Genomic DNA, 57671 nt, shown 5'->3' on the forward strand with positions numbered 1-57671 from the left:
TCGGCTCACCCAGTTATATGCTTAATTCAAGATGCTCCACAAATTTTGACCTTGATCCATAAAAACTATTAAGCGCTCAATTCTCCAAATGAATTTACGCGCCTAACCGGTTAGCATCCGTAGCCACTATCTGCTAGTTTTGTTTTTTTATCACCTCAAGGCGAACGTTCAAAAACGTGACTGACGATAAGAAGCGGGTCAAAAAACAACCTACCTCAGCACGAGGCAGCCAGCAACCACTCCAGCCAATAGAACAACACCTCGCAGATGCGTTTAGTAGAGCATCCGTAGGTTTGATCATCGCTCAATCAGATGGTACGGTTCTCCATACAAACGACGCATTTAAGGTACTAGTCGGATTTGATGCCACTGATTTAGTCACGAAGCCCTTCAGCGCGACCATCCATCCCAATGACTTACACCTGTATGAAGTCCACTTTAGCGAATTGTTAAGCGGTAGTACAGGATCATTGGTCAATCAAATACGTTGTCTTCATAAACAAGGGCACTGGATATGGGTCAAGGTAAACACAACCGTCCTTTGTAAGACAGAAGGTAAGGTACAAAGCTTATTCTCAGTCATTGAAGACATCACGAAGGAAGTAGCCATGCGCGATAACCAGCAAAAATTGCTGGCGCTGGTCGACAATAGCCTTAGTTTTATGGCCATCGCTGACTTAGACGGCCGGGTCACGTACATTAATGAAGCTGGTCGAACACTAGTAGGTCTGGATAAATCAGATCTGCAGACAGGGAAAATCGTCGCTGATTTTTATAGCCCAGAAAACTACCGTTTCATTCAGGAAGTAGCCATTCCCACCTTACTGAGCCAGGGATATTGGACAGGTCGGGTCGAATTGAAACATTTTAAAACTGGAGAATCAATCCCCTGTCAGGCAAGTGGTATTCGTATCGATGACCCCAATACGGGAAAACCGCTGGGCCGAGGATTTACTATGCGCGATTTACGGGCCGAGCTTACAGCCCAGGAAACACAACGCAGATTGCTTACTCTGGTTGATAATAGCGTAGAGCTGATGTCCATTTTGGAATTGGATGGTACAAACTCCTATATCAACAAGGCGGGAATAACCATGCTGGGCTTCGACAATGCCCAACAAGTTCGGGAAACACCCATATCACAGTTACATGCTCCGGAGCATTTTGACTTGGTTGCCCAAGAAGTACTTCCCTCCGTAATGAGTAAAGGCCACTGGTCGGGAGAAATGCTCGTCCGTCACTTGAAGACGGGAGAGATTTTCCCGGTATATAATAACACGATCCGTATCGATGATCCGCACAGTGGACAGCCCATTGCCATAGGGGCCGTTATGCGAGATAGGCGGCCCGAACTGATCGCTCAACGGGCGCTGGAAGAAAGTGAGCTGTTTTCCAGGAATGTGTTTCATCATTCGCCCGTCGCCAAGGTAGTTTTTGTAGGAGAGCCTATGGAGATCCGCATGGTCAATGAAAAGATGTTGGCTTTGCTGGGGCGCGATGAAACTATTATCGGAAAGCCGTTTAGAGAAGCCCTGCCTGAATTACTGACCACGCCAATTGCTCAGCTACTTGGTCAAGTCTTTGCAACGGGCGAAACCCATTACCAACCCGAAGTCAGAATACAGTTAGGTAATGCGGAGCAGCCTCGCTGGGGCTATTACGATTACATCTTCAAAGCCTTACACAATACGGCTGGCGAGGTATACGGAGTGATTGTTACGGCTTCTGACATAACCAGTCAGGTAGTGGCCCGGCAAAAAGTAGAAGAAGCCGAAGAAGCCTTACAAGCGGCCATTGAACTGGCTCAGCTAGGCACCTGGCAAATGGATTTGACAACGGGCATCATCGACTATTCTCCGCGACTCAGAATCTGGTATGGACTAGATCCTGATGGGCCTATTACGCGCGAGGCATCAATGGCCGCGATTCGGGAATCCGATAAAGCGCGGATACAGGAAGCCATTGCCAAGGCAATGGTGCCCGGCTCTACCGGTTTATATGAGATCGAATATACAGTAGAAGCGAGTCACACGATCCAGGAACGAATCTTACGAGCTCAGGGCAAAGCTTTTTTCAATGAGGCAGGTAAAGTCTATCGATTCAACGGTACGGTACAGGATGTAACTGCACAACGGCATCTTCAGCTCGCTCTGGAGCAGCAGGTGCAACAGCGCACGGAAGAACTGGAAGCCATCAATGAGGAACTGGCGGCTAATAATGAAGAGCTTACGACAGCCAGTGAAGAAGTCATGCTCGCTAATCGACGGCTCGAAGAAAGCAACTTCCTGCTGACTCGTTCCAATCAGAACCTGGAGCAATTCGCCTACATTGCCTCCCATGATTTGCAGGAACCTTTGCGCAAAGTCCAGCAGTTTGGCGATCTGCTAATTGATCGATATGGTAACCAGCTAGGCGAAGGAAGAGCTCATCTGGAACGTATGCAGCTGGCTGCCAGCCGAATGTCTCAGTTAATTAAAGATCTCCTGGCTTTTTCCCGGATTTCGACTAAGCTGGCATCAACCAATCCGGTGTCACTAAACCACATTATTGAGCGAGTACTCGATAGCCTGGCCGTATCTATTGAAGAAACAGGTACGCACATTGTTATTGAAAAGTTACCTTCGGTGCCGGGTGATGGCTTACAGCTAGAGCAACTGTTCCAGAATCTTCTGAGCAATGCAATCAAATTCAGTCGTACAAAGCAAGCAGATGGTGGCCAACGTCCACAAATCGTTGTTCGCACGCAGCAAATACAGGCTTCGCAGCTCCCTCCTTTTCTTAAGCCAACGCGATTCGCAGAAACCTACCAGTGTATTGAAGTCGTTGATAACGGAATCGGTTTTGACGAGAAGTATATCGATCGCATTTTTCAAGTGTTCCAGCGGCTGCACGGCAAAGATGAGTTTGCCGGAACTGGGATCGGGCTGGCGATCTGCCAAAAAGTAGTAACGAATCATGGGGGAGTGATTACGGCCAAAAGCCGCCCCGGTCAGGGAGCTACGTTTAGTGTGTATTTACCGATTTGATTATTAGCTCCCGTCATTTCAGACAAATTGGGTTACAAGATGTGACTCATGTCTTGATCAAATTACAACTGACTTAATCCTGCTCTCGCTTTATTGTCTACGCTGTTTTTATACTCGTGGTGCTTAAAACTGAGGGCTTTCTGGAAAAACGATCGGGCGCGCGTCCGGTCGTTTTTTTGTTGATAAATATACCCCAGTTGCAAGGCTGCCGTTGCACCAAATGAAAGTTGATCGGGTTCACTGAGCGTTAAGGCATACTTAAGGTACGGAACAGCAGCATCGGGATCATTCCGACGTTGGTAGATACGCCCCATGCGGTAATTGTACTCTGCTTTCTCGGTCGTTAACGAAAACGTTGCCGCGTTATATGGGCGGAGGCAAGCGAGTGCGCTATCCGTAAAGCCACCGTCTGAAGCAAGTCGTGCCCGCATCAATACTTTTTGATTAGGTGACACTCCTTTTTTAAAGTAAGCTTCCGCAAATTTCTGAGCCGCTTTATCTGATTCGACTGTTGTGCGACCAACTGTCAATACCTTTTGGAGGAAAGACTGTGCCTGCACTTCAGTCTGGTTAGTAGGTAACCACTGGCAAAGAAATAACTTGTAATACGAATCTTTCAGGAAATTCTGACCTTTATAAGTCGCTAAAAACTGTCTGAAATGGTTTGTTGCCGTTAGATAATCTCCTTTTTGGAGGTAAATATCACCCAGAATATTTTCGATGACTGGCAACGATTGATAAGCCGGCCCCGTGGGCCGTTTGATCAAATAGCTTAGCGCTTGTTCACTATGCCCATTTTTCTGCTCAATGGTCGCTCCAAAAAAATGCAGTAGTAGATTATCAGTGTGTTCACTAACAAGCTGCTGCAGGGCTTGCCCATCTGAATCAGTAAACTTTACGACATAAGCCCGAATCATCAGGTCGATCAACCGGGCTTCGAGCCGAAAGGTGGGGTCTTGTTGTGCTCGTTGTAATTCCTGTTGCCCTTGTTTGATATTACCGTGTAGTCCCAATAGATTGGCTACCCAAACGTAATTATCGGGCACCGACCCAATCATAACATGCAAAGTACCCAGCGATTTGTATGTCGGCAGGAAGTTGGGAAACAGCTTCTGGTTTTCGCTCAATAGCTTGTACGCCCGAATAACATCCCAACTGGCGCTAAGCTCTTTGCCAAATTTGAGTTTGCTAAAGGCCCAATGCAAACGAACTTCGGCCAATAGTACCCGCTGCCAGGGAGAATTATCGTCCAACTTCTTTAAGGCACTTAAGCGATCGTCTTCGCGATCGCCCAGGGTAGCAAAGGCCCGGTCATCATCGGAGGTAACGAGCAGGAGCATATCGGCGTAATCGTCCAGGAAGATGCGAATGCCCGTTTGCCCTGTTTCGGCCGCTAGTGTTTGTCTGGCCGACTGCACTTTTAGTTTTTGCAGGTCGGCATAGGCACGTTGTAAACCGGGAGTCCAGACAAAGTCCTGCGCGTGGGCCACTATGGGGATGCAGAGGAGCAAAAACAAAAACACCGGGTTGAAACCCGGTGCAGTTGACAATATTCTCTTCATCTCTTGCGCCGGGTTTCAACCCGGTGTTTTTGAGTAAACTACCGTCCGCGGCCCGTTGGAGCTGGTTCAGGCGCACCTTCAACATCAGCGAAAATCCGTCCGCAGTGTTCGCAAACGATGATTTTCTTTTTGTCTTTAATATCCGCCTGACGCTGAGGAGGAACTACGTTGAAGCAGCCACCACAAGCACCACGTTTCACCATCACAACGGCCAGGCCGTTGAGTGCGTTACCGCGAATTTTGTTGTACGAATTCAACAAACGTGGCTCAATCGTAGTTGCCTGATGATCACGTTGTTTGATGATTTCTTTTTCTTCTTCCTGGCTTTCCGAAGTGATCTGATCAAGCTCCTGCTTTTTCGCTTTCAGGTCTTCTTTCCGTTCGTTCAGAGCGGCCTGAGTTGTTTTGATTTCCTCTTCTTTGCCTCGAACCCGGAATTGAGCTTCATTCGCCCGTTTTTCAACGAGTTCGATTTCGAGCGACTGCAATTCGATTTCTTTAGAAATAGCGTCGAATTCGCGATTATTCCGCACATTCATTTGCTGATCTTTATACTTAGTGATCAGCTTCTCGGCATCTTTCTTCGCAATGCGATTGCGCTCAATATCTTCTTCTAATGTCTTGATTTCGCTCTGAAACTTACCAATCCGGGTTTCGAAGCCAGCGATGTCATCTTCCAGGTCGCGTACCTCTTCAGGCAATCCTCCGCGAATTTTGATCAGTTCATCTAGTTGAGAATCAAGAGATTGTAATTTAAGGAGAGCGTCTAATTTCTGCGCAATCGTTAGTTCCATTCGGAGATTTGTGTTTTAATGTATAATGAATAATGTCTAATGTATAATGATATGTATTGTAACTTTCTGAAAATCAGCGACTCCAGTGTTTTACATTATTCATTATACATTATTCATTAAAAGTATCGAATTGGATTCGTGTCCGTTTCAGATAAAATTACCGCAAAAGTAGAGAATTTTTTTGTCAAATGCCCGAAAATCAATTCTTTCGTAAATATCTCGCTTTCATAATGCCCAATGTCGCAAATACAAATGCGACCGTCGGCGTCAAAAAACTCGTGATATTTATAATCAGCCGTGACAAACACATCGGCCCCTGCTCGTATCGCATCGGGTAATAAGAAGCTGCCTACTCCCCCACACACAGCCACACGTTTGATTGGATGAGTAGGCAAAGGTGTGTAGCGGATCAGGTTCAGGGCCATCTGCTCTTTCAGATAAGTAAGCCACAGGCTGCTGTCCATTGGTTCTTCTAATTCGCCGATAGCTCCCGAACCGACTGTTTGATTCGCATTATTGAGCGGATAGAGATCATAGGCCGGAACTTCATACGAGTGAGCGCGTTTCATGACAGCGACTACAGTGTTCTCCAGATAAGTCGGTACGAGCACTTCCAGCCGTTGTTCGTCAACCGTCTCGTCCTGGCCAACAGCGCCAACTGTCGGGCTGGCTCCATCCAGGGGCTTAAATGTCCCCTCTCCATTCACTCGAAACGAGCAATGTTCATAGGTGTCAATACGACCTCCGCCAGCTTCATAAATAGCCGTCAACACAGCTGTTAAGTCAGCGTTGGGGACGAAGACGACCAGCTTGGACAAGACCTGCGTTTTAGGAGCCAACACACGTACGTTTTGGAGCTTGAGCTTTTCGGCAATCTTGAAATTAACGCCACCCGTTACATTGTCTAAATTAGTATGGGCGGCATAAATGGCAATGTCGTGTTTTATGGCTTTAATGACCGTTCGCTCAACGTAGGTTTTGCCGTTCAGTTTTTTTAGCCCTTTAAATACAATAGGATGATGGGCTACAATAAGATTACAGCCTTTGGCAATCGCTTCCTCAACAACGGCTTCAGTCGTATCGAGGGTCACCAAAACGCCCGTTATCTCGGTCGAAGGGTCGCCTACGATTAACCCTGAATTGTCGTAAGATTCCTGATAGGCGAGCGGGGCGAATGCTTCAAGGTAAGCGGTGAGGTGTCGAATCTGGGGCATAATCAGTATCGGCAAATAAATGCCAGAATTTTCACAAAAGTAACGACGTTTAGCGGGCCATCTAGCTACCGCAGCTTTATGACTGTATGTGTTATTGAGGCAAATCGTCAGATTAAGGTAAATAGCCTACTCTAATCCGTCGATTTTTCGGAACAACATTTACAAAAAAGGTGGTCAACTAACTGAGACAAAATTGAAATTTCATAGCACAAAATCGAAAGTCTAGAAGAATAGTAGACACTCAAGCGTCTGATTCACAACACAATGATACTATCATGATAATTGAAAGAATTTGAACGACTTTCAAACACTCCTTGTCCCTCCCCTGCCCTAAGTTTGACTAAAACCAACAAGCTACTTTCGGTTTTGGCTCTACGATGAGTAAACAACCGTATGGCATCCTGTTTGTATAGGACAAGTTGCGATTTCTAAACCACTTATAATGACACCAACAATAACCTGTTTCGGCGAAATCCTCTGGGATGTGTTACCAACCAGCAAACAACCCGGCGGAGCCCCCATGAACGTTGCAGCCGATCTACGTAATTTCGGCCTGAATGCACAACTCATTAGTCGCGTTGGGAGCGATGAATTGGGGAAAGAACTCCTGGCCTTTTTAGCCGAAAAGCAACTCCCGCTTGACCTCGTTCAAATTGGCCACTCCCACCTGACGGGCATTGCCAAAGCCAACCTTTCGGATACCAACGAAGTGACGTACAAGATTGTACAGCCTGTAGCCTGGGATTATATCTTTCTGGAGCCGCTACTGCTCGAAGCAGTTCGGCAAAGTACGTTGTTTGTGTATGGCAGTCTGGTTGCCCGTAGTCAGCAGTCGCATGAAACGTTGCTTGCTTTGCTGGAAGTAGCTCCCAAAAAAGTATTTGATGTGAACCTCCGCGCTCCACATTATGAACGAGCAACCGTTGAAGAACTTCTCTATCGAGCCGATATTGCTAAACTGAATGAACATGAGTTAGTCGAATTGTCGGAGTGGTACAGCGATGAAACCGATCTGAAACAGGCTATGCTGCAACTGCGCGAGCGCTATCAGTTGGAAACGTTGTGCGTAACACTTGGTGAAAAGGGGGCAGCTTTGCTCGATAAGGATGGTTTTACACAGCAGGCCGGTTTTTCGGTTGAGGTAGAAGACACCATTGGTAGTGGCGATGCGTTTCTGGCCGCTTTTATCTATAAAACGTTACAAGGCGCTTCCCCGCAAAATACGCTCGAATTTGCCTGTGCAACGGGTGCTTATGTTGCTACGCAACGAGGAGCTACACCCACCTTCACGGAGGAAACCATCACGCATAAGATTCTGCAAGCGGAAGTCTCCTAAACGTTGACCATCTTCACTAAACATCATGCGAAAAATACGTCTGACCAGTCTGCTATTCGTTGTTTTGAGTCATTTTTCATTCGGGCAGAGTCATCACGTACCGATGAAATCGGACCCCTATCGGCCGCAGTTTCATTTTACGCCCAGGGCGCATTGGATGAATGACCCGAATGGAATGGTCTATTACAAAGGGACGTATCATCTGTTTTTTCAGTACTACCCCAAAGCAACCGTCTGGGGACCAATGCACTGGGGCCACGCGACCAGCAAAGACATGGTGCATTGGAAGGAGCAACCCATTGCGCTGTATCCCGACAGTTTAGGCTATATTTTTTCGGGAAGTGCCGTGGTTGATGTGAACAATACGAGTGGTTTTGGTAAAAATGGGCAGGTGCCATTGGTCGCTATTTTTACGCACCATAATCCCAACTTAGAGAAGCAAAAACCCGATCAGGTAGAATCTCAGAGCCTGGCCTATAGCCTGGATGAAGGGAAAACCTGGACCAAATATGCGGGTAATCCAGTCCTTCCCAACCCCGGTATTACTGATTTTCGAGATCCGAAAGTTCGATGGTATGAGGCAGAGAAGAAATGGATCATGACCTTGGCAACCAAAGATCACATCACGTTTTATTCGTCGCCCAATCTAAAATCCTGGACGAAGGAAAGTGAGTTTGGGATCAATGCTGGGGCGCATGGTGGTGTTTGGGAGTGTCCGGATTTAATTCCACTGAATCACAACGGCAAAACCGTATGGGTATTGATCGTGAATATTAATCCGGGTGGACCCAATGGAGGTTCGGCGGCCCAGTATTTTGTCGGTGATTTTAACGGTAAAAACTTCAAGGCCTACTCGAAAGAAACTAAATGGATGGATTACGGGACTGATAATTATGCCGGTGTAACCTTCTCCAACACGGGTAACCGAACTATTCTAATGGGTTGGATGAGCAACTGGCAATACGCTACTGTAGTCCCGACCGAGGCCTGGCGTAGTGCAAACACCGTTCCGCGCGAACTTGGCCTGAAAGAAGTTGGGAAGGAGCTTTTCCTGACCTCCAAACCCATAAAAGAATTGGACGAGCTAAATGAGCAGCGCTTTTCACTGAAAAACCAATCAGTAAACAACAGTTATGATCTGACGGCCAAGACAAAAAACGCTACGGGCTTATTCAAGCTGGAAATAACTACGCAAAACACAACTGATTTCTCGATCGTGTTGGCCAATAAGCAGGGCAATGAGGTTGTGATAGGTTACGATAAACGTGCTAACCAGTATTACATAGATCGTAGCCATTCAGGTAAGGTTGACTTTGAAAAAGGATTCGCGAAACGGCATTCGGCTCCCCGCTTCTCGACAGATAAAGTAATGTCGCTGACTATATTAGCAGATGTGGCTTCTGTTGAACTGTTTGCCGACAACGGGCTTACCGTAATGACCGATATCTTTTTCCCCGACCAGCTGCTGAACCAACTATTCATTAAGTCGGCGACAGGCATAACGCTGTCGAATTTGACGTATACTAAACTAGCTCCCTCTATAGAGAACGGTCTTTAACAGGTAACTGACTAGTTTTTTTGTCATTTCGACGCAGGAGAAATCTTAAAGCTCCTCATTAATCAATCTTTAAGATTTCTCCTGCGTCGAAATGACAAAAACAAGTTCATAAATTCTATAAAGTTTAAACTGATCCGGCTTAGTTATCGACCTTGATACGCTTTAGAAAGTCGTTTCCCTATTTTTAGGAAACGACTTTTTTGCATAATTCCAGATTCGAAAATTTGTCGCAGTCATACCTCAAATTGGCGTATTTACACCCGTATCGTTAGCTTAATGATCGATCGTTTTGCTTAGCTATTCAGTAGAGAAGAGTAGGGATTCGACTGTCTGATAAGTAGACTAATGTCAATTTTCATCAACGTTTAACGAATAAGGCTATGTTTGAAAACACAAGAGCATTTAGTAGGTTAAGTTGATGGCGTACTGGGTACCTATTCTTTTGATTTTACGTATAAACCCTTACGTAATGCGGCTGGGGAGGTGTATGGTATTATGGACATGGCGGTTGATGTTACCCAGCAGGTACTGGCCCAGCAACAAATTGAGAAAACGCAACGGCAAGTAACCTACCCGCCTACAGTTGGCTGGAGATAGTGACTACTCAGTTTACATTTTCTTTGAAATAGAGCAACTTAGCCAACGATACGGATGGCCCATCACAAAACGAAACAATTCAGCTTCGGACTCCTGGCCGGATTGATTGCCTATGCGCTGGTTGGTAAACTGGGCCTGCATCTACTCCAGCTAAGCTGGGCGGACTATGCCGCGCATAGTTCTGATAAATCCTACACCCTGCCCATGCTGTTAGCCAGGTTAATAGTCGGCCTACTGGCGGCTGCTGTGGCCAGTGTTATGGCGACCAAACTGGCCAACGATGCGGGGAAAAGTGCCTGGTGGGTGGGTGCCCTAGTGTTCATCGGGGGCTCCTATGTTCACTTACTGACGGCTGTTTGGACAGAGTACCCAATTTGGTACCACTGGGCTTATTTGTTGCCGATCTTACCCGTTATTGGGCTAAGTCACTCTCTGTTAGAGAAGCATTAGTGTCCAAGCCATCAAGTAGTTTTCTAGTTTCGGAGTTCTCTATCTCCCATAAATGCTCCCTCCTGAGACGAAGAGCGATTTGCGTCTCTGTCATTCGGGCCTTTCACAAGGCACTAAACAATGTCCTCTTCGGCTCATTTTTTACCATATGATAAATGGAAGCCCCGCCATGGGTACTACCTTTACCTGATGGAAGCACTTATCAATCTTATCCTCCAATTTGGTAACCTCAATAAACAGCAGATCGAGTTTTTGTTGAGCAAGGTTGAAATGCTCGAATTTAAAAAAGACGACTACCTGTCGGAAGCCGGGAAGGTGCCCCGCTATGTGGCCTTCGTCTTGGAAGGCGTGTTCCGCTTTTGCTATTATAATAACAGGGGCCAAGAAATAACCAATTATTTTGTGGACGAAGGCAATTTTGTCGTCGATAATGAAAAATTCGAATCGGAAATTGTGGCCTCCGAATATGTACAGGCCGTGACCGACTGCAAAGTACTGGTTTTCAACAAAAAGAACTGGGACCAGCTATCCAACACCATTGTGGGCTGGGACATGATGAAGGCCAACATGGTAAAAAAGTGCCTGACGCTGGCCATGGAACGGCGCAGTCCGCTGGTTTCAGAAGACGCCACCACGCGTTATCTTTCCTTCATTGAGGCATTCCCCGGCCTGATCAACCGCATCCCGCTTTCGTACGTGGCCTCCTACCTGGGCATCACCCAACAATCGCTGAGCCGTATACGCCGTAATATCCGTTAACGGCGCTTTTTACCAAATGATAAAGGGTTTCTTAGTGCCGTTTTCAACCTTTGCTTATTCATTTAAACGTAAAAATGATGAGCAAAAAGATCGTATTGATAACCGGAACAAATAGTGGTTTTGGCTGGCTTACCGCCCACAGCGTAGCCGCCTTAGGGCATCAAGTATATGCCACCATGCGCGATACCCAGGGTCGTAATGCCGATAAAGCAAAGGCCCTTGCGGCCGTAGCGAACGTGACGGTTTTGGACGTTACCCTGACCGACGAGCCGAGCGTGAAGCAGGCCGTTGAAACCATTTTGGCCAAAGAGGGTGCTATTGATGTACTGGTGAACAACGCTGGTTACGCCATGAGTGGCGTGGCCGAGAGCTTTACCACCGCCGATGTGCACACCACGTTTGATATCAACGTGTATGCCCCCTGGCGACTGATCAAGCAGGTGCTGCCCGCCATGCGCCAACAGGCCGAAGGACTGATCATTAACGTGACCAGCGGCTTTGGGCGGGTATCGTTCCCCTTTGCTACCATTTATGCGGCCTCCAAATTTGCGCTGGAAGGAATAAGCGAGGGTCTGCATTACGAGGTAAAGCGTTTAGGCATTGAGGTGGCCCTTGTGGAGCCGGGCGCTTTCCCGACCGAAATGCAGCAAAAGAACAACCCCGCATCTGATCAGAGTGTATTTGAGGGGTACGGCGCCATTGCCGATATACCCAATAAAATGATAGCCGCCTTGGGCGGAGAAATGCAGGCTAAAAAGCCTAACCCGCAGGATGTTGCCGATGCCATTGTAAAACTGATCGGCACGCCGAAAGGCACCCGACCCTTACGCACCGTGGTCGACCCCATCACCGGTCAATACATTGAAGCCGCCAACCAGGTCGTAGCCGAACAATTTGCCAAAGGATTGACAGTGTTCGGGATGAGCGAGTTATTATAAGTGGAACAGATTTAACGGGAACGGCAGTGGCGTGGGCTCCTGCCGCTTTTTGTTTCTAGCTGTTAGCGTATTGTAGCTAAGATTTACTGCTACAGCGTTTCATAAATTCCTCCCAACTGAGACGAAGAGAGCGTTGCATATCGATAATTCCAGCGATAAAGAGAATGTATAAGTAAGGTTACGTACACATGCAATAGTTGTATGATACTTATCATTTTATTGTAAAAAAGATTTCTTCGTTACTAAGAGTCCGCTTTAGCCTTTAAAGTGCTCATGCAGTTGACAAGACATGCTGGCTTTCGTTCAATCGATGAAAGCGGATATAATTCGATTAATCTCCTGTTTCTGACGTTGAGTGGCCCCGTCCCACATATCGTTATGAAGCGTGGCCGGCAGTTGAACAATCTGTATGCCCAATGCTCGCTGTTCTTCTTCTGTAGGCAGTACCCCTTGGTCAGCTACCTGATCACTAGAGCGTATCGAGAGGATGCGAGGGGAGCGGACTCTGGGTAGAGGCATACGTCGATTATCTAACGAGATCACCTGGCTCACTAGGGTGGGATGTTGCTGGGCAAACAACACCGTCATATCACCGCCATTCGAGTGACCAATCAACAGCACATGTTTAGCATCTAAATCAGGTCGCTGCTTTTGGAGGGCTTCGATTACAAAGTGAATGTTCTCCGAACCGCGCTGCCAATTAGGCATTCTGACTTCATAAGGCCTACCTGTCATCGGTAAAGGCTCGTCGGTGGGTAGCTCGTGCTGGATACTAGCGACCAAGTACCCATGGGCCACTAAATTCTGAGCAATGAAGGAATAGGCTTTGTTACTACCTTCATACCCATGACTAAGCACAGCCAGCTTTAAGGGGGCATTTACTGTTCGAGGCATGTATAAAAACACGGGAATGAGCCGACTGCGAAGGGTATCAAATAGCTTCAGCGAATCGGTTTTAATCGCAACATGGGTAGAATCAACTAGACTATTTGTGTTGCTAGCCCAAGTTGACGAGGCCATCAATACGCTAAAAAGAAGGCTTGTAAAATATTGGCTCATTGCTGTTTTAGAATTGCTACTAGGCAAGCAAATTTACTTAATTGGGGGTAAACCCCTCCCCAATGAGACGCCCCCCTATATCTGCTTCACCAATGAGGTGTTTGTTTTGACCGCCAGCGTCAAAAACTGTCAATGATTAGTCGTAGCATACCAACTACAACTACCTGTATCTATGCCTCCTCGACGCTACTTTTTTAACTGGTTGAGGGCAGGACCAACCCGTTTAAAACCATGCTCCTCTCGGAATTTATCTTGTTCAGCTTCACTCATCGGTTTAAGGGCCCCTTCGCTTACCTTTTGGAAAAATTCTTCCATTTTACCCGCTGGCTGAAAAGTCATCAATAACCGGCCAACACCAGGACCTACCTTGGCAAAACAATGGGGTATGTTGCGCGGACCAAACACACTATCACCCGTCTTGGCCTGGTGGATCACCTCACCAACCTTAATCAGAAACTCGCCTTCCAGCACATACCACAACTCATCCTGATCAAAGTGGGTGTGAAGAGCAGGTCCTCCTTCTTTAACGCGAGTAGATTCATACACGTACAAATCGCCATTGGTATCTTTAGTGGATACCTTGGTCATAAAGGTATCGCCATCAAAAAGGGAAATAGCATGATTAAATCGGTCCTTCCCTGCATCGACTTTAAACCCTTTGTCAACGCGGTAGTTTTTTAAGGTGTGGGCTGCCCACAAGAAAGGAGAAGCCAGGAAGGTAGCTGTCGCCAAACCAGCTTTTAAGAAACTATTTCGGTGCATATCAATTCAGGCTATTGTATCAAGATTGAGTCATTCCTACGAATAAACTAAGGTTTACAACACCGCTCGTAAGTTGTTTAGCCAGCGGTCAATAGAGTTGTATAAGTGGGGGACTTCCGTCTGTCGCTGCCACAAATGGTATGACTTCTTTCGGACTCAATTAATCGGCAATTTTAATCCAAAATTGGTAAGGAATGGAGTTCCAATTTACCCTGAATGTGCCTTTTGCAGCAGCCACTGACTTTAGGATAAGTGATGCGTGAACTACAGTTAACTTACTGGTTGTATGTTAGTCTATTCCTTCATTAAGCTTAGCGTTTTGGCCTGCCAATATGCGCCAGCTGCCTTCTTTGTTGGTTAAGAGGATCGTTCGGCGAAACCGGAAAGTCTGGCCTGGATAGCGTTCATCCCCGCTTAAATCCGTACGGACATGAACAAGGGCCATATCCGGTTTGAGCATGGTTATATCTTCAATGGAACGGGTGGTAAACTGAGTCGATTTGAAATAGGTCGTATGGGTGGTTTGATAGTGCTTCTCAATCTGAGCGCGGCCTTTGTAATAGGCACCAAACCAGTTGACCCAGGTGGCATCCGTATGGTATTGCTGAGCTAATGCTTTAGCATCATGACGATTCCAAGCCTGTTCATAGTTGGCAATGACTGATTTGATGGCTTCTTGGGTTGCTGTCTGGTTGTCGTTTTGGGCACTTGTTGAGTGAGCCAACAAGCTTGAAAGGGCGATTAGGGCCAGTACTATCTTTTTCATGATAAAATGAAGGTATAGTTTATTCGTGAGCTGAATAAGGCCAAGTTACTCTCGTCCTGCTACACTACTGTCCTCTTTTTATTCAAGGGTATATGTTCGTTGACTCGCCATTGGATAGCTATGTGCTATTATTTAATCTTCTATCTGTAAAGCTAGTGCGTTGACAAACTAGATTCTAACTGTTTCTATAGATTCTTCCGATTGCTATTGTACTGATAATCAGAAACGATAGAATCAACCGCGCGGGCGGCCCTGAGAATTTATAGAATCTAAATTGGACAAGCACTAGCCACTTTCAGAAATCGGTAACAACAGACCGTAACATTATTCTTGTCACAATATAAACGGACGAATGTATTGGGACGGATAGAATCTATTCTCATTAAATGCTCCCAAGTAAAACACTAGATCGTTAGCTAAGTTCAACAAACTAAGCGCCATCAAATAGGGCATAATGAAGGGGTACACTATAGTATGGCTCTTGATACCAGTTTGTTTTAAGAGGAGCTTTCTCTTATATTAACCTCTATCTATAATGTTATATTTAAATTTTTCCTTATTATTTTTCAATTATAAATTATATAAATAGTTTTACTTCTTTATCAGCTATATCTAAAATACTAGTAGCTACTGAGTCAACCCAAGGATTCGTTTCCTACATATTAGTATACTAGCATCTTTTCTTTTCGCCATGTATTGAGACCATATAAATATCTCAATTATGTTGCCTTCTACTCAACTTTACTCCTAATTACTCAGCAACTTTTTAAATTTTACGTTAGCAATCATAAACAGATCAGTACTAATTGCCATGAGCCGTTGGACCTTGTTTGTGCATGCTGAAGCATATACCAATTGTTGAAGACGTAGCGCAAATTCGTGTTACTGTAACTGAACAATCGATTTCGCATGGATATGATGTGCGAACAGCTTAGGCTGGGGTAGCTGATCTGATAAAAGTAAAAAAATGGTTTCTCAAACTGATCATGTGAGATATTATGATGGAGAATATAAATGGTTCTCAGTTTCTGGAAAATATTCGTTCCAATTCAGAAACTGCTCATAGTCTATTTATTTTTTAGATAAAGCGCACATGGTTCATTTGCGAGATGGCATGGAGCTAGGCACCGATGATTATGTAATGAAACCGTTTACGTTTCATAATCTAAAAAGTACAATTGAATGCCAACCGAAGTGGAAAGACCTTCGAAAAGTGCACTGAAAACCAGATAAATATAAACCTAACACTGTACTTGCGGCCGATAGAAACAATAATTCGTTTACGAATTATTTGAATATAGGTAGAAGGGCTTTGCTAACTGTAGACTTTGCTTTTTTGAAGAGTCGATTTTGCGAAACGATCAGTCTTTAGTCTCATTTATATGGCTTATTCTAAGTTACTCACCCGTCAAATTTCCCGCTATTTAACCAGCGAATTTCAACAAGCGCCTGAAGTGATCAAATTTCTGGAAGCAGTTGATCGATCCTATCTCGCCTATGAACGGGATCGGGAACTTACCGAGCGGGCCTTCTCAATTAGCGAAAAAGAATACAGTGCATTACACGCTACTTTAAAAAGTGAACTTCAAATAAAAAAACTCTCCGTTCAAAAGCTTGAAGAAGCTGTAAACACAATCAGTGAGTCAAATTTCCAAACGGAAGCTAACGATTTATTATCGATAGCCCGTTTCCTTCATCAGCAAATTAATCAGCGAAAAAATGCTGAAAAAGTTTTTAAGTCGCTGATTACAAACATGGAGAATGGGGTACTACTGGAAGATGAAAATCGAGCCGTTGCCTTCACAAACCAAGTTTTCTGTGAGTTATTTAATATTCCGGTTTCACCAGAAGCTTTACAGGGCGTTGACTGTACCCATGCAGCCGAAGCGTCAAAAGACTTATTTAACGAACCAGAACAGTTTGTTCGTCGCATTAATACCATTCTGTCGGAGAAAAAGCTGGTCAAGGGAGAGATTCTGGAACTGGCGAATGGAAGTGTATATCAGAGGGATTACATTCCGTTATTCCTGGACCACAATTACAAAGGCCATCTTTGGAGCTATACCAATATTACTGAACAGAAAAAGAGCCGGGATGCGTTGGAACAAAGTGAGTTAAAGAACCGTCTGATTATGAATGGGGCACTCGATGCCATCATTACTATAGATATTGAGGGAGTAATCACATTCTGGAACCCGCAAGCCGAAAAAATATTTGGATGGACCAGCCAGGAGGCACTCGGGCAGAAATTATCGGATTTAATAATCCCAACGGTTCATCGGGATAGTCATACCCAAGGGTTGCGATCGTATGTGCAAACCGGGGAGGGCCGGGTATTGGGGAAGACACTAGAATTGCCAGCACTCAACCGGGCAAAAAAAACCTTTCCCATCGAGTTATACATTATTCCGTTAAAACAGGGAGACAATGAGTTCTTCTGTTCATTCATTCGGGATGTGTCCGAACGTAAAAAATATGAATCTGAGCTAGAGAAGCTATCTCTGGTGGCCAGCGCCAACCAAAATGGCGTTATTTTCGTCGACCTCAGCGGTAAAATTTTTTGGGTTAATGAGGGCTTTCAAAAGCTTACTCAATACAATTTCAACCAAGTTTCAGGCAAAACCCTCTTTGACATCTGCCAAGGACAATACACGGATGCCACCAGTCCAATTGCTATTGAGAAAGCACTCAACCAAGGCCAAAGCTTTACACTAGAGGGCATCTATTATAGGCAGGATAAAAGCTGGTTCTGGGCACGCATCAGTGGCCAGCCGATCATTGACAAACAGCAGGCCATTACACAATATTTTTTTATCGTGGAAGATATTTCCCAGGAAAAAATTGTGCAGCGTCAGCTTAAAGAGTACGAAGAAAAGTTGCGGATGGCGCTGACCAACGTTGGCGATAATTATTGGGAACATGATTTTCGTACCCAGAAAACCTATTTTTCTAATCCATCGAATAAGTTGCTGGGCTTTCCAATTGATGAGTTAACGGATCTGGCCGGTTTATGGTGGCGTCAAGTTCATCCGGTCGACCGCCCTATACTTGAAGAAAACGACAAAATGTATAGAGCTGGTTTACGTGCCCGCCATTCGCTTGAGTACCGAATGATCCATAAAGATGGATCGATCAACTGGGTGCTTGATCGGGGGGTTGTAACTGAGCAGGATACGACTGGAAATCCACTAAAAATTATTGGTACCCACATTGATATTACCCATCAGAAAGAGCTAGAGATCGCTCTCAAAGTAGCCAAAGCTACCGCTGAGGAATCGACTCGTTCGAAAGAATTATTTCTGGCCAATATGAGCCATGAAATCAGAACACCTATGAACGCCATAATGGGTATGAGTAATCAACTCAAAAAAACCTCGTTAACTGAACAACAGCAGTTCTATCTGAATATCATCCAGGCGGCTTCCGACAATCTACTGGTCATTATTAATGATATCCTGGATCTATCCAAAATCGAAGCGGGAAAACTTACCATAGAACAGATTGGCTTCGAACCTCACCAACTGATAAAGAAGGTGATCCAAATCATGAACCATCGGGCCGAAGAAAAGGGATTGTTATTCACCAATTCATTTTTCGATACCCGAATAGCGCCTGTTTTAATAGGCGATCCCCATCGGCTGACGCAAATACTACTTAACCTGATTTCGAATGCGATTAAGTTTACTGATAAGGGAAGAGTTGACATTAGTTGTCAGGTTGTTAAGGAGGATGCTACCCGGCAAATAATTCAAGCAACTGTACAGGATACGGGAATAGGCATGGACGATGAGTTTGTCCGAACAATTTTTCAAACTTTTAGCCAAGAGGATACATCCATCACCCGTCGATTTGGCGGCACAGGGCTCGGCATGAGCATCTGCAAAAATCTGGTTGACTTAATGGGTGGTCAGATTGAGGTGAAAAGCCAAAAACAGGTGGGAACCACTGTAACTTTCTGCATACCTTTTAACAAAGGAGAATCTAGCGATTTACCCCACAAACAGCCCGAACAGATTAATACGGACTTCCTTTCAGGGAGTAAGATTCTGGTGGTGGATGATAATGAAATGAACCGGTTACTTGCTTCTACCATCCTTAAAAATTATGGAGCGCTGATCGATGAGGCTCGGAATGGTTTGGAAGCTTTTGAAAAACTAAAAGCGCAACCGTATAATCTGGTATTGATGGATGTTCACATGCCGATTATGGATGGCCTGGAAGCTACCAAACAGATTCGAGAAAAAATAAAAGGCCAATTGCCGATTATTGCCTTAACCGCCTTAGCTGTTTCAGGGGACCGGGAAAAGTTTATGAGGGCTGGCATGAATGATTATTTGTCTAAACCTTTCGATGAATCAAGCCTACTTACCGTAGTGGCAAAATGGTTGGGGAAAGCTAGTGCCTTCCCTAAGACTACTAGCGAAACAGAAAATCAGGATAGTCTTTTTGACCTTTCTCAACTCCGATCAATTGCTCAGGGTGATGAGGAATTTATTTGGGAAATGGTTAGCATGTTTATTGATCTGGTGCCAGCAGGCATTAAAGAAATGAAAACGGCTTATGAAGCAAATGACTTTAAAAAAGTTAGCCAGCTCGCCCATCGGCTTCATCCTTCCGTAGCAACACTTGGTATTACCTCGCTAGCTGATGTATTAGTTAGCATTGATAAAAACGCAGAAATCTACCAGGCTAGCCCGCGACTGGAACACTTAATTTCACGTCTTGGCGAGGTAGTTGAGGAGGTAGTCGATCAATTAATAGCGACTGGCAGCATGAATAAATCAAGCTAGTAACTACCCACTAAGTTAAATAAAGATTTAAACTTATAGTTCAAGGGGGCAATAATAGCCACCATCACCAGAGTAAATAGGTAATGACAAACTGGTTTAGTCAACGTTAACATTTTATTTAATTCTTAACCTATGAAGAAATTTTTTTATTATGCCCACTCATTCAATACATCAGCCCAATTCGAACAACTTACAGCTTCTTCAGGACGTTTGGAATGAATCAAAGGATGGCTTAGCTGTATTTCAGAGTATTTTTTCAGGCACTAGTCAAATTAGTAGCTTTTTCTTAGCTGAGGCAAATCCAGTATTTATAGATAGGATGGGGAAACCAGCTGATGAACTAATCGGTAAACGTCTTATCCAATTATTTCCTCTGCCTAAGGCGGCTAATTTTTTCAAGCTGTTTAAAGAGCTTTTACTAACTCAGAAAAGCAGACAAATTGAAGACGAGTTTATTAACCATTATAGTCGCCAACCTATCCGCTATAATTTTACTATCATGCCATTAGAGGACAAAGTTCTTCTAATTATTGCGCCAAAAATTGATGAGAAACAGCTTCAGTTAGAAAAACCAACGCAACTAATTGACCAGCTTTTTAACCTCTTTACTAGTGGGGTTACGTTCTTCGAGCCAGTGCTAGACGACCACAATATACCTGTAGACTTCCGATTCGTCTTAATCAACGATGTGGGGTTAGCCATGAGTGGATTTCAGCGTCAGCAACTCATAGGCAAAACGCTGCGTGAGATTTATCCCGCTACCGACTCTTTTGGGTTGTTTACTACTTATCGAACCGTCTTTCTGACTGGAGTGGCTTACCAGGGAGAGCATTTCTATCCAGATTACAGTATATGGCGAGAAGTATCTGTCACGAGGGTAAGTAATGGGCTTATGGTTACTTATAATGATATCACTTACCATAAGAAACTAGAACTGATTTCTCAACAACAGGAATCGTTTCTGCACACTTTATTTGCTAATAGTAACGCTTTATTAATACTGTTTAATCCAATTTTTCAACAAGGAGAACTGATAGACTTTTGCATCGTGCGCTGTAATGAAGTCTATGCCAAAATTGCAGGCCAGACATCCGATCAACTGGTTCAGCAACACTTCTCAGTACTACATCCTGGTTTCCAGGAAACCCAGGTATTTGAAGCAGTCAAGCAACTATTAATTACGGAACAATCACAACAATTTTTCGAAACGTGTCAATTTAATGGCCGGACCGTCTGGTTTGACTCTACTGTTGTAAAAGTTGACCAATACATCTTACTAAGCACGTTAGACATTACCGAACGGTATGAGTGCCAACAAACGATTGATCAGCTTACTCAATCGCTACAACGTACCAGTAATAATATACAAGAATTTAACTTTGTAGCCTCCCATGATTTACAGGAACCATTAAGAAAGATTCAACAATTTGGCGATTTACTCAAAACGGGCTACGGTGATGCGCTAGGAGACGGTAGGGATTATTTAGATCGGATGCAGGCATCTGCTCAGAGAATGTCTATGCTCTTAAAAGCACTACTCGCATACTCTCGTGTATCCACTATTCGTAAACCATTTGTAACTATCTCCTTGACGTCAGTCATAAATAAAGTAATAGGCATCCTAGAAGTGCCTATTAAACAAACAAAAGCTCACCTCGAGGTAGAAAACTTGCCAGTCATAGAAGGAGATGTCTCCCAGTTAGAACAACTATTTGAAGAGCTGTTGTCGAATAGTATAAAGTTTGTATCAACTGGGGAACAACCTAATATTCGCATCAGTTACCAGTGTTTGAAAATCAATGAGTTGCCACCTTCGGTGTTGGCTAAAGGCTTTGTTTCGGCCTATCATGTGGTTACCGTCCATGATAATGGAATTGGCTTTGAGAGCAAATACAATAAACGCATTTTCGGTGTTTTCCAGCAAATACACAAAGGAGTATATCCTGGTACAGGGATTGGCTTAGCTATTTGTCAACGGATAGTGGAGAACCATCACGGAGTGATTGTATCCCAAAGCGAATATGGAAAGGGAGCCTCATTCGCAATTTATTTACCTATGTAACGTGAATAATGGGTTGATATAATATATAAACCACTGACAATCAGTTTACTAAAAGATGGTTTTGTCATCCCGACGCAGGAGGGATCCGCTCCGGCGGCCCGGTTCGGTAGCTAGAATGTGCTGCTGTTAGCGAAGATCCCTCCTGCGTCGGGATGACAAAAAACACTGATAATCAAAGAATTAAATGGAAGCTGAGCCATTATTCACGTTATGTAGAGGAAACAATTAAAGCCTCTCAAAAAATGCTCCAAGATGAGACGATGTAGCTTTCATATATCAACCCCGTTCATGGGGTGGTTTATGGCTCGGTAAGTTGGCAAGGTTCAGGAACGGACAACTTACCGGATTTAACCATTAAATTAGTGCTCCCCTATAATAATTTCCCTTCTGAATTTTATTCCCGTTCTAATCCTTTGACGGCATGGGCTACTAATTCGTTATCACTCATTAAATAAAGGAATTTGTTTAAGCTGCGACTTAATAGGCTTCATATGAATTGTTCAAGTGTAGTGGCAAAATACTTTCTCAACCTGATCACGCTCATTCAAGTGGAAGACTTAGCTGGCCAGTTGGCCATTCACCGAAGTATATTCAATAACCAATGAGTTAATTCCTACAAAAACTCGGTGCAGGCTAAAGTGCAGATCGAGATAAGTGCCCAGACCGATCCCAAAATAATGTTCCAGATCACCTTTGTTGGTGATACAGCCGGTTTCATTAAACTTGAGCAGTGGAACAAAAGGTGAATAAAATTCCAGTTCATCGGCATAGTGCGCCAGAATTGCAACTAGATCATGGGCATTGAAGGCACCGATCCATTCATCGGCAAAGCGGAGAGCTTGCTCTTTTACAAGACCGCTTCGCGCATCATTCCACCGGACGGTATTAATGTAGTTGTCTTACAACACAAATTGACAGCTACCTCAGTTACCTAAGCTGTACTCAATGAATCTGTCATTATGTTCATTACTTACTTTGCTCAAATTACATGGGGCATTTTTTGGATTGGCTGGGCCATATGGGGATATATAACACGCCGTCGAGTTCACGTGCAGCAGCAATCTGACACGAGTTGGTATCGGCGAATCCATGTAGCACTCGTAGTACTATCCTTCATCCTATTGCTCAGTCCACTACCAATGTCTTTCAATAAACCTGTTTCCCTTTTGCTACACTGGGTTCACTTACTAGGAATGGGTTTGATGCTGATTGGAATGATGTTCGGGGCATGGGCCCGCCAAGTGCTGGCTGATAACTGGAGTGGTGCCATTCAGCAAGTAGAAAAACAGACGTTAGTTACTAAGGGACCCTATAAATACATTCGTAATCCGATGTATACCGGTATACTCTCGGCAGCGTTAGGGACTACCCTGTATCAACCTAGCTGGTCAAGCTTGACGGGCTTACTGATCTTGTATACGATCTATGCGGTGAAAATAAGACGGGAAGAGCATTTTTTAGGGCAAGTATTTCCCGGCTACTCTGCCTATAGTCAGCATACTTGGCGTCTAATTCCGTTCATCTACTGAGCTGGGAGTCTGCGAAGCATACAGGGATTAGGGTTGCCACAGCTGAAGTCCCGGTTGGAGAACTCTACCGAGAAGATTTTTTTAAGTGGATTGGCTAACTTTTGTGCAGACCTACTATAACTCTGTAGAGAGCACACCATCTCAATAAAGGCTCCTGCCTGAGACAAGGAGCGATTTGCGTATTCATAATTGGGGCGTTTTGAGAGAAGCAACAAGAAAAATTAGTTAAATCAAGGCCCTCTAATTATTGAAGGACAATCTTGATTAGACTACGACCGGATTGCTCAAGTCTGGTAGCATGTCACCGTCAATGGCAAAGTCGAATCGCAAGAGGCTAACCCCGGCATTATGGGGTCCGAACTAAGAGCGAAGTATGGCCTCTTCCAGCGACTACATGGTAAAAATGAATTTGAGGGAGCGGGTATTGGTCTGGCTATTTGTGAAAAAGTAGCGGCCAATCATGGAGGTGCCATAACGCCCATCAGTGAACCCGGACAAGGCGCTACATTTAGCGTCTACTTACCTGCCTAGTCAGTCGATTGTTAATGAATTGGCATGAGTGACTGTTTATATGCTACTAAACTAGATTATTGCTAAACAAAAGGCAAATTCAAGTGAATTAAACATTTGTTAGGTTGATTTTTTGTTTAACTTTTCGGCTGGATAGATAGCTAAAGGTTAAACAATTAAATCAATGCCAACTCAACAGCCCGAGGATGATGCCTCTTCATTCGATGGCCTTAGCCCTAAACGTATATTACTAGAATGGACAGAAGCAATTACCAATTTATATACAAACTACCAGGAGTTGTCGGGCTATATTGAGCAGGCGATAGGACAGAAGAGTCATCCTGAGGAAGATACGATTACGTATATTGGGCAGTGCCCTTTGAGCCAATTAGTAACCCTCGTGACCACAATGCAGACCGAGCTAGAAAAACTGCTTCAGGAGGTTAGTAAGAAAGATACTTCTGCTAAACTGTCCCCTCAGAAGCATTACAAAAGGCTAATGGAGCATACGCTATTGTTAGACCATTTAAATCAGCAGGCACGGTCCAGGCTTCATTTGCTTTCTCTTTCTACCTCATAACCGATCTGAATAGGCGGTAAGGGAAACAGACTACTATAACGCCTTTAAGCTGCAGAAGCCGTAGCGCAATGAAAAATAGTTGTACGTATATGGATGCCGTTATCGTGTATTTCGGAAAGTCTTTTCGAGTCGTTTAACGGCTATTTGTATTGATTTGTCAGCTTCGTAGATCACACCTACTTGCCTGACATAATTTAACATTAATTGATTGAAAGAATCATTATCGATTGATGAAGTTCCTTTTTTGGGGGAGTCGTTCATTGAGGTTGAAGGTTCGCTAGGATAAGATTCGTAAATGTAGTATAATCTGTTGAAAAATAGAAGATTATAGAGTTACAAATCTATTTATAGGCACATACCGTATCCCAATAGGACCGTAAGCTTAAAACCGTAACCGTATGATAAAGTATAGTTCGACTCAATCGTTCAGGAGTTTAATTTCCGAAGTAGGACTAAACTGTTTAAACTCACTTATTAAGCCCAGCGTAACGATCTGATCGGCCACATAGATGTAATTGCTGGCCCGTTGGAAACGATTGACAATGGCGAAAGCCTGAAGCCGCTGACGATAGGTAAAGGAGCTTTCTCCCCGGAAGTTAAGGCGATGGTAAGCGTGAATATCCATAATAGCTGCTGAAGGAATACGCTAAGTGATGGCGCAAAATCTACGCCATTTTAAGGGGGAGAATTTCATCGCCTTTTCTTAAAATGACGGATTACGCTAAGAACAGCTATGGGGTCGACTTTTTGATTGTGTAAATGATTGATAGATAGGTATATAGTAACAGGGATTTGTTGTATGGTAGAGGATATACATCCAGCCAGCGAATGGCCCGGGCATTTGTGATTGTTATTTAAAGGAAATATGTCAGAATGATCATTTATTTCTGGCAAGAAATATGTGAGCGTAGTTTGTGTGCTTCTAGGACATCGGCCCTTTCTGTAATTTATACTGGATTACGCCGTGTAGGGCAGGTTTCAATTTTTTAGCCAGCTCGTCCATATACCTGAAACTGGCTTTGGATAAGGAAGTCGTTCCGCCATTATAGTGGGCATGTACAAGATTCCCTTTAGTGGATTTACTGTCGTCTGCCTGGGGTAATTCACGGAGGCTTCCCGTTAGTTTAACCACACCTTTCTGGAGCGATAGCTGGCCCGTAAAAATAACTCCCTTATCATCTGCAATCGAATTCCCCTGTGAGCTAATCAAGAGCCCATCACTTGCAACCGAAAATAAGACACCCTGTTCGGTTAGGACTTTGCCGATGGCAAGGTAAGCCTCGGTATCGTTTAGACTAGTGGTAATGAAAATGGTAGTAGGTCTTTCGGCAGGAAGCGATTGACCTTGGGCGCTCGAAATCGTGAAATGAAATAAGACTACCCAGAAACTAGCCAAGTTCAGTAAAGAAAGTTTCATGGCCTATCGGTACGATGAATGGTTAATGTTTTGAAGAGTTTTGAAAAAAAGCGTTGGTGAAACTACTCGGTTAGTATGAGCCTACAGTTTAACCTTCAATTGAAAAAATCGAATGCCGCAATACGCATAGAGTATAATAGCAGCTGTTTCCAGTATCGCTTCGAAGTGATTTTGTGCGTAGACGCCTGCTTGGTAATCCTGAACCCAATCGATCAGTGATGCACAGAAAAAAAGTAAACTAGCTATAATTCCAACTACTATGCCCGCAATAAGTACTGACTGTCTCATGATTCGTTAAAATGAAAAAAGATTCTCTGTTCATGTCGAGTATCCTCTACTAACAATGACAATTTTTTTGCCAAACGAAAGAAGATGTCTGTTCTATAGTTAGTTACTGTACCGAAAAGGGTAAGTGTGTGGATTAATAGGCCTTTTCTGGCGTGGTCAGCTAAATGTATAGTCCATATTTAACTAACAATAGACGCTATTTGACTCGGCTTCTATGAGTAAAATTTTCCACAGAATTGAGGGGCTAATGCACATGCCCACACGTATTGGTTCGTACCAAACGATCCTATAAAGCGGGGGACAGAAGGAAGGTCACAAATCTTTAATGTCTTTATAGGGTTTCCAAGTGCTTTTGGTCAGAACAGCGCTGTTGGGATCTCCTGAACAAACCCGACATAGGTAAACAAGCTCTAAAGACCAACCTCTATCAACATTGCCAAGCGCAAGGCGAATTTGTGTTCTGGGAGTTAGCCAACTTACTGTTCGGAGTTCACCGACCTGGGCCACTTTGCCGCGCCCGTATTTTTCGTTCAATAAAGCTTCAAGTTCAGAAGAGGCCGCTGTTACATCTGCCTGTGTAATAGCCGGGGTGGTATAATAATAGTAGGAGACCGACAGAAGTGAATCGCCGTTGAACTCATACTCAAGCCCAACGTTGCGATTCACTAACGGTACGCGCGCGTAAACGAGTTTATCCTTCCGGGTCGAAGTTGGCTTTATCGATTCGGTTTCTTTTACTTGTTTAGGTGAAAAACCCCAGCGGACCTGACGAACATCGGGCGTTTGTTGGGCCACGAGCTGTCCTGCGATAGATACTAAGAAGAGCACTATATAAATAATCCGTCGGTGAGTAGGTTGCATCGTAAGTATTGATAATCTCGTTCGAATTGATAGGGCTTGATAGAGTGGCATTATGGAATGAGATACTAACCGGTCCACTTTTCTAAACCAGCGGCAATACGTAAGGCTCTCTGGACATCTTCCCAGTAAAAACCACTGTCATAACCCGTTGATAACCGGTCGCAAATTGCCAGAAAGTCGTTGGCTGCATCCATATTTTTCTGTTGGGGCGATAGTTGCTCTTCTTCTGGCGCTGGTTGATCAGATAATCCTTCCATTGAAATCGAATAAACAGTTAATGGATTGAATAAGAGGCCTGTTGGGCAAGCTCAGACAATCAGTCAGGCATCTTTACTATAAACTCCTAAAGGCGGCTAAATGGTTTTATTTTCTTGAGCCCTTCCTATGGCACTCACGGCTTTTGTTACCTAAAAACACTTTTTGGAGTCAAAAGGATACGTTTTCAAACGTTAACCCATAAGACCGCCATTCGTATAAAAAAGCAGCCCCGTCAATCATGATGGGGCTGTATTGTTGTATTGTATCCAGAAAACGCGGATTAAGCTTGTGCAGCAGGCAATGTAGTCTCTCTTTGGTCAACGACCGGAAGGGACCGTTTGCTGAGTCTGTGCTTTAAGGCGCTGAATTTCCTGTTCAAGACTGTTCGCTTTGAAGTAAAAATAAAGCCCTGTTATCAGGAAAATCTTGGAGAGAATAAAGACGGCAATAAAAGCAATTTTCCAATGCTTGTGGACTCGTATGTGTGTATTGTCAACGTCGGCATTGACATAGTACGGCTCGTTAACAGGCGGTTCAGTTGTTTTTTGAGTGAAATCAGTCTGGGTAAATGGCTTCCACTTTTTGATTTCGGTTTCGCTGATACGCAACTCAATTTTTTCTCGAATGGTCGGTGGCGGAGGAACAGCATGGCGCATGAAATAGGCTTCCATCTCAGTTTCAATTTCGTCTAACTGAGTTAAAACCTCTTCATCGGTGGCCAATATCTGTTTGAGTTCTTCTTTTTCCTGTTCAGAAGTTAATCCTAACAGGTATGATTCCAGAACTCCGTTTGTTAAATATTGATAGTTCTTCAAGTCAGTACAGTTAAGATGATCGTTGTTGCTTAAAATAAGCATAAACCATACTCAATACATTCGTTTGAGACAGTTGTAATTTATTCGCAATTTCCTCGGTTGAATATCCTTTGTAGAATGATAAATCAAAAACCAGTTTTTCCAGATCATCGTTCACCATCGTATCCTGAACAAATGGAAATTTATTGCTCCGTGGAGGGCTGGCTTCAAGCGCTTTGATTCTGGCTAAACGAATAATTTCAATGCTTATCCGATGTCCATTTTCTGTATATGATTTTATATGCAGCGATGCGAATAGGTCAATAAGTACCTTCTGAGCAAGTTCGGGTTCTGGAATGATTTTCAAAATTATTCCATAGGCCAGTGAACCATAGCGATCGTATAACGACAGATTGCTAGTACCTCGGGCAGACTCCTGAGTTTCCTGTGAGCTATCTATGTGCTTTAATACACCCATGCGTTGTCATTTAGTAAATAATAGTGCCGAATGATAATTAAATAGTTACCTTAATGAAAATAACTGATTCTGCATTAAGCGCTAGAGCTAGGTGCCTTAGAAGGCTATTAATTAATTATTTTAGTGAAATGTACTCAAATATGAGAAATGTTGTGATGTATTCCTAGAAAAGGTTGACTTAAAGTAAGGGAATATATCATTTGATCAGCAACTCGTTTAGCCAGGCCAGATTAAACTGATAATGCAGACTGCTACTGAGCAAGTGAATCATATTGTCGGGGGTTTGGGTGATGGCCAGATAACCTTTGGGTTCAGCATGGGTACTGTCCATTTCGAAAGCGCCCGTCCAGGCTCCTCCGTTAAGGTATCGCTCTTTGCCATCGGTCAACAGTTTTTTGACCGACCAGGTTTTGCCTTCGTCGAACGAAAGGGCAGCGTACATGCCATAGCCTTTATAAGAGACTCCATTCGCTTTCTTAAAAAGCATCCCTGCTTTCGGACCTTCCCGCTCGTCGGGATGATGGGTGAAGGAAACAACAAGCAGGGGGCCTTCGTTGAGTCGGTAGAGTACTAACCGCTGACCGCTCCATACCGGAGGCAACTCCGACGCTGAATAGGTCCAGGTTTTTCCCATATCGGTCGACACGCTCATAGGCATTCGTAAACCGACACTATCTGGTCCTGGAATATCATCTTTGCGCCCCAGCGCCAGAAGACTCCCGTCTTTCCGTTGAACGACACCCGCGTGGATGCCCGCAATAAGGCCACCGGTTGCTCCTGCTGTATAGATTGGTATTTGGGGGTCGGTATAGGGCATTTCCCAGGTTTTCCCCAAATCTTTACTGAGATGAATTGCGGTTCCGCCGGTTGGGCCCGGATCGGCATCGGCCGCCTGAACAAGCCATCCTTCTTTTGTCTGAAATAGACCTGCAATTACCTGATTCCGTTTCCTATGTTCTGGATTCGCTAGCGAAGGCTTCGACCAGGTTGCGCCGTTGTCTTGACTGGTTCGGAGTACCATGGCCAGATTTTGCCAGTCGCCATCGGTTTCTACGCCGTTCATGTGGTAAAGCGTTCCTTGCTTATCCTGAAAAAGCGACGCTCCCGTCATGTTCCGATCGGGTACTTTAAAGAACTCCGAAGGTTCGTCCCAGGTGGTTGCTCCGGCTCGCAAACGGCTAGCCAGTACCGTCATTTCGCGTCCGGATTCAGCATCTGTCGAAAACCAGATCGCCAGTAAATCGCCGTTGGGGCACCAGGAAATGGCAGGTTGGTGGTTATGACTATAAAACGGTACGTTCAAGGCGCAATCCGGCTTCCTAACGTATTGCTGAGGTTCCTTAAAAACGGGTTGCGTTGTCGAAACCGGATGCCAGCTGAAACGTTTTTGAGATACCCGCTGCATCACGGCAGGGGCAGCCGCTACTGGCTGGGGTTGTGTAGCAGGCATTGGCGCCTGTACGACGCGAAAACCCACCAACCAACTCTTATCTTCGGGGATCATAGCTAGCCGATTGGCCGAACGTAAGAACGTAACCGGCGTTCCATGACTACCACCTCGCGTCACCCGAAACGTACCGGCTGCCCGGCCAACCGGATCGCTTTGCTCGCCACCTGCATAAGGCCCATACCAGTCCAGACACCATTCTTCTACATTGCCATGCATATCGTGAAGCCCCCACGGGTTAGGTGCCGTCTGGCCTACTTTTAAGGAGACAATGACGGGGTCACGGTCGGTTTGCTGACTTTTTTGAAGCGCCTTGGGAAGCGAGTTGCCCGTTGAAAAGTCGCTGATCGTTCCAGCCCGGCAAGCATATTCCCATTCAGCCTCGGTGGGTAGTCGGTAAGGTTTGCCTTCTTTGCGGGACAGCCATTCGCAAAAAGCAACTGCATTGGCATAATCGACAAAAATGACAGCCTCATCATCTTCTTTCGAAAAGCCGTTTTTTCCCCGCAGCGTTTTGTGAGCCGGGTCAAATGCTTCGTACTGTGCATTCGTCACCTCGGTAGCTGCCAGCAGAAATGACTTCGTGATAGTCACTCGATGCACTGGCGATTCGTCGGCATCTTTTCCGTCACGTTCCGAACCCATATAAAACTTGCCCGCCGGTACTGAGACCAGTCGCATGCCAATCGAATTGATCGTTTGAGCCAATGGGGTACTACTTCCAGACAGCCAAAACAGGGCTACCAATATCGTTTTGACGCTTCTCGAAAATGGGCATAAGTATATGAACATTCCGATTCGTTGACAGCTAAAAGTTAATGCAGTGTTTTTAATGGGCATGCGCTTTGGTAGATTTTTCGACTTAGGTAGAAATCTGGAGCCATCTAGGTAAAAATACGGCATCCCATTAACATATCCTTAAGTCCTGATTTTCAGGTAATGAGCAATTATTATCAGGTTTTCCTAGCAAACTTATCGAATCAAGCTAGTAAAGAGTCGATATTTTAAAAAATTTTATTTTATGAGTGCTTATTAAATAAATTTATTAATATTGTATAAAATTTCTTTAACTTCAACTTAATCCGATTATTCTATGGCAAAAGATTTACTAAGGCTTATTATCATGCTGTTGATAGTAAGCACGCCCGCATTGGCACAGTCCATTTCGGGTAGAGTAACGACAGGCGCCGATGGTCAGCCTTTACCGGGTGTCTCCATTGTGGTGAAAGGCAGTACGTCTGGTACCATCACTGACGCTGATGGAAAATACACCATCGCCACCGCGAAAAACAAAACATTAGTTTTCTCATTCATTGGGTACAAAACCAAAGAAGTGGCCATTGAAGGCAAATCTTCAGTCGACGTTACACTGGATGAAGATGCGTCGGTGATCGATGAAGTGGTTGTAACGGCGTTGGGTATCAAGAGGGAAGAGCGTGCGTTGGGTTATGCTACTGCCGTTGTTAAAAATGACGCACTGATCAAAACGGCTTCACCGAACTTTGCTACGGCATTGTACGGAAAAGCGCCCGGCGTAACCATCAATGCTACACCTGGTGGCGCAACCAGTGCGGTGAGTATCAGCATCCGGGGGTTAGCCTCTATCACGGGTAATACGCAGCCGCTGATCGTTATGGATGGTATCCCCATTCGGAATGGTGAAGTACGCAACAACGATTACTGGGGTGATCAACGCATTCGAGGTAATGGTCTGTTGGACTTGAACCCAGCCGATATCGAAAACATCTCGATTTTGAAAGGTGCTTCGGCCGCTGCGCTGTACGGCTCTGAAGCTGTTAATGGTGTGGTATTGGTAACCACCAAAACCGGTAAAGGCAAAAAAGGCCTGGGTGTAGATTTCAGCGCCAGCTACAGTGTTGATAAAATTGCTTACCTACCTCGTTATCAGAACGTAAGAGGTCCTGGTTATTTCAAAAACTATGCAGATGGTGGTCAGGATGCCAATGGCTTCATTTACTACGATACCGATGGTGATGGTAAAGGTGATACGCGTGGTCTGCTTAACGCTACAGTTAACTTCGGACCTAAGTTCGATGGGCAGCCTGTTATGGCGTTTGATGGTGTAATCCGTCCTTATGTGGCATCGGGTAATAGCTATGCCGATTTATTCCAGAGTGCGCACAGTGCCAACATTAACCTGGCGGTTTCGAAATCGACCGAAAATTCTAACCTGCGTTTTTCATACACCCGGCAGGATAACGGAATGATTAGCTACGGTGCGAAAAACGAAAAGAACATCATGAACCTGAACGCCAGCTTTAACGTCAACCCAAAGCTGAAAACGGATCTGATGGTTAACTACGTCAATCAGTACACGCACAATCGTCCGTTTAAAGTGGATCGTATGATCAACAACTTTTCGGGGATGATGAACCGCTTTGAGTCGGCCGACTGGTATTTCAACAAATACCAGACCAGCCTAGGTTACAAATACGTAACAGGTACCAACCAGAGTCTGACCCCTAGCGAAAACATCATTCGGAACGGCTTCAAAACGGATATTGGTGATTACGTGTGGAGCACTCGCGCCAATACCTACGATGAGTATAGCAACCGGATTATTGCCAGCATTACACAAACCTGGAATATTCTGGATAACCTATCGCTACGGGGTCGGGTAGGAACGGACTTCACGTCGGAACGTATAGAAGATAAGCAACGCAGCTCTATTCCGCTGGCATTTGGATACTCGGGTTCGTTTGCGATGAGCAACAACCTCTACAGCAATGTTTATACCGACATTCTGTTGAATTATACCAAAAAACTGAACGAAGACATGACCGTTTCGGCACGGGGTGGCTACACGGCCAACAAAATGCTGAACACGTTGATGACCCGTTCGACTAACGGTGGTTTAAGTACCGAAAATTTCTTTGATCTCTCGGCTTCGGTTAATACACCAACGGGTACGAATAGCCGCGATCGGTATGTTCGGGACGCTTTCCTGGGTACGGTAAACTTTGATTACAAGAACTTATTCTTCATCGAAGGAACCGTTCGGAGAGACCGTACATCGACGCTGGCCAAAGGTAACAACGCCTTCGTTTACCCATCAGTTAACTCAAGCTTAGTATTCAGCGATCTGTTTAGATTACCTACAGCAATTAGCTATGCTAAATTGAGAGCATCGTGGGGTATCGTAGGTAACTACCCAGCTATCTACAGCGCGAACAACGCCTACAATCAGGGAAGCCTGAGCGTACAGCAAAGCGGTGGTAGCTCAGTGTTGTACACCAACATCAGCAGCGACTATGGCAACGATAAAATCCGCCCAGAGCAGAAGCACGAGTTTGAATTCGGTCTGGAAGCGAAACTGTTTCGAAACAGATTAGGTATCGATCTGTCGTACTACAATGCACAAATCGTAGACCAGATTCTTCCGTTAACGATTGCTGCTAGCTCGGGCGCCAAAACGATTCTGGCCAACATTGGTACACTACGGAACCAGGGTATCGAATTAGGCTTGAACGTTTCGCCGATCAGAAGTACATCACCTAACGGATTTAACTGGGATCTGACCTTGAACCTGGCTAAAAACAGCAACAAAGTTGAGAAACTGGCGAACGGTTCGACTGAACTGTTACACGCTGATTACGATGGTAATGCCGCTCAGTTACGCTCAGTAGTTGGTCAGCCAATGGGTGATATTTATGTACACGGAATCCTGAAAAATGCCAGTGGGCAGAGTGTCGTGGGAACAAACGGTATCTACCAATTGGATGCCAACAACTGGATTAAGGCTGGTAACGCCATGCCAAAACTGACGGGTGGTTTGCTGAACAACTTCAGCTACAAAGGCTTTACTCTGGACGTTGTGGTTGACTTCCGCTATGGCGGTTCGATCATGCCGACGGGTATTAACTGGCTGACATCGCGTGGATTGACCGAAGAAAGTCTGACGGCTATGGATGCTGAACACGGTGGCCTTTCGTACTACAAAGACGCATCGGGTAAAGGTATCCAGACAACGGCATCGGCTGGACCAAACGGCGAAGTTGTTTACCACGATGGTATGTTGATGCAAGGTGTTCTACCAACAGGCGAAGCGAATACCAATGTTATCTCGCAGGCTGTTTACTACAACAACACCTATAACTGGGGTGGCCCGCAGTATAGCAGCTCACGGTATGAGTTGTATGTGAAAGAAAACTCGTACATCAAAATGCGGGAGATCTCGTTTGGCTACCGGATTCCTGCCAGCCTGACACGCAAAATTGGTACCCAGAACCTGACCTTGTCGGTATTCGGACGGAACCTGTTCTTCATCTACCGGACCATTAAGGATCTGGATGCTGAGCAAACCAACGTAGGTACGAAATGGTCGGATAACATCAACAACGCTGGTAACAACCCATCTTTCCGGACAATGGGGGTTATGTTACGCGCCAGCTTCTAATCTTAATTCAATCATGAAAATGAAAAAAATATCATCTCTGATTTTAGGAGGGCTTCTGCTGGCGAACGTGTCCTGTAAGGAGTCTGATTTCACAGACGCTTACCCAAACCCGGCCAAGATTGCGCAAACAACCGTTGAAAAGCAGTTTACGGGCGTTCTGTATTCCAATAAAGACTATGTACTTCCAGGCTATCGGTATTATTTCGTTACCCTGCGTACATCCGTAAACCATTACACGCAGGCAACTGGCTGGATTAATTCGTCGGGGCAATACGTTCCGGGTTCGTCGGGGATAGAAGATGTGTGGTACAATTATTACAACATGCTGGCGCAGTATCGCGAACTGCAAAAAGTGTATGCCGCTCTATCGACAGATCTACAGGCCAGCCGAAAAATTTTCATGTTGGCGGCAGCTGTTTACGTATATGACTACACGGCGAAACTGGTCGATTTGCACGGAGCCATTCCGTTCAGTACCGCTGGCTTGCTTAGCACCAACGGTGGCGATTATGTAGCATCTAGCGCGAAGTTTGATACGGCCGAAAGCATCTATACGTTCTTGTTGGATGATTTGAAGCGTATTTCAACCGAGTTGAACGGCATCACGTTGAACGCTGGTTACCAAAAATCGTTTCAGACTCAGGATTTCCTGAACAAAGGCGACATAACTGCCTGGAAACGCTATACGAACTCGCTGCGTCTTCGATTGTTGAACCGGGTGTCGGATGTAGACAGCTTCAAATCTCGCTCAAATACTGAAATGGCTGAGATTCTGGGTAATTCAACCACGTACCCAATCGTTGAAACCAACGCGCAGAATATCCAGATGAACGTGTATGATATCAACACCGATATCAACTCGAAAGGATTCCAGGATGGCTTAGAGTCGGCTGGGTGGTTTGGTAATACAGCAGGTAAAGCCATGATCGACAACATGAATGCGAACAACGATCCACGCTTGCCAATCCTTTTCGAGCCAGGTGCTAGTGCTGGCGGGAAGTACATTGGACTTGATCCAACAGCTACAGAAGGTACGCAAACGGCGCTTTTCAATGCTGGCCAGGTGGCGATCTACAACCGTTATACACTGAGTCGCAATCAATTCTTCCCAGGTATCCTGATCAATGCTCCGCAGATAAACCTGATTAAGGCAGAATATTACCTGCGTACCAGTAATGATGCTGCGGCAAAAACGGCTTACGAAACGGCTATCGCGCAATCGGTACAGTTCTACAACGGAATTTTAGCGGTGAGCAATGCAACTGGTCTTACAAGCAAGCCAACAGCCGCAACCGATGCGTCTATTTCGGCTTATATCGCGGGTAATGGTGTAAGCTGGAGCAGTGCAACCACCAGCGCCGATAAGCTCAAATTGATTGCTACGCAGAAATGGCTGCACTACAACCTGGTAATGCCATACGACAACTGGTCAGACCTTCGTCGCTTGGATTACCCAACCCTGAGCTTCCAGGTCGACAATGCGAACAACCAAACATTGCCCCCTGTTCGATGGACGATTCCGGGTAATGAAATTACCTACAACGCAGCCAATTATGCTGCGATAAAAGCAACAGATAATCTGACAACCAAGATTTTCTGGGATGTAAAATAAGGTTTCAGTAAAGACAGATTAGGTAAATAAAGTAGAATGGGCAAGCTAGTTGGTTTGCCCATTTTTGTTTTGTGCTGATTTACAGGTGTTCTGTGTAGTCACCTATAGTCTATACATATCTTTGGGGTATGTTCAAAACTCCGTTAGGAGTGGCCTGTTAATAGAAAACAGCGTATTGTGCATAGGTTGAAGCGCCGTAGGTGTGCCCTATATGCCAAGAATTAGGTCGCACCTACGGCGCTCAAGGCTCTTATTAAGCGACAATATCTATTGACAGGACGCCCTTACAGGGCTGATTAGAACTATATGTGTGGACATAGATTGAGGATACTGATTGTGTTATGAAAGTGAGATTAGAACAGTAGGGCTATGTCCTATAGTCGCCGGATGCACCCCTATCCTGCTTTAAGGAGAGGGCCAGGGTGAGGTGAAACGCTGCTCTGAGATAAACAGCACTCATTTCCCCTGATTCTCCAACACCAGCAATTGTGGAAAAGATGTGACCCCTTTAAATAACAACTGAGTCATTTCGCCGAGAGAGTGAAAATAAGAACCCAGCACAATGTCGATATCGCCATCTTGGTCGAAGTCGGCAGCTTCCATCGTTAGCCATTTTCCGTTGGCGGCTTCTGGAGTACTGAATGGCTTAAAGTTTAGTTTACCTTCGTTAACCAGGTAAATAAATCCTTGCTCTGGCTGGGCCAGATTGGTGTAAAAGGACGTGGCGGCAATGTCAAGATCGCCATCGTTATCGAAATCACGAGCGAGGGCTTTGCTGGCACCGTACATCGGATAGAACCAGGCTTCTTTAAAATTATCTTTCCTGTCGTTCAGATAGATACGTACGCCGTGATAGTTTTTGTTGATCGCTGAGTAATCCCAGTTGTCGCCGTTCGTCAACAAAATATCCTGAAAACCATCCTTATTGAAATCGACAAGTTCGAAATAGCTGGAGCCAAAGAGCGGGGAGAAACGTAACACTGTTTTCTCTTTAAACTGACCATTCCCCTGGTTATAAAAAATAGAAACTTCTTCCCGTGCCTGTGCCATCAGGACCATAATATCAGGCTTTTTGTCATGGTTGAAGTCACCAACTTCTACCTTCCGAGCGCCTGGGAGCGTTTTCAGAACATGCTCTTTAGTGGGTTCAAAATTGTCATACCAGAAGAGTTTCCCCGCATTATTGCCAAAGCCGCAGATAAGCGCATCGTCTTTCCCATCCCCATTCAGGTCGCCGGATGCAAACTGAACAGGACGCGGTAAACCTTTAATGTTGACAGGCGTAGAACCCGGTTTGGCCGAACGTTCCAGCGTCATAAGCCTTCCCAACTTCTGGTCAGATGGGCTAAAGATTCCAATAGTCAGTACGCGAGGAGCCGCATTTTCAGGAAAGTCGATATCCGTTGGGGGCGTATCGATCCACCAGGTATCCTTCAATAAGCCTTCACCCGGTTGCAACTTTCCATCAAGTACATAAAGCGCATTTTGAGCGTCGCCTACATAAAGCTGGGCCGTGGTTTTATCGTACTTCAACAAGGTTGTCTGTGGAACGGGCTTATCGCTCAGTACAAGTTCTTTGGCGGTAAACAGTGGAAGTTGATTTGTGACAGCTGGATGCGTTTTTTGGGGTAACGGCTCTGCGGGTGCTATACGTTCATAGTAGCGCACAATCATTGACCACTCATCCATCGAGAGAGCAGGCGTTTCCGGGTAAATGGTTAGCTGACTGATGGCTTTTTCTTCCTCTGGCGAAAGCGAACGCAACGAATCCTGACCGGGCAGTTTGAGTCCAAGCCGCATGGCCATATTCGGAAGCACACCCGTTACCCAGGTCTTTTTATCCAATAATTCAGGTTCGGGGAACAAATGGCAACTACTACAATAACGTATGGCCAGTTGTTTGCCAGAAGCAATTGAATCGGTCGACATAGCTCCTTTTTTAGCTCCACCAGTTGTAGAGCGATTCATCTCGATGTCAGAAAACGAGGCCACACCGAGAGAAACAAAAAGTAGCAAACCGATTTTAAAGGCTGACATTGGGCTATTGGTTTACTGTAAATAAAAGTAGCTTCTTCTAGCAATCACCCCCCCCAACCCCTCCCCTGAAAACAGGAGAGGGGCTAAAAGTACTGTCAAGTATACGAAAATAGAGAGTGGTTAAAATGGACGTCTCCCCTCTCCTGGTTTTCAGGAGAGGGGCTAAAAACTTACGTATCCATAAACAAACTTTCGATTACGCACGCGTGCGTGCCCAGCCATTTGGCCGATCCGCCGAGTTGCGTTACCTCTACCATCAGGTTATTACGGAAGCCGCTCAAACAATGTTTATTGATTGCCTGCTTAATAGAGTTGGTTATAAACAAAGAGTCTTCTGCCAGCACGCCATCAACGATAATGATTTCGGGGTTGAATAAGGTAACCGCAATAGCGAGCCCCTTTCCTAGCTGATAACCCGTTTCGTGTAGTTGATCGATCGCGAAGGTGTCGCCTTCATTAGCCGCCTGAATAACCTGGCTGATGGTAATCTGGGTCAGATCGTCCTGATAAGCAGCTAATTTAGTTGCCTGACCCGCTTGTACTTCCTTCTGCACTCGCTTGACCAGCGACGACGCCGAAGTGAGCGTATCCAGACAGCCTATTTTGCCACAGTAGCATAATTCGCCCTGTGGGTCTACCTGAATATGCCCTAACTCGCCTGCGAAACCCGATGCGCCATGAAAAACCTCGCCGTTGCTGATAATACCCAGCCCCACACCCCAGTCAATATTGATCGTTAGGGCATGCTGTTTCCCTTGACTTCGTCCGAAACGGTGTTCGCCAAGTGCAGTGGCTTTGGTATCGTTGATCATAAAAACAGGAAAACCCCATTGTTGCTCCAACCAGTCCGTAAAAGACTGACCAACCAGACCAAGGTCAGGGTAACTCAGGTTAAGGCCCTGTTTCGAATCAATTAATCCCGGCATCGATAAGCCAACGCCAATCACATCCGATTTGGCAATTGTCGATTTTGTCAATGCCTCATTCATGAACGACACCAGAAAATTGGCAAAACTGGCTTTATTTTCCAGCGTGGAGTCACTGCTTTGCTGAAAGATAACCTCTCGCAAAAGATTGACGATCATAAGCTGCGTGCCGTGCGTATTGCTATCAATAATGAGCGCGTAGTGCCCAAGTGGATTCAGGCCGAATAGAACAGGCCGACGGCCATTGTTACCCGAAACCGTTCCAATAGTGTTTACCCAACCCTCTTCAGTAAGTTGCTCAACAATCTGTGTAACAGAAGGAACGCTGGTTTTTAAGACTTCGGCTAGCTTAGCCAGTGTGCAGGCGCCTTCCTGATAAAGGTAGGAAAGCACCTTTTTAACTTGTTGGTTTTTCTTAATAGCAACAATCGACTTTTTAGCAACAAGAGGGTTTTCTGGAGGAGTAGATATGAGCATAAGTAATAACGACTACTCATCAAAAGCAATCGTTTAAGTAGAAGCATTAGATCTGTATAGGTAGAAAGGCATATTTGTTCTATTTCTATTTGTTTGTTAAGAAACTTATAAATAGTCTATAGCTATGCAGCTTTCGTACCATTTTTTGACATAATTAATAAAAAATTTTCTAAATCGGTTCACATTATTAAAAAAAATTAAAATATAAGTATCTTTGTTCCTTACTCTTTTTCCCCAAAGAATAGTGAAGTCGTTTTTATCATTCCTATCTATTTCATTGGCCGTTTCTTTGTTCGGCCTATTGCTACCGCACACAGCAACGGTAGCCGCAACACAACCCCCTAAACGCTACGTACTTATTGGTTACGTGAGCGGAAACGGATGGACAAAAGAGCAGATCGAAGCCCAAAAGCTCACGCACATCAACTACGCATTTGCAGTACCTGCCCAAAATGGAGAGTTAGCGCCGATTTCGGCCAAAGACTCGGCCAATCTGGCGGCCTTAACCTCACTTCGGGCAATTAATAAAGACCTGAAAATTCTTATTTCGGTCGGTGGCTGGGGTGGTTGCAAGTATTTCTCGGATGCTGCACTAACAGCGGCATCGCGTCGGAAATTTGCGAATAGTGCCGTCGCATTTATGAAAAAACACAAACTCGATGGTGTTGATATCGACTGGGAATACCCCGCGCAGATTGGTGCCGGGAACATCTTCCGGCCCGAAGACAAAGAGAACTTTACGTTGTACCTGAAAGCGATCCGTGATCGACTTGATGAGCAGGGTAAACTCGATAAACGCACGGGTGCCAATCATTATCTGCTTACGGCTGCCACTGGGGGCGACACCGCCTTTGTCAGCCACACGAATCTGGGAGAAGCACAGAAATACCTGGATTACGTCAATATCATGACGTATGACCTCTATCATGGCAACGATAAAGTAACGGGGCACCATAGCCCGCTGGCGCAATCGAAAAAAGGCGATCAATCGCGGAATAGCTCGATATCAGCCGTAGAAGGGCATATTAAAGCGGGTGTTCCTGCGCGTAAAATCGTGCTGGGTATTCCGTTTTATGGACGTGGCTGGGCCGATACCCGTCCGGTTGATAATGGCTTGTATCAGCCGTCAACAGGTAAACACTCGTTCATTAGTCACGATGAACTGGTGGACAAATACATCAACAAAAATGGCTTTGTTCGCTATTGGGATGCCGATGCCAAAGCGCCCTATTTGTGGAATGCGACCTCACATACCTTTATCTCGTATGGCGATGCCGAATCCTTTGGCCCGAAGATCGACTATGTGAAAAAGAAGGGCCTGGGTGGGATTATGTTCTGGGAGTACATCTACGACCTGAAACATAAAGCGCTCCTCGACCCCGTGGTCAACGGCCTGAAATAACCCTATACTGATGACTCCTACCCCCATGAAGAATACCTATTTTCGCTCACTCTGTTACGGCTGGACGTTAGCCTCTTTGCTGGTTTCTGGCACCACGTTGGCCCAACAGCATTCCGAGCAAAATCACGCCCATTACGTTCCGCCTAAAGACAGTCTGGTTAGCAAGAAACTAGCGCACTGGCAGGATATCAAGTTCGGCTTGCTCATGCACTGGGGCACCTATAGCAAGTGGGGCATCGTCGAATCCTGGTCGTTGTGCCCCGAGGACGAAGGCTGGTGCGAACGCCGTGGTCCCTACGCAGCCAACTGGTACGAGTACAAAAAGGCCTACGAAAACATCCGTACAACCTTTAACCCAACGGAATTCAACCCCGAACGCTGGGCTACGGCGGCCAAGGATGCAGGCATGAAATACGTGGTGTTCACGACGAAACACCACGACGGATTCTGCATGTTCGACACTAAACAGACGGACTACAAAATCACCGATCCGAAAACGGCTTTCTCCTCAAATCCGCGCAGTAACATTGCCAAAGAGGTGTTTAATGCTTTCCGGGAAAAGGACTTCATGGTTGGCGCTTATTTCTCGAAACCTGACTGGAATACCCCTTCGTACTGGGACCCGTATTTCCCACCTAAGGATCGCAACGTGTCGTATGCGCCTAAAAAGTACCCGCAGAAGTGGCAACAGTTCAAAGACTTCACCTACAACCAGATTCAGGAGCTGATGACGGATTATGGGAAAATCGACATTCTGTGGCTCGATGGTGGTTGGGTTCGTCCAGCATCAACCATCGATTCGACTATTAGCTGGCAGCGCACCATTCCCTACGATCAGGACATCGACATGGCCCGAATCGCGGGAATGGGTCGGAGTAAACAGCCTGGTTTATTGGTCGTAGATCGTACCGTAACGGGTGAGTTTGAGAACTACGTAACCCCCGAGCAATCCATTCCTGATTCGTACATGCCCATTCCCTGGGAATCGTGCATGACAATGGGCGATTCGTGGTCGTACATCCCGAAAGAGAATTTCAAATCGACCCGCAAACTGGTTCACACGCTGGTGGATATTGTGGCTAAAAACGGCAATCTGCTTCTGAACATCGCCCCCAGCCCCGAAGGCGACTGGCATCCCGAAGCGTACCAACGATTGCAGGAAATCGGTGCCTGGCTGCGCGTCAACGGCGAGTCGATTTATGGTACCAAACCCGTAGCGCCTTATCGGCAGAAGCAATGGGCCTACACCGGAAACGGCAAAACCAGGTACCAAACGTACCTGCCAACCGAGAAAGAAACGGTGCCCGCAGCCATCACACTCAACAACGTTACCCAAAGCAAACCAACCGTAAAGCTGCTAGGCTATGCCAAAGCCTTGAAAGCCAGCAAGACGGCAGAAGGATTGGTGGTTGTGCTACCGGAAGCAGCTCAGAAGTTACTGGCTAGCCAGCCAGCCTGGGTTTTTAAGTTGGATGAGAAATAATTGCTCGAATGCACGTATGACCCCGATGGGGTCAAATGTTTATAGCATAACGAGTATTCTATAAATATATGACCCGACCCCATCGGGGTCACACGTTCCCGCTTGATTTTACCAAGCGAGAATCATCAAACAGATCACCTATTTCTTTTCAATGTACATACGACTCATTACCCTTTTTGTCCTTCTGTCGCAACTGGCCGTTGCCCAAACGCCAGCGCCGTTCGGTGCGGTGCCATCGGCGCGTCAGTTGCAGTGGCATAAGCTGAAGTACTACGCGTTCGTGCATTTCAACATGAACACCTTCACCAACGAAGAGTGGGGGCATGGAACCGAAACCGCTGATATGTTCAACCCGACGCAGCTTGATTGTCGGCAGTGGGCGCGGGTGGCGAAAGAAGCGGGTATGGAGGGAATCGTGATTACGGCCAAACACCACGATGGATTCTGTTTGTGGCCCTCCAAATTTACCGAACACTCGGTGAAGAACAGCAAATGGCGCGATGGTAAGGGGGACGTTCTGAAAGATCTGTCGGCAGCCTGCAAGGAATATGGATTGAAATTCGGGGTATACCTCTCGCCCTGGGATCGGAATCACCCGGCTTACGGAACACCTGAGTACAACGACGTTTTCAAAAACACGCTCAAAGAAGTATTGACGCAGTACGGCGATGTATTTGAAGTCTGGTTCGATGGGGCCAATGGAGAAGGCCCTAACGGGAAGAAGCAGGTCTACGATTGGCCCGGCTTTATCGAGACGGTACGCAAATACCAGCCCAACGCGGTCATTTTCAGTGATGCGGGTCCTGACATTCGCTGGGTGGGTAATGAAGACGGCTATGCAGGCGAAACCAACTGGGCTACTCTGAATCGGGATAAAGTTTATCCGGGTTATCCCGACTATTGGGAGCTAACGCCCGGTCATGAAGATGGTACGCACTGGGTGCCCACGGAGGTCAACTGCTCCATTCGGCCGGGTTGGTACTACCATGCCAGTGAAGATAATAAAGTGAAATCGCTGGAACACCTGGTCGATATTTACTACAGTTCGATTGGTCGCAATGGTAACTGGCTGCTCAACCTTCCCGTCGACCGTCGGGGGCTGGTTCATGAAAACGACGTGGCCCGGCTTATGGAATTGAAAGCCTACACCGACAAAGCATCAATCAATCTGGCTAGCGGAAAGAAAATTACAGCCAGCAGCGTGTTCAGCAAAACGCCAACCTTTGCCGCCAGCAACATACTGGACAAAAGCCGGGAGACCTATTGGGCCGCTGCCGAAGGTGCCAAACAGGCTACGCTCGACATTGATTTGGGTAAACAAACTACTCTCAACCGATTGCTCATTGAAGAGTATATTGCGTTGGGGCAGCGGGTGAAGAAGTTCTCTGTATCGGCCTGGAAGGATGGAAACTATCAGCCAATTGCTCAGGGAACAACCATTGGTAATCGGCGCATACTACGTTTTCCAACCACCACGACGAGTAAAATTCGGGTGAGCATTGAGGAGTCGAAAGCCAGCCCACTTATTCGTCATATCGAAATCTATAATGCGCCCGAGTTGATCGTACCACCAGCCATCAGTCGGAGCAAAGAAGGGATGGTCTCCATCGTCTGCCCCCGTACCACCGATCCGGTTATTACCTACACCACCGATGGCTCGGAGCCAACGGCGAGGAGCCATCGTTTCACCCAGCCATTTGCAATGCCACAGGGCGGAACCGTGAAAGCCCGCGCCTTTATCGATAACATGAAAAAGGCCAGCAGCGCTGTTTCGACGGAGTTTGACATTAGCTCGACCAAGTGGACGGTGGTATCGGCTGGCGGTTCGGCATCGGCTAAAGGTACGGATCGCCTGATCGATGGAAATCCAAATACGCTCTGGCAACAACGCAAAACGGGTGAAGAGCCGGTATCCGTGGTGCTTGATCTGGGGGAAACCGTATCACTAAAAGGATTTACGTACCTGCCCCGGCAGGATGGTCGGAAGAATGGGATTGTTTATCGGTACGCTGTTTCGGTCAGTCAGGATGGGAAAAGCTGGTCGGCACCCGTTAGTCAGGGCGCATTCAGCAACATCAACAATAACCCCGTCGGGCAATCGATCCGGTTTGATCAGCCGCAGTCGGCACGTTATCTGAAATTCGACGCTCTTGAAACCACAGGAGAAAAAGACGCTACGGTCTCCATCGCTGAACTGGGCGTTCTTACGCGTTGATATTTAAGATAAGTACTTAACCTCTTTTGAAATCCTATAAAGTGTTTTTTGTCATCCCGACGCCAGGAGGGATCTCGAGTTTCGTATCAATTAAGCTTGAGATCCCTCCTGGCGTCGGGATACAAAAAAACGTTCAAAGCTAACGCCATCAACTATGTCAAATCGATTTATTCATCTTGCCCTAACGCTGCTTTCGGTAAGCCAGCTTCAGGCGCAGACTAAGCCTGAATCAACTACCTATTCCTTTACCAAGGGACTGGTTGCCTTAACGGGAAGCCGCTACGGTCGGGAAGCGATTTATGCCGATCCGCTAGCCTATCAGATGTACACGGGCGCTCTCAAAACGCCAGCTGATGGAGCCGTTTTTGGTACGGACGATCAAGGGAAAGAAATTAAATGGATGCCTGTTACGGCCGACAGCCTGAACCGACTGCGACTGAGGGGAGGCTTACGGGGAAATGGCGGGGCACCCGCCGGTCCCGGTGTGGTAGCGGGCAGCCTACGGGGCGGCATCGGTGGTGGCGGAGGCTACACCTATCTGACTTATCCATCGACCCGCGAACAGATTGCCTTGCTTACTATTAAGGGCAACAGCAACGTCTATGTAAACGGCGAGCTGCATATGGGCGATGCCTACAGCATGGGCTATCTCCACATTCCAGTAAAGCTCAAAAAAGGGCTGAATGAGTTTTACGTGCGGGGTGTCATGATAACCGCTAACCTGACCTTCCCCAGTAAATCGGCTTTGTTGCGCACCGACGATCCTACATTGCCCAGCATTCGGCTAGGTGAATCGAATACGTCACTTCAGGGGGCTGTGGTTGTTATTAATGCGTCAACAACACCGCTGTCAGGCTTACAACTAACCAGCAAACTGGCCGGGAAATCCCTGACAATCAATCTGCCCACTATTCCAGCGCTATCAAGTCGGAAAGTAGCGTTTACCTTTGATGGAAGTGGCGTTAGTGCCAAAGGTCCACAAGCTTGTGAGCTATCCCTGACGCAAAAAGGGAAGTCGCTCGACGCGGGTGCGGTTTCGGTGGATGCTGTGCCTGCCGGGGCTTCGTATAGCCAGACCTTCGTGAGCCATATTGATGGCAGTTTGCAATATTATGCCGTAACCCCTCAGTCATCGGCCACAACGGCTCCCTCGGCCTTGTTCCTGTCGGTACATGGTGCGGGCGTAGAAGCCAGTGGGCAGGCACGGGCTTACAAGGCCAAAGACTGGGGAAATCTGGTAGCCGCTACTAACCGTCGGCCACGCGGTTTCAACTGGGAAGATTGGGGGCGGTTAGATGCGCTCGAAGTGTTGAGCATCGCCAGGAATCAGTTTAAGCCTGATCCGCAACACATTTACCTCACCGGACACTCGATGGGCGGGCATGGCACCTGGTTCCTGGGCGCTACCTACCCCGACAAATGGGCGGCCATTGCGCCCTGCGCCGGTTACCCAACCTTAAAAGAATATGGTTCTGCCGATGGTGTGATTCCCGATGGAAGCAGCGATCCGTTGGAGCAGATGTTGTTACGCTCCGGTAACCAGAGCGATGTATTGAAACTAACGAGCAACTATAAGCCGCTGGGCATTTACGTGCTGCACGGCGATGCCGACCGGACAGTCCCCGTCACCTACGCTCGCCAGATGCGTAAACTGTTAGGCGAGTCGCAGCCCGATATGAGCTACTACGAATATCCCGGCGGTAGTCATTGGTTTGGCGATGAAAGTGTTGACTGGAAACCGCTGTTCGATTTCTTCAAATGGCACAAAATTTCCGTTGATTCGACGGTGAATACCATCGACTTCACGACGGCCAATCCCGGCATTTCGTCGGCATACCGATGGGCTTCGATTGAACAGCAGACCCAACCGTTGCTTTACAGTCGAATTCAGCTTAACCGTCAGGGACGAGCCATTATCGGCACAACATCCAATGTGGCCTTGCTGAAACTGGCGCTGAATGAATTTGCCAATAAAACGCCAATAACCGTTACGCTCGATGGTAATCCAGCGCTGACGTATACGACAACCAGTGCCCAGGATACCCTATTCTTACGGCGGGAAAATGGGCAGTGGAAACCGACACAACGGCCCGATGTAGCCCAGAAAGGCCCTCATCGGAACGGCACCTTTAAGGATGCGTTCAACAATCGCATGGTGTTTGTCTACGGAACGAAGGGCACGAAAGAAGAGAATGACTGGAACTGGCAAAAAGCCCGCTATGACGCTGAAACCTGGTATTACCGGGGCAATGGCGCTATCGACATTATCGCCGATACCGATTTCTCGCTGGCCAAATACGCTGATCGTGGGGTGGTGCTGTTCGGTAATGCGACCAACAATGCCGCCTGGCAATCGCTATTGGCCGACTGCCCGATTCAACTGGAACGTAATCGGATTCGGGCGGGCAGCCAGCAATGGCAGGGTGATGATTTAGCGACCTATTTTGTGTGGCCTATTAAGGGGTCAAAAACGGCATCGGTTGCGGTCATTGGCGGAACTGGCTTGAAAGGCATGAAAGCCGCATCGGCCAACCAGTATTTTGCCGGAGCCAGCGGTTTCCCCGATTTTATGATTTTCGGCTTGGACATGGTTCGGGATGGCAGCAAAGGTGTTCGGATGGCGGGCTTCTTTGATAATGACTGGAAACTCGCGCCAGAACAGTATACGGTCAATGGCCAGAAAAACGGAACGGAATAACTCCGGCTGACAGGTTTTTCCGACAGGATTTACAGGATTTAACAGGATTCTTTTTTTCTACAAATCCTGCGCTTTCGTTTGATTTGACCGAGTGATAACACAAGAAAACATCCTGTTCATCCTGTAAATCCTGTCGAAAAAGAAACATAATCTTACATTTCCAATGACCCGCTTACATTCTCTATTGCTCGTTCTGTTTGTAACATTATCCGTCAAGGCGCAGGACGTTGCTCAACGCTATCCATTAATTCCGTACCCTACATCGCTTGTTCCGGCGTCGGGGCAATTCACTATAACGGCACAGACGGCGCTGGTTGTGCAGGATAGTCGATTTAGTAATGAAGCGAAACAGTTGCAGACGTTGCTGGAGTCGGGGTTGGGGAAACGACTGTCTGGTACGGCCAAAGGAACCAAAATCGTACTGCAGCACGACGCATCGCTCACGAATTCAGAAGGCTACTATCTAACGATCACTCCGCAACAAGTAACGCTGAAAGCCAGCCAGCCGGCAGGAATGTTCCGGGCAGTTCAAACTATCCGCCAATTACTTCCGGTGACGATTGAAAAACCCGGTCAGCCGTTAGCATCAATTATGCTTCCGGCGGTTCAGATTCACGACCAACCGGCCTATGCCTGGCGGGGTATGCACCTCGATGTGTCGCGGCACTTTTATTCGATGGAGTACTTACAAAAATTCATCGACCGACTGGCGCTTTATAAATTCAATAAATTTCACCTGCACCTGACCGACGATCAGGGCTGGCGACTGGAAATCAAAGCCTATCCTAAACTAACCAGCGAGGGAGCCTGGCGTACGTTCAATAATCAAGATTCGGTTGTTCTGAAACGGGCTGTTACTAACCCTGACTTCGATCTTCCCAAGCAATTTATCCGTCAACAGAATGGGCAAACGCAGTATGGAGGCTTTTACACGCAGGCCCAAATGCGCGATCTGATTGCCTATGCAGCCGCCCGACACATCGAAATTATTCCCGAAATCGACATGCCCGGCCACCTCACCGCAGCCATTAAAGCCTATCCATTTCTGAGTTGCACGGGTCAGGAAGGCTGGGGTAAAACATTTTCGGTACCCATTTGCCCCTGCAACGAACCAACGTACACCTTCATGGAAGCGGTGTTGAGCGAAGTGATTGCTCTGTTTCCAAGCCCGTACGTGCACATCGGGGCCGATGAAGTTGAGAAATCAACCTGGGCACAGTCGTCGGCCTGCCAGGAGTTGATGAAACGGGAGAACATCAAAAATGTCGAAGAATTACAGAGCTATTTTGTGCATCGGATCGAAAAATTCGTCCAATCGAAAGGCAAGAAACTGATGGTTTGGGACGACGCCCTTGAAGGTGGCCTCAAGCCTTCTACAGCCGTTATGTACTGGCGTAGCTGGGTGAAAAACGCTCCCCAGAAAGCCGCTCAGAATGGGAATGATGTGGTCATGACGCCGGTGAGCAACCTGTATTTCGATAGTCCTCCAGGCATTCAGTCGGTTGAGAATGTGTACAACATCGCCGTTGTGCCCGAAGGTGTGACCGCTGGGCAAATAAAGCAGTTTCTGGGTGCTCAGGCCAACATCTGGACCGAATACATTCCGACCGAAAACCGCGCGGATTACATGGCCATGCCCCGCATGACGGCGCTCTCGGAAGTAGTCTGGACCGCGAAAAAAGACTTCCCATCGTATCAGAAACGGCTGCTACAGCACTTTCTGCGGATGGAGCAATTAGGCATTCATTACCGCCTGCCCGACCTGACAGGCTTTGCCGAAGAAAACGTGTTTGTCGACAAAGCAACGCTGCGCATCAAAAAGCCATTGGACAGCTACATCCTGCGCTTCACAATCGACGGATCGCAACCGCAGGCAACGTCTACCGAATTACCAACGGAGTTAAGCATATCAAAACCACAGACTGTCAACGTTGCTGCCTTTACGCCATCGGGCATTCGGGGCGATGTGTATTCGTTACGCTATCAACAGCAAACCTACGCAACGCCCGTCGGCACAGCTAGTTCGGTTGCTGGCCTGAGCTGTCTCTATTTTAAGAAGTATTTCAAGGAGACGAAATTGATGAAGCAGCAAACCGCTGATAGCTCCTATGTTATCAACAACGTTGTGGTACCAAAATCGGTAAACGCGCCTAGCTTCGGGATTCAGTTTCGAGGCTATTTGACCGTACCGGAAACGGGTGTCTACAGCTTCTTCTACACCTGCGACGACGGTGGGATTCTCCGCATTGCTGACCGGATGGTAGTTGATAACGACGGTAATCACTTCCCCATTGAAAAAAGTGGTCAGGTTGCTTTACAGAAAGGCGCTCACCCATTCGAAGCCGATTTTATTGAAGGTGGTGGCGGATTCACACTAAAGCTAAAATATAGCCTGAACGGCTCGGAGCCAATGGACATTCCCGATAGCTGGTTTACACACTGATTTGGCGGTTTAGCATCACTCCTAGCCTGTTGGTTCTTTCCCACAGCAAAGCGGCTTGGCCAAGACCAGAAGGTGGAACTTGTCTTTGATCGATTAGATTAGCCTATCCATCAAATAAAGCCCACCGATCGGACCATTTGGTACCAATCGGTGGGCTATTGTTGTATCTACCTTTTTTACTAATTCAGAAGATCTCTACTCCAACGCTGCTACACCTGGCAACACTTTCCCTTCCATATATTCCAGCAAGGCACCACCGCCTGTTGAAACGTAGCTTACGCGGTCACCGTAGCCAGCCTGGTTAACAGCTGCGGCAGAATCGCCACCACCGATGAGCGAGAACGCGCCGTTTTCTTCAGTCGCTTTTACCACCGCTTCAGCAATGGCATTGGTACCTTTGGCAAAGTTTTCAAATTCGAACACACCCATTGGACCATTCCAGAGCAACGTCTTGGACTTAGCAATAATATCGCTAAACAGCTCGATGGTTTTAGGGCCGATGTCCAAGCCTTCCCAACCATCAGGAATCTCGCCCGTATCAACAATCTGCCGGTTAGCGTCGTTCGAGAAGGCATCGGCGCAGAGGTTATCCAGCGGCATGTAAATTTTCACACCCTTTTCTTCTGCCTTCTTCAGCAACTCAAGCGCTAAATCCTGTTTATCTGCTTCGAGTAGCGATTTCCCGATTTTACCGCCCTGTGCTTTTGTGAAGGTATAGGTCATACCGCCACCGATAATCAGGTTGTCTACCTTATCGAGTAATTTCTCGATAATCAGGATTTTATCAGAGATTTTAGCACCACCCATGATTGCTGTGAACGGGCGCTCCGCATTTTCCAGTACTTTTTTAGCATTGGCTAACTCTGCTTCCATCACATAACCCGCCACGCGATCCGTAAAGAACTGACCCATTACGGCTGTGCTGGCATGCGCACGGTGAGCGGTTCCGAAAGCATCGTTCACCCAAACATCGCCCAGACTGGCGAGTTTTTTCGCGAAGTCTACATCGCCTTTTTCCTCTTCTTTATAAAAACGAAGGTTTTCGAGCAACAGAATTTCGCCGGGTTGCAGACTGGCGGCCAAATCCGCAGCCGACTGACCGATACAATCGTCAGCGAATTTCACTTCACGACCAAAAGCTTCCTTTAACGCAGGCAACAGATGCTTAAGCGAATATTTTTCTTCAGGGCCACCTTTTGGCCGACCCAGGTGCGACATTAGAATGGCCGATCCACCGTCATTCACGATTTTCATGACGGTTGGAATTGTTGCCTTAATACGAGTATCGTCGGTGATGTTGTACGCCTTATCGAGGGGTACGTTGAAGTCTACCCGAACAAGGGCTTTCTTACCAGCAAAGTTGTAGGAGTCTACGGTTTTCATGCGACTGCGTATGGTCGTTGGTTTGCGAGGCCAAACTTAGCAGTTTTTTGGGAGACGTGAACGCGAAGTTTACGATTACGACTAAGCTTTAGCTATGCGTAAGGCCGTAAAACGGGCGATTTGGTCAAAGTCGATATCGTTATGTAGAACGGGAATATCGTAAAATATAGCGTAATGGGCAATTAGGCAATCGTTGGGCTTACGAATCGTTACTCCTTTTTTGCGAAGAGTTCGGTATAACGTAGCAGCTTCAATGGCAGCTTCAACAGGGTCGAGTTTCAAAATTGCCAAAGCCAATAGATTTCGTTTAACCTGATTGAATAATGAATCTTCATAAACGCCTTGTAAAATCTCCTGCACAATGGTAGCAGTCATGTAGATACTCTCATCAGATAAACGTAAATATTTTTGCAATAGGCGAGCCTGTGCAACATCACGTTGTCGGATGTAATCAATCCAAACTGAGGTATCTACAAGAACTGGCTCCATTATTTTCCGGTTCTCATTTGTTCAAGATCGCCCTCCCAGTGAACTTTGCCTGGCCAGTCTAAAATCTGTTTGCGATTGAGCATATTCACATAGTTCTCCAGGGCTTGTTCAACCACTTCTTTTTTGGTTTTGGCCTGACTCAACTGCATTGCTTCCTCAAGCAACTTATCACTGATGTCAATATTTGTTCTCATCGTTTTCTATATCTATACACAAATATATCATTTTCTATACACATCAATACTTCCCTTCACTTCCGGCCCCGCCAAAGTCGCCACCGCCCAATCGGAGGTCGTTTTTGGGTGCATGATGAGTCGAGCCCGTAGCCTGAACAGCCACAACGGTGGCCGCATTCACAAAAAACTCATCCGGTGAATCATCATCGGGCGAATCCGTAAAACCATGTGTTGGTTGACGTAGGTATCGAATGCTAAGCACGGCTATTCCAATCAATACCAGCCCGCCAATTGTTAGGGCAACGTTGAGCGGTACCAGAGCCGTGTAGTCGTGTACAGTTGCCACGACGGCAATTAGGCCCAGAGTACCCAGAATGAGCAACATTCTGTTTTTCTTAACCAAACCCTGCCAGAGATACACGGCCGGAACCCCAAACGTCAGGAACCAAAACAACCAGGGAAGTCCTATTTCGGGCGCTTCTGCGTGTCTGGAACCGAATAGATTCGGTCGGATTAGTAATCCATTCAATTCCCGTGCGACAAAATAGTTACTACTGGCAGCTAGTACGATCAACGCAACCCACTGTGCCAGATTCAAGGGATCGGCATAATATACTTGCCTGGAGTTCCGAATGGCAATCTGACGCACAACTATATAAAGGATAAGCGAAACGCCTGTCATAACGAACGGTAAGGCATCTTTCCCCCAACTGTATTTAATCAATCCGTCGAAAATGGCGGTGTAGAAAGTGGCTAGTGTAAAAAAGGCAATTAAGGTATCGCCATAGTACCAAAGAATGAGTAACAACAACGGCAGAGTCAGGAAACAATGAATGCTTAGCGAAAGACCATCGGGTAGAAATTGATTAAAGCCGAACGCCAACAAGCCTGCCATCGTGACCACAAATGCATTATCAATTCCGTTTCGGTATAGTAGCCGCTGGTTGATAATCAATCGGCCTATCAACCCTATACTAATCCCAAAGACAATGTTATAGACACCATAGGTTATTGACGATTCGGAGAATAATGAGAACATACTGGCAGGCAATAGGTAACAAGCCAGAATGGCTACTGTCGTGAACAGAAACAATCCGATTTCGAGAAAGCCGTTCGTTTGCCGAAATTCCATCGGATACGCTTTACGCACAGCCGTCATTTGCTCATCGGACAGTAACTTCTGTCGATGCCACCGCTCAGCCTGTTCCAGAATCTCTCGATTGCAGATCCATTCTTCGTTATACGCTTTCATTAGTGCGAATTCGTTTGGTAAACTGGCTCATCAAGTAATACACTAAAGCAATACCTGTTACAATGAAATACCAGAAATAAGGCTCGTCGCTAGCGAAATCCATGTAATGAAAAAACAGGTACGTAGTGCCAATGTATCCGTAGACAGTTGCCATCAATAAAAACAAAAAAGAGCTATCCTGTCGCGAATACCAATCGAAAGCGAAACAAGCGATTCCTAGTCCTACCGCAAACCACAAGCGTACGCCCTCAAAATTGAACAGCCCACCCAGCAAAGCGATCATCAGTAAGTTTCCAGCCATGGTGAGGTAAGTGTAGGTGAAGTGCGGTTTGATTCGCTGCCGATTGAGCAGCAAAGCAGCTCCGATCAGAACGAGTGCCAGAATAAGGGCCGAAAAGACCGTATCCTGATCGAAAAAGTTTGTTTTGAAATAGAGTTCCAATGGGCGTACCGTGACACCAACCCACGAAATCAGGGCTGTTAGTCCCATACCCAGAACTCCTCGATGATCGAACCAATAGGCCAATGCTAAAAACAGCAAAGCGGGCAATAACGTAACCAACCCATAGCGCTCTCCAAACACATTGTATGCGTATTGAGCGTACCCTTCGAGTGTTAGAAACAACAGGCATCCTAAAATCAGGGCGTAATCGCCGAAGGTTGACCGACTCTTGGTTTCGTTCGGCGACCACTCGGACCGGTTTCGCCAGGCAAAATAGAAACAGCCAGCACAAGCCAGCGCGATCGTTGCCAGCAAAGCGCCGTGCCCAATCTGATCGAAATTATCGTACACTAAAAGACCCAATCCCGAACTCAACAGCAGGATGCCGACGTACAACATGGCCCGAAGTTCCCAATGCAAAGAAAACGGCTTTTTTAGCTCAATTTCGGCTAGTTGAGTCTGCTGTTTAGCCGACAAAATACCTTTCTTATTGAGTTCGTTTAGTACATCGGTTGGGGACATAACTAGCTATTTTTTTGTTACTTGTTAGTATGGTTGGACGACAGAAAATTATTCTTACCCCTCGCTATTACCTCGACAATTTCCGCTACGTGCTGGACTTTGTCAAACGACTCTATGGCGGTCTGCTGAACGAGGCCGAATGGGATTTTGTACGCCGATTCGAGGAGTTGAGCCTCGATGCACAGTGCCTGTACGTTCGTTTCAGCAACCGCAAAGGACTCTTTTTTCGCACTCAAAAACTACAGTACACCGAAATAAGTGACTTACCGGCAGCCGTTGGCGAACTTCTCGGCGCTGGATTCATTGAGCGCCTATCAGCCAGCCACACTATTATGGGAGAGGCCGCACTGAGTGTTTTTACGAAGCCCGAACTCCTCGACCTGCTGCCCCTAGAGCCCGAAGAAACCAAAGCACTTGCCAAAGAGAAGAAAGAAGGTGTTGTACGGTATGCATTAAACGAACTTGATTTTGGTGAGATTGTTACGAGCCTGACCACGCGCGAGACGGTCGTCAAGATGAATTTCGAGGCTGAAGGCATGATGGTCAAATACCTATTTTTCGGCAATCGCGGTAGTAGCATGACCGAGTTCGTGATTCGCGATTTGGGCATGGTGAACTTCGAACGATACGACGAAAGCAAGCTAACGGCCCGATTCCGTACCCGGAAAGAGGTGGAAGATAAACTCCTGATATCGCTCACGAACGAGGAATTTTACGAACTTAAAGAAGCCGAAACACCCGCCGACGATATTTATAACTGGTTTCTAAACTGGAACGAAACCCGCCCCGAACTCACCGAAATTGCGATTCCGGGCTATCAGAAGTTAGTTTGCCGGGTTGGGGCTTATCTGGAGCGACAGAAACTACCCGAGCAGGCTTTATCCGTTTACGAACTCTCCGACCGGGTTCCGGCTCGTGAACGCCGGGTTCGGTTGCTATTCCGAAACGGAGCAATCGACGAAGCACTTGCCCTCTGCGACGAAATTGCCATCAATCCACTGAATGCCGAAGAACGTTACTTTGCGAACGATTTCCGCGAGAAAATTCTGGGTCTGAGCGAGAAAAAACGAACTCGTAAAGCCACTACCCGCTTTTTGTCGGACGCCGAAAGTGTGAGTATTCCGGCTACCTACCGTCATCATGTCGAAGCGGGCGTTATGAATTATTACCTGGAGCAGGACTTTGATGCAGCGTTCACCGAAAATTACCCCTGGCGTGGTCTGTTTGGACTGGTTTTCTGGGACATCATTTACGATGCCAACGTATCGGCCATTCATCATCCGCTCCAACGGGCTCCATCGGACTTTTACCTACCCGATTTTTACCTAAAGCGCGAAGACCTCTTAAAAAAACGCCTTTCCGAACTCGAAACGAAAGACGACTGGCGACGCCATACGGGCCGGATGTTCAACGCTAAATACGGCATTACCAACGTACTGGTCGACTGGTCGGATGAGTTGATCACGCTTGTGCAACGCATGATTGAGCTACTAAGCGTGGAGCAACTTCGCCTGATTTTACTCGAAATGGCGCGTAATGTCCGCGAACATACGCGCGGTTTTCCCGATCTTCTCATCTGGAATGAACAGGGTGACTATGATTTTGTGGAAGTCAAATCACCCACCGATCACTTGGGTCCACAACAACTGCACTGGCTGGAGTTTTTCCAGACAATTGGTGTACGCGGGAAAGTGGTGCGGGTAATTTGGGAGCTTGCGTAAAAGTAGACTCAGTTCTACTTTTACGTTTGAAACGTTGATTCACCCACTCAGCTATCCACCTTCACGAATTCCTTCCTGCATGACCTTACCTGTACGCTTGGCTGTCCTACTGACCGGATTGTTAATCTATTGTCAACTAGTACAGGCTCAAATTACCATTACCTCCGTTACCCCAACCTCAGCCTGCGCGGGTTCTACTGTCACCGTCACGTATAATAGTCTTCAATCAGGAACACTTTATACCTATCTCTACAGCGCTAATTCAACAGACTTTGGGTCACCGAAACAACTGCAAACTATATCCGGAGGAAATAATCTTACTGTAACGATTCCCCTCGCTACCACCCAGGCATCGGGAAGTTATACAATCAGGCTTACCCTAAACACGCCGTCATCCACGAGTTATACCAGTACCAGTTTGGTTACAGTAAATTCAGCTCCAATAGCCCCTACGATTAACAGTGCTGTCTCTTATTGCCAATGGACAACTTCTTCACCCCTGGCAGCTACAGCTAGTGCTGGTGGGACCTTAAATTGGTATGGTACTGCTAGCGGAGGAATAGCTAGCTCAACACCAACTATTCCATCTACTTCAATAGTAGGCATAACCAATTACTACGTCAGTCAAACTGTTAATGGTTGTGAAGGGCCAAGAGCATCTATTAGTGTTATTGTTAGGCCTATACCGACAACACCTACCCCCATCTCTAATGCAATATCTTTATGCCAAGGCAGCATAGCTCCAGTTTTATCTGTTATTGCAAACAGTGGAGGAGTACTCAATTGGTATACTACATCAGTAGGAGGAACCGCTTCGTTAATAGCGCCTATTCCACCAACGTCAACTCCAGGTACGTTCAGTTACTACGTCAGTCAAACTGTCAATGGCTGTGAGGGGCCACGGGCATCAATTTCGGTCATAGTTAACCCACTCCCTATTGCTCCATCCGTTAGTTCCGTCACTTATTGCCAAGGGAGCCAAGCTTCTCCTTTAATAGCTACCAAAAGCACAGGAGGAATTTTGAATTGGTATGGCGCTTCGGCCAGCGGAGGAACCGCTTCGTCGATAGCCCCTATTCCACCAACGTCGACTCTAGGTGCGTTTAATTATTACGTCAGTCAAACGATCAATTTTTGTGAAGGCCCAAGAGCAGCAATCAATGTCACAATCATGCCCAAACCAACGGTAAGTATTGACGCAGGTGAGGCAATACTTACGCCTTCTCAAACTAGCCTTGCCTTAACAGCTACCTCATCCACTTCTACTCTGTCCTGGTCAACTGGCGAGACAATGCCAACTATTACAATCAATACTGCCGGAGTCTACTCAGTGACAGCTACCGCCGTTAACGGCTGTTCATCGATAGCCACTATTACCATTAGCCAAAGTAGTCGGGACGTGATTTATTCTATAAAGCCGGGCGGCTGGAACGACCCCACAATATGGTCGACCAATCAAATTCCGACTAGTGCTGATGCGGTTCGGTTACGACATGCCGTAAACTTACCCATAGATTATCAGGCTCAGGCCGGATTATTGAGTTATGATGCAGGCGGGCAATTAAATACGGATATGGGCAGTCGTGTACGGCTGGGCACTGACCATTGACTATTATCGACTTACATCGATTTCTTCACACCCGCCCAACCCGCAGGAAAATCGGAAACTGAAGCTCACGTTCGGTATCACCCCAGATTGGCTTCAGCGCTTCTCCCAGCCAGTTGACGGGGTCTTCTTCATTCTCATGAATGTATTGCCGCACTGCCGACCAGGTACGCAGGTAATTCAGAAAGCGCTCCAACGACCAAACGCGCCGGGCCGTGAATTCGGCTCGTTGTGCATCGGTAAACGGGAACGGCAAGGTAGCGTAGGCATTATCGATGAATTTCCGCTGTGGGTCCCAGTACGGGCCAATGCGGTTTCGGTAGAAATCCAGCAAAATTGGGTCAAGGTCTGATCCGAGCAGTACCAAGCTATAGCCCCACTCAGCGATCACAGCGCCAGGTTTTGCTACTCGGCGAACCTCCCGATGAAAAGCATCAACATTGAACCAATGCAATGCCTGTGCTACAGTAATTAAATCGAAGGTTTGGTTGGCAAAGGGAGTTTGTTCGGCGGTGCTTAACTGGTAGTTAATATT

Annotated in this window: 43 protein-coding genes (1 of these 43 running past the window's edge); 20 read left to right on the plus strand and 23 right to left on the minus strand. The window is 46.4% G+C overall.

Annotated elements, in window-relative coordinates; all coding sequences use genetic code 11:
• The first annotated feature begins 176 nt into the window (after positions 1–176).
• The gene (locus ACYVGR_RS23930; RefSeq protein ID WP_460961485.1) at positions 177–3026 is read left to right on the plus strand and encodes a PAS domain S-box protein; all 2850 of its coding nucleotides are present in this window, start codon (positions 177–179) and stop codon (positions 3024–3026) included.
• Between the two features lie 62 nt (positions 3027–3088).
• Here ACYVGR_RS23930 and ACYVGR_RS23935 read toward each other — a convergent pair whose 3' ends face one another.
• From ACYVGR_RS23935 to ACYVGR_RS23945, 3 genes are all read right to left on the minus strand, one after another.
• Entirely contained in the window at positions 3089–4588 is a 1500-nt protein-coding gene (locus ACYVGR_RS23935; RefSeq protein ID WP_460961487.1) for a tetratricopeptide repeat protein, read from the minus strand.
• Between the two features lie 38 nt (positions 4589–4626).
• Positions 4627–5382: a zinc ribbon domain-containing protein gene (locus ACYVGR_RS23940; protein ID WP_182461115.1), complete on the minus strand. Its 756-nt coding sequence runs from the start codon at positions 5380–5382 to the stop codon at positions 4627–4629.
• 116 nt (positions 5383–5498) lie between these two features.
• Positions 5499–6596, minus strand: coding sequence for a Nif3-like dinuclear metal center hexameric protein (locus ACYVGR_RS23945; protein WP_460961490.1), 1098 nt, complete (start codon positions 6594–6596; stop codon positions 5499–5501).
• A 442-nt stretch (positions 6597–7038) separates the two neighbouring features.
• Between ACYVGR_RS23945 and ACYVGR_RS23950 the strand changes: the two genes are divergently transcribed.
• The 5 genes from ACYVGR_RS23950 to ACYVGR_RS23970 all read left to right on the plus strand — a co-directional run bounded on the left by ACYVGR_RS23950 (position 7039) and on the right by ACYVGR_RS23970 (position 12234).
• The gene (locus ACYVGR_RS23950; protein ID WP_460961492.1) at positions 7039–7932 is read left to right on the plus strand and encodes a carbohydrate kinase family protein; all 894 of its coding nucleotides are present in this window, start codon (positions 7039–7041) and stop codon (positions 7930–7932) included.
• Positions 7933–7957: 25 nt separating this feature from the next.
• Entirely contained in the window at positions 7958–9490 is a 1533-nt protein-coding gene (locus ACYVGR_RS23955) for a glycoside hydrolase family 32 protein (protein WP_460961494.1), read from the plus strand.
• A gap of 651 nt (positions 9491–10141) precedes the next feature.
• Complete coding sequence (locus ACYVGR_RS23960) at positions 10142–10537, plus strand: hypothetical protein (protein ID WP_460961496.1); 396 nt, start codon at positions 10142–10144, stop codon at positions 10535–10537.
• A gap of 189 nt (positions 10538–10726) precedes the next feature.
• Complete coding sequence (locus ACYVGR_RS23965) at positions 10727–11296, plus strand: Crp/Fnr family transcriptional regulator (RefSeq protein ID WP_460961498.1); 570 nt, start codon at positions 10727–10729, stop codon at positions 11294–11296.
• Positions 11297–11370: 74 nt separating this feature from the next.
• Complete coding sequence (locus ACYVGR_RS23970; protein ID WP_460961500.1) at positions 11371–12234, plus strand: SDR family oxidoreductase; 864 nt, start codon at positions 11371–11373, stop codon at positions 12232–12234.
• A 303-nt stretch (positions 12235–12537) separates the two neighbouring features.
• Here ACYVGR_RS23970 and ACYVGR_RS23975 read toward each other — a convergent pair whose 3' ends face one another.
• The 3 genes from ACYVGR_RS23975 to ACYVGR_RS23985 form a co-directional block, all read right to left on the minus strand.
• Entirely contained in the window at positions 12538–13128 is a 591-nt protein-coding gene (locus ACYVGR_RS23975; protein WP_460961502.1) for a serine aminopeptidase domain-containing protein, read from the minus strand.
• A gap of 351 nt (positions 13129–13479) precedes the next feature.
• Positions 13480–14055, minus strand: coding sequence for a cupin domain-containing protein (locus ACYVGR_RS23980; RefSeq protein ID WP_460961505.1), 576 nt, complete (start codon positions 14053–14055; stop codon positions 13480–13482).
• Between the two features lie 289 nt (positions 14056–14344).
• Positions 14345–14821 carry a YybH family protein gene (locus ACYVGR_RS23985; protein ID WP_460961507.1) on the minus strand — a complete coding sequence of 159 codons (477 nt, stop codon included), beginning with the start codon at positions 14819–14821 and terminating at the stop codon, positions 14345–14347.
• A 1382-nt stretch (positions 14822–16203) separates the two neighbouring features.
• Here ACYVGR_RS23985 and ACYVGR_RS23990 point away from each other — a divergent pair.
• The gene (locus tag ACYVGR_RS23990; RefSeq protein ID WP_460961509.1) at positions 16204–19611 is read left to right on the plus strand and encodes a PAS domain S-box protein; all 3408 of its coding nucleotides are present in this window, start codon (positions 16204–16206) and stop codon (positions 19609–19611) included.
• 151 nt (positions 19612–19762) lie between these two features.
• The gene (locus tag ACYVGR_RS23995) at positions 19763–21673 is read left to right on the plus strand and encodes a PAS domain-containing sensor histidine kinase (protein WP_460961511.1); all 1911 of its coding nucleotides are present in this window, start codon (positions 19763–19765) and stop codon (positions 21671–21673) included.
• Between the two features lie 557 nt (positions 21674–22230).
• Here ACYVGR_RS23995 and ACYVGR_RS24000 read toward each other — a convergent pair.
• Complete coding sequence (locus ACYVGR_RS24000) at positions 22231–22563, minus strand: nuclear transport factor 2 family protein (protein WP_460961728.1); 333 nt, start codon at positions 22561–22563, stop codon at positions 22231–22233.
• A 249-nt stretch (positions 22564–22812) separates the two neighbouring features.
• Here ACYVGR_RS24000 and ACYVGR_RS24005 point away from each other — a divergent pair, with 249 nt between their 5' ends.
• From ACYVGR_RS24005 to ACYVGR_RS24015, 3 genes are all read left to right on the plus strand, one after another.
• Complete coding sequence (locus ACYVGR_RS24005; protein ID WP_460961513.1) at positions 22813–23202, plus strand: methyltransferase family protein; 390 nt, start codon at positions 22813–22815, stop codon at positions 23200–23202.
• Positions 23203–23547: 345 nt separating this feature from the next.
• Entirely contained in the window at positions 23548–23733 is a 186-nt protein-coding gene (locus tag ACYVGR_RS24010) for an ATP-binding protein (protein ID WP_460961730.1), read from the plus strand.
• A 163-nt stretch (positions 23734–23896) separates the two neighbouring features.
• Positions 23897–24292 carry a hypothetical protein gene (locus ACYVGR_RS24015; protein WP_460961515.1) on the plus strand — a complete coding sequence of 132 codons (396 nt, stop codon included), beginning with the start codon at positions 23897–23899 and terminating at the stop codon, positions 24290–24292.
• Positions 24293–24710: 418 nt separating this feature from the next.
• On the opposite strand, the gene ACYVGR_RS24020 is transcribed toward ACYVGR_RS24015, so the two are convergent.
• From ACYVGR_RS24020 to ACYVGR_RS24055, 8 genes are all read right to left on the minus strand, one after another.
• Complete coding sequence (locus ACYVGR_RS24020) at positions 24711–24917, minus strand: hypothetical protein (RefSeq protein ID WP_460961517.1); 207 nt, start codon at positions 24915–24917, stop codon at positions 24711–24713.
• Positions 24918–25214: 297 nt separating this feature from the next.
• The gene (locus tag ACYVGR_RS24025; RefSeq protein WP_460961519.1) at positions 25215–25709 is read right to left on the minus strand and encodes a hypothetical protein; all 495 of its coding nucleotides are present in this window, start codon (positions 25707–25709) and stop codon (positions 25215–25217) included.
• A gap of 81 nt (positions 25710–25790) precedes the next feature.
• Entirely contained in the window at positions 25791–25997 is a 207-nt protein-coding gene (locus tag ACYVGR_RS24030) for a hypothetical protein (protein WP_460961521.1), read from the minus strand.
• Positions 25998–26309: 312 nt separating this feature from the next.
• Positions 26310–26858 carry a hypothetical protein gene (locus ACYVGR_RS24035; RefSeq protein WP_460961523.1) on the minus strand — a complete coding sequence of 183 codons (549 nt, stop codon included), beginning with the start codon at positions 26856–26858 and terminating at the stop codon, positions 26310–26312.
• Between the two features lie 65 nt (positions 26859–26923).
• Entirely contained in the window at positions 26924–27115 is a 192-nt protein-coding gene (locus ACYVGR_RS24040; protein WP_460961525.1) for a hypothetical protein, read from the minus strand.
• Between the two features lie 318 nt (positions 27116–27433).
• Positions 27434–27931 (minus strand): hypothetical protein, encoded by a 498-nt coding sequence (locus ACYVGR_RS24045; protein ID WP_460961527.1) that lies wholly within the window; start codon positions 27929–27931, stop codon positions 27434–27436.
• Between the two features lie 10 nt (positions 27932–27941).
• On the minus strand, positions 27942–28388 hold the full coding sequence (locus ACYVGR_RS24050) for a hypothetical protein (protein WP_460961529.1): 447 nt from the start codon (positions 28386–28388) through the stop codon (positions 27942–27944).
• A gap of 196 nt (positions 28389–28584) precedes the next feature.
• Entirely contained in the window at positions 28585–30627 is a 2043-nt protein-coding gene (locus ACYVGR_RS24055; RefSeq protein ID WP_460961531.1) for an SUMF1/EgtB/PvdO family nonheme iron enzyme, read from the minus strand.
• 301 nt (positions 30628–30928) lie between these two features.
• On the opposite strand from ACYVGR_RS24055, the gene ACYVGR_RS24060 reads away from it, so the two are divergent.
• On the plus strand, positions 30929–34252 hold the full coding sequence (locus ACYVGR_RS24060) for a SusC/RagA family TonB-linked outer membrane protein (protein WP_460961533.1): 3324 nt from the start codon (positions 30929–30931) through the stop codon (positions 34250–34252).
• 19 nt (positions 34253–34271) lie between these two features.
• Positions 34272–35864 (plus strand): SusD/RagB family nutrient-binding outer membrane lipoprotein, encoded by a 1593-nt coding sequence (locus tag ACYVGR_RS24065; protein WP_460961535.1) that lies wholly within the window; start codon positions 34272–34274, stop codon positions 35862–35864.
• 456 nt (positions 35865–36320) lie between these two features.
• Here ACYVGR_RS24065 and ACYVGR_RS24070 read toward each other — a convergent pair whose 3' ends face one another.
• On the minus strand, positions 36321–37901 hold the full coding sequence (locus ACYVGR_RS24070) for an FG-GAP repeat domain-containing protein (RefSeq protein ID WP_460961537.1): 1581 nt from the start codon (positions 37899–37901) through the stop codon (positions 36321–36323).
• A gap of 170 nt (positions 37902–38071) precedes the next feature.
• Positions 38072–39304 carry an ROK family transcriptional regulator gene (locus ACYVGR_RS24075; protein WP_460961539.1) on the minus strand — a complete coding sequence of 411 codons (1233 nt, stop codon included), beginning with the start codon at positions 39302–39304 and terminating at the stop codon, positions 38072–38074.
• Positions 39305–39593: 289 nt separating this feature from the next.
• Here ACYVGR_RS24075 and ACYVGR_RS24080 point away from each other — a divergent pair, with 289 nt between their 5' ends.
• The 5 genes from ACYVGR_RS24080 (at position 39594) to ACYVGR_RS24100 (ending at position 49545) form a co-directional block, all read left to right on the plus strand.
• Complete coding sequence (locus ACYVGR_RS24080; protein WP_460961733.1) at positions 39594–40706, plus strand: glycoside hydrolase family 18 protein; 1113 nt, start codon at positions 39594–39596, stop codon at positions 40704–40706.
• A 10-nt stretch (positions 40707–40716) separates the two neighbouring features.
• Positions 40717–42189: an alpha-L-fucosidase gene (locus ACYVGR_RS24085; protein ID WP_460961541.1), complete on the plus strand. Its 1473-nt coding sequence runs from the start codon at positions 40717–40719 to the stop codon at positions 42187–42189.
• 151 nt (positions 42190–42340) lie between these two features.
• Positions 42341–44404 carry an alpha-L-fucosidase gene (locus ACYVGR_RS24090; protein ID WP_460961543.1) on the plus strand — a complete coding sequence of 688 codons (2064 nt, stop codon included), beginning with the start codon at positions 42341–42343 and terminating at the stop codon, positions 44402–44404.
• Between the two features lie 154 nt (positions 44405–44558).
• Entirely contained in the window at positions 44559–47102 is a 2544-nt protein-coding gene (locus ACYVGR_RS24095; RefSeq protein ID WP_460961545.1) for a carboxylesterase family protein, read from the plus strand.
• Between the two features lie 163 nt (positions 47103–47265).
• Entirely contained in the window at positions 47266–49545 is a 2280-nt protein-coding gene (locus tag ACYVGR_RS24100; protein ID WP_460961547.1) for a family 20 glycosylhydrolase, read from the plus strand.
• Between the two features lie 195 nt (positions 49546–49740).
• Here ACYVGR_RS24100 and ACYVGR_RS24105 read toward each other — a convergent pair whose 3' ends face one another.
• The 5 genes from ACYVGR_RS24105 to ACYVGR_RS24125 form a co-directional block, all read right to left on the minus strand.
• On the minus strand, positions 49741–50928 hold the full coding sequence (locus ACYVGR_RS24105) for a phosphoglycerate kinase (RefSeq protein ID WP_460961549.1): 1188 nt from the start codon (positions 50926–50928) through the stop codon (positions 49741–49743).
• An 81-nt stretch (positions 50929–51009) separates the two neighbouring features.
• Complete coding sequence (vapC, locus tag ACYVGR_RS24110; RefSeq protein WP_460961551.1) at positions 51010–51417, minus strand: type II toxin-antitoxin system VapC family toxin; 408 nt, start codon at positions 51415–51417, stop codon at positions 51010–51012.
• Positions 51417–51611, minus strand: coding sequence for a type II toxin-antitoxin system VapB family antitoxin (locus ACYVGR_RS24115; protein WP_460961553.1), 195 nt, complete (start codon positions 51609–51611; stop codon positions 51417–51419). Before ACYVGR_RS24115 ends, vapC begins: the two co-directional genes overlap by 1 nt.
• A 43-nt stretch (positions 51612–51654) precedes the next feature.
• Entirely contained in the window at positions 51655–52845 is a 1191-nt protein-coding gene (locus ACYVGR_RS24120) for a hypothetical protein (RefSeq protein WP_460961555.1), read from the minus strand.
• On the minus strand, positions 52832–53809 hold the full coding sequence (locus ACYVGR_RS24125) for a DUF2157 domain-containing protein (protein ID WP_460961557.1): 978 nt from the start codon (positions 53807–53809) through the stop codon (positions 52832–52834). The genes ACYVGR_RS24120 and ACYVGR_RS24125 overlap by 14 nt, the downstream gene beginning before the upstream one ends.
• Positions 53810–53838: 29 nt before the next feature.
• Here ACYVGR_RS24125 and ACYVGR_RS24130 point away from each other — a divergent pair, with 29 nt between their 5' ends.
• The gene (locus ACYVGR_RS24130; RefSeq protein ID WP_460961559.1) at positions 53839–55530 is read left to right on the plus strand and encodes a VRR-NUC domain-containing protein; all 1692 of its coding nucleotides are present in this window, start codon (positions 53839–53841) and stop codon (positions 55528–55530) included.
• A gap of 79 nt (positions 55531–55609) precedes the next feature.
• Positions 55610–57139 carry an Ig-like domain-containing protein gene (locus ACYVGR_RS24135; RefSeq protein WP_460961562.1) on the plus strand — a complete coding sequence of 510 codons (1530 nt, stop codon included), beginning with the start codon at positions 55610–55612 and terminating at the stop codon, positions 57137–57139.
• Between the two features lie 25 nt (positions 57140–57164).
• Here the strand turns inward: ACYVGR_RS24135 and ACYVGR_RS24140 are convergent, their stop codons facing one another.
• Positions 57165–57671, minus strand: partial view of a class I SAM-dependent methyltransferase gene (locus ACYVGR_RS24140; RefSeq protein ID WP_460961564.1) — the 3' portion only. Its footprint extends 231 nt past the window's final position; the window shows 507 of its 738 coding nt (coding positions 232–738); its start codon lies beyond the right edge, outside the window — the gene reads right to left on this strand; its stop codon occupies positions 57165–57167.

It is taken from the genome of Spirosoma litoris (assembly GCF_054776755.1).

Coding starts and splice junctions, on each gene's coding strand:
- ACYVGR_RS23945 (WP_460961490.1), bottom strand. CDS start 6,596: ATGCCCCAGATTCGACACCTCACCGCTTACCTTGAAGCATTCGCCCCG.
- ACYVGR_RS23985 (WP_460961507.1), bottom strand. CDS start 14,821: ATGAAAAAGATAGTACTGGCCCTAATCGCCCTTTCAAGCTTGTTGGCT.
- ACYVGR_RS24060 (WP_460961533.1), top strand. CDS start 30,929: ATGGCAAAAGATTTACTAAGGCTTATTATCATGCTGTTGATAGTAAGC.
- ACYVGR_RS23970 (WP_460961500.1), top strand. CDS start 11,371: ATGATGAGCAAAAAGATCGTATTGATAACCGGAACAAATAGTGGTTTT.
- ACYVGR_RS23965 (WP_460961498.1), top strand. CDS start 10,727: ATGGAAGCACTTATCAATCTTATCCTCCAATTTGGTAACCTCAATAAA.
- ACYVGR_RS24065 (WP_460961535.1), top strand. CDS start 34,272: ATGAAAAAAATATCATCTCTGATTTTAGGAGGGCTTCTGCTGGCGAAC.
- ACYVGR_RS23955 (WP_460961494.1), top strand. CDS start 7,958: ATGCGAAAAATACGTCTGACCAGTCTGCTATTCGTTGTTTTGAGTCAT.
- ACYVGR_RS24120 (WP_460961555.1), bottom strand. CDS start 52,845: ATGAAAGCGTATAACGAAGAATGGATCTGCAATCGAGAGATTCTGGAA.
- ACYVGR_RS23950 (WP_460961492.1), top strand. CDS start 7,039: ATGACACCAACAATAACCTGTTTCGGCGAAATCCTCTGGGATGTGTTA.
- ACYVGR_RS24085 (WP_460961541.1), top strand. CDS start 40,717: ATGACTCCTACCCCCATGAAGAATACCTATTTTCGCTCACTCTGTTAC.
- ACYVGR_RS24030 (WP_460961521.1), bottom strand. CDS start 25,997: ATGAGACAGTCAGTACTTATTGCGGGCATAGTAGTTGGAATTATAGCT.
- ACYVGR_RS24105 (WP_460961549.1), bottom strand. CDS start 50,928: ATGAAAACCGTAGACTCCTACAACTTTGCTGGTAAGAAAGCCCTTGTT.
- ACYVGR_RS24130 (WP_460961559.1), top strand. CDS start 53,839: ATGGTTGGACGACAGAAAATTATTCTTACCCCTCGCTATTACCTCGAC.
- ACYVGR_RS23995 (WP_460961511.1), top strand. CDS start 19,763: ATGCCCACTCATTCAATACATCAGCCCAATTCGAACAACTTACAGCTT.
- ACYVGR_RS24005 (WP_460961513.1), top strand. CDS start 22,813: ATGTCTTTCAATAAACCTGTTTCCCTTTTGCTACACTGGGTTCACTTA.
- ACYVGR_RS24055 (WP_460961531.1), bottom strand. CDS start 30,627: ATGTTCATATACTTATGCCCATTTTCGAGAAGCGTCAAAACGATATTG.
- ACYVGR_RS24015 (WP_460961515.1), top strand. CDS start 23,897: ATGCCAACTCAACAGCCCGAGGATGATGCCTCTTCATTCGATGGCCTT.
- ACYVGR_RS24115 (WP_460961553.1), bottom strand. CDS start 51,611: ATGAGAACAAATATTGACATCAGTGATAAGTTGCTTGAGGAAGCAATG.
- ACYVGR_RS24040 (WP_460961525.1), bottom strand. CDS start 27,115: ATGGAAGGATTATCTGATCAACCAGCGCCAGAAGAAGAGCAACTATCG.
- ACYVGR_RS23980 (WP_460961505.1), bottom strand. CDS start 14,055: ATGCACCGAAATAGTTTCTTAAAAGCTGGTTTGGCGACAGCTACCTTC.
- ACYVGR_RS23975 (WP_460961502.1), bottom strand. CDS start 13,128: ATGCCTCGAACAGTAAATGCCCCCTTAAAGCTGGCTGTGCTTAGTCAT.
- ACYVGR_RS23990 (WP_460961509.1), top strand. CDS start 16,204: ATGGCTTATTCTAAGTTACTCACCCGTCAAATTTCCCGCTATTTAACC.
- ACYVGR_RS24095 (WP_460961545.1), top strand. CDS start 44,559: ATGTCAAATCGATTTATTCATCTTGCCCTAACGCTGCTTTCGGTAAGC.
- ACYVGR_RS24020 (WP_460961517.1), bottom strand. CDS start 24,917: ATGGATATTCACGCTTACCATCGCCTTAACTTCCGGGGAGAAAGCTCC.
- ACYVGR_RS24135 (WP_460961562.1), top strand. CDS start 55,610: ATGACCTTACCTGTACGCTTGGCTGTCCTACTGACCGGATTGTTAATC.
- ACYVGR_RS24090 (WP_460961543.1), top strand. CDS start 42,341: ATGTACATACGACTCATTACCCTTTTTGTCCTTCTGTCGCAACTGGCC.
- ACYVGR_RS24025 (WP_460961519.1), bottom strand. CDS start 25,709: ATGAAACTTTCTTTACTGAACTTGGCTAGTTTCTGGGTAGTCTTATTT.
- ACYVGR_RS24125 (WP_460961557.1), bottom strand. CDS start 53,809: ATGTCCCCAACCGATGTACTAAACGAACTCAATAAGAAAGGTATTTTG.
- ACYVGR_RS23960 (WP_460961496.1), top strand. CDS start 10,142: ATGGCCCATCACAAAACGAAACAATTCAGCTTCGGACTCCTGGCCGGA.
- ACYVGR_RS24100 (WP_460961547.1), top strand. CDS start 47,266: ATGACCCGCTTACATTCTCTATTGCTCGTTCTGTTTGTAACATTATCC.
- ACYVGR_RS24035 (WP_460961523.1), bottom strand. CDS start 26,858: ATGCAACCTACTCACCGACGGATTATTTATATAGTGCTCTTCTTAGTA.
- ACYVGR_RS23940 (WP_182461115.1), bottom strand. CDS start 5,382: ATGGAACTAACGATTGCGCAGAAATTAGACGCTCTCCTTAAATTACAA.
- ACYVGR_RS24075 (WP_460961539.1), bottom strand. CDS start 39,304: ATGCTCATATCTACTCCTCCAGAAAACCCTCTTGTTGCTAAAAAGTCG.
- ACYVGR_RS24050 (WP_460961529.1), bottom strand. CDS start 28,388: ATGGGTGTATTAAAGCACATAGATAGCTCACAGGAAACTCAGGAGTCT.
- ACYVGR_RS23935 (WP_460961487.1), bottom strand. CDS start 4,588: ATGAAGAGAATATTGTCAACTGCACCGGGTTTCAACCCGGTGTTTTTG.
- vapC (WP_460961551.1), bottom strand. CDS start 51,417: ATGGAGCCAGTTCTTGTAGATACCTCAGTTTGGATTGATTACATCCGA.
- ACYVGR_RS24070 (WP_460961537.1), bottom strand. CDS start 37,901: ATGTCAGCCTTTAAAATCGGTTTGCTACTTTTTGTTTCTCTCGGTGTG.